Here is a 52,863-nt window from a genome sequence, read left to right as displayed (position 1 = left end):
CCTACAACCATCGAATTCCTCAACGCGCCCTCAACCACCAGACCCCCATCGAGGCCCTGAAAAAATGGCACGCCTCACACCCCAAGCTCTTCACAAAACGTGTGAATGATCTCCCGGGGCTTGACAACTACACACCTCTCTTGCATTGATTCGCCTGTCACACAGGGTCAAGATCCAATCATCCGGAGTTCGGACGAATTCTCTATAGATGGTCAAACCCCACCTTTGCCCGGCAATACTTACAGCAATGATTCCGCCGATTTTTCTGCATATGGCGGGGGACACATTCCGCCTCATATTTTGGAATTTATTATCAACTTGCTCCGAGGGCAAATATAAATAACTTGGCAGCTTAGGACGAGAACGCCTCCACAATTCGGGCAAAAAATTTACCGTTTCGATTTACTTACAAGGGGATGTTACATGGATGATTGCACCTCGCAAAATTTGATCGTAACCGGTGAATTACCCTCCTCGTGCAACGAACATCTGGAATTCATTGATAACGGGACAGTCTGTTTTGGTGGCGTTTGGATTCCACCATCAGTTTTGCAGTATTTCTTGGATCTGTTCCGTTCGGGAGTGGGTTCGAAGCAAGATATCTGCGCAACTGAAGATTGACTCCTTTCCAGAGATTGCAATGCACTTGAAAACATGCATGTGCGAATTGCGCTTATCTGAATCACTATGATTAGGTTCTACAAAGTTTTTCCTGGCTCACTTGATCCATTTAAGGCAAGCTCAAGCGCCATGGATAGCTTACCACTCACTGCCTTTAGATATTGCGAAGCAGTGCGAACGGCATCCAGCATCGGCTGGATAATTCATCCCCCAATCGATTTTGCTATCAAATTTAACGGCATTGACATTCTGATTTATCACAATCAAGACTGGGTGCCATTGAGCCAAGCATTTCTGCCGGGACTGACCGCCCTCTGGAATGAAAGGGCTCCACCTGAACTCAAGGGGCTTGCTCCGCCATACCTCACAAAGATTGCTTCTACACGCGGCGTATTACAGGTATGGTCTGGTTATCTTTATGAAACGGATCCCGGCTGGATTAGCCTCTCCAGAGGACTCGTGAATACCTTTCAATCCAATCAATACCGTGCATTTGAAGGTATTGTCGAGTCCGATGTGTTTCGGCCGTCACCCCTGTTCATCAACATTCAGTTGCTAGACACAGAGAACCCCATCTACTTCCGCTTCACGGAGCCTCTGTTCCAAGTTCAAGCGTTCAAGAGAGACTCTTTTTTGGGAGGCGGTCAGTCGAGGGTGATTAGCGCCTTTGGAAGTAGTGGGAACTCTTTGGAAGAAGGCGAACTGGACTGGGCAGCTTTCAGGAAAACCATTCGAGCCCTTACGCCGGATGAAACGCATCAGCTAGGCGACTACGCCCGCGAAGTTAGGAAAGGTCGTCGTACCGAATAGGCGTTGTGGCAAACGCCATCGACGCTCACTCCTACCTGTGCAGGTAGGTGTCATCACCCTCCTCTTTCTTGATGATCACTTCACCGCCAAGCACCGCGTTGGCGGCGGGTTTCTCAACAAGAGGGGTGATGTATGTTGATGCACATGGTGGAGCGCCGTCGCCAAAGCGACCGGCATTTGGATATCTTGGCAGGCGTCTTGGACGAGGTGGATTACGGCCTGATGTTGCTGAGCCCGCAGCTGGAGCTGCTGCACATGAACCATGCGGCCGAAACAGAGCTGGACGAGGACCACCCGCTGCTGATGCACCAACAGCACCTGTTTGCCCGCGACCCGCGCGACGCCACGCCGCTGCGCGAGGCTTTGCAAGACGCCGCCACCAAGGGCCTGCGGCGTATGGTGGTGGTGGGCGCGGCGCGCGGTGGGGTGCGCTTGTCGGTTGTGCCACTGCGTGCAGCTCACGGCCACACCGGGGCGGTGCTGGTGGTGATGGCGCGGCGGCAGATGGTCAGCGCGCTGGCGGCCCAGGCCTTTGCGCGGGCCTACCAGCTCTCGCGCTGTGAAGAGCAGGTCTTGCTGGCCTTGTGCCAAGGTCAGACGCCGCAGGAGATTGCCGAACACCATGGCGTGAAGATCGCCACGGTGCGCACCCAAGTGGCCAGCATTCGAGCCAAAACCGGGGTGGCAAGCATCCGCGACTTGGTGCAGCAAGTGGCCTGCCTGCCGCCGCTGGTGGGCACGCTGCGCCAGTGCGCCCCGCACCGTGAAGGCCCGCGTCTGGCGGCCTGAGGCCTGTTGATCGCCCAAGGGTATCCCCCTTGTCCGCAGGGGCTCAGCCACCCCCGCTTGCGCTCAGAATGTCTTGGATACCTGCACGATGGCAGGCAGGCCCACACACGAGGAGCACAACATGTGGACATGGATCAAGCGCATTGGCGGCCTTTTGGCGCTGGCCGTGGTGGTGGTCGTGGGCTTGGCCCTGACCAAGCCCGACACCTTTGCGGTCGAGCGGCGCATCACCATCAAGGCCGCACCCGATGCCATCTACCCGCTGCTGGCGGACTTTCAGCAATTCGGCAAATGGTCGCCCTGGGAGCACCTGGACCCGGCCATGACGCGCACGTTCTCTGGCCCGGCCAGCGGCGAGGGCTCGGTCTATGTCTGGAAGGGCAATAGCGAGGTGGGCGAGGGCCGCATGGAGATCAAGCGCGCTGAGCCGCCCACCAAGGTGTTGCTCAAGCTGGACTTCATCGAGCCCTTTGCCAGCCAGAACATGGCCGAGTACACCCTGAGCCCCAAGGGCGCCGAAACCGAAATGCTGTGGCGCATGACCGGCCCCATGCCTTTTGTCTCCAAGGTGATGAGCGTGTTTGTGAGCATGGACGCCATGATCGGCCCCGACTTTGAGCGCGGCCTGGCCAAGCTGAAAAAGGTGGTGGAAGGCGCGTGAAGGGCGCGGCGCCCTGCTGCCCTACTCGGCAAAGCGGGCCATGATGGCCAGCACGTCCACCACACCGTCTTGCAGGGCGCGCACGCAGTCGGCGTCCAGTTGGCCGCGTTGGGCCATGGCCTCTAGGGCGTCATAGGCGCGTTGCAGGGGCCAAGCGTCCTTGTAGGGGCGCTGGCTGGTCAGGGCGTCAAAGACATCGGCCACCGCCACGATGCGGGCCTCGATGGGTATGGCCTCACCGCGCAAGCCGCGGGGGTAGCCGCTGCCGTCCATCAGCTCGTGGTGGCTGGCCACCAAATTGCGCAAGACGCTGACACCCGACATGGCGTCCAGCCGGAAGCTGCGCAACAGCCGCGCCACCATCACGCTGCCTTTGTCCACGTGGGCCTGCATGGTGCGGCGCTCGTCGGGGCTCAAGGGGGCGGGCTTGAGCAGCACTTCGTCGGGCACGCCCACCTTGCCCAGGTCATGCAGGGGCGCGAACAAGAACAGCAGCTCGATGAACTCGTCGCTGAGCCGGTGCTGAACGGCCACACCTTGGGCGATCAGGCGCACGTAGTGGGCCATGCGGTCCAGGTGCACGCCGGTTTCGATATCGCGCAGGTGGGCAAACTCGCGCGCCAGTTTGACTGAGCCCACCAGGGCGCGGATGGACAGCAGCTCATGGCTGATCATCAAGGCCACCAGTTGGCCGTAGATGTCTAACTGGGCCGTGATGGCCGGGCTGAAGTAAGCTGGCTCGCGGGAATCAAAGAACACAAAGCCGTCAAACTCACCGTTGTGCTCCAGGGGCACGGTGTAGGAGCTTTGATAGCCTTGCTCGCGCAGCCAGCGGCTGTGCTCGGACTGGCCGGGTTGCATGGCGGGGATGTCGTCAATCACGCGGGTGCGGCGCTCGCGGGCCAAACTCAGCAGGCTAGGGCTTTGGGCCAGCGCAAACTGATAGCCCGTCAACGGCTTGCCCTCGCAGGTGCTGTGGGCCAGGGTTTTGAGCAGGCCGGAGTCGGGCTCATACAAGGCACAGGCCACGCGGGCCACGCCGGGTGCTGCCGCGCAAATGCGCTGGTGCAGCACGCGAATGCGTTCGTTCAAACCTTCAGGGGCCGAGGCCTGCGCCACAGGGTGCAGGGCGGCAAGGGGCGCCAAGGATGGAATGTCTTTGAGATCCATAACAGCGGATGACAGCCGCCCCAGGGTAACGGTGCGGGCCTCGCGATGCAACCCGTCAAAAGGGGGTAGAGCACATGAATAGGCTGGACCCCCGGCTGATAATGCGGCGCGCACCACTCTGGGCTTGCCCATGACTGCTGAAACCTCGCCCACCCGCCTTGCTCTCTACCTCAACCTGATCCGCTGGGACCGCCCAGCCGGTTGGCTCTTGCTGCTGTGGCCCACGCTGGCCGCACTGTGGATGGCGGCAGATGGCTTTCCGGGCTGGCACTTGGTGGCGGTGTTTACCGCAGGCACCGTGCTGATGCGCTCGGCGGGTTGCTGCATCAACGACGTGGCCGACCGCGACTTTGACAAGCATGTCAAACGCACCGCGCAGCGGCCCGTCACCAGCGGGCAAGTCTCTGTCAAAGAGGCGCTGCTCTTGGGCGCCGTTTTGGCGCTGCTGGCCTTTGGGTTGGTGCTCACCACCAATCCGCCCACCATCATGTTGTCGGTGCCGGCCTTGCTCATCGCCATCGCCTACCCTTGGGCCAAGCGCGTGCTGTCCATGCCCCAGGCCGTGCTGGGCGTGGCCTTCAGCTTTGGCATTCCCATGGCGTTTTCGGCCGTGCAAGGCGGGCAAGAGTGGAGCCTAGAAGCCGTGAACGCCGCCGTGCCGCCGCACGCTTGGTGGCTGCTACTGGGCAACCTGTTTTGGGTGCTGGCCTATGACACCGAGTACGCCATGGTCGACCGCGACGACGACCTGCGCGTGGGCATTCAAACCTCGGCCATCACCTTAGGCCGCTTTGATGTGCTGGGGGTGATGGCCTTCTACGTCATCTACCTGGGCAGTTGGGCCGTGCTGAGCCAGATGCTGGGCCTGGGCCATGTGGCCTTGCTGGGCACCGCGCTGGGCGCCGTGCAAGCACTGTGGCACTACACCCTGATCAAAGACCGCAGCCGCGACGGCTGCTTCAAAGCCTTCCGCCTCAACCACTGGGTGGGCTTGGCGGTGTTTGCGGGGATTGTGTTGGCCTTGATGCTGCGCTGAAAGGCTGCGCGCGCCGCACGGGCAATTGGCCCACCAAGCGGTGGGCCAGGGCGCTGTTGCGCCTAGAGGCACATTACTCCGACAGGATGAAGCCTTCGGTGCCGACCACCGGGGTCACCGACTCAGAGAGGATAAAGCCCTCTGAGAGGATGAAGCCGTCAACGGACTCTGCCGCGCCGCCCACCGCTTGGGTCAGCTCGGCCTGGCTCAGCTCGCGCAGTGCAAGGTGGTTTGCTGTTGTCATTCAATCTCCCATCTACAAAACGTGCGCAACATCGCGCACCCCTGCATTGCAGCAAGTCGTTGACTGATGCGGCACTGTCAGGGCTGACAGGATCAATCTTTGGGCGGGTTGAGGGGAATGGTCTTGAGCAGCACGTCCCCAACCCGCAAGGTCAACACCTTCGCCCCGGGGGGCAGCGCTGTCAGCGTGATGAGGAATCCGCAGTGCAAGCGCTCAGGGCCAAAGGCGTCGGCCACGTCTACCCGCTCCTCATCGGCCAGCGTTTTGATCCACAGGGCATCGTTCACCCAGACGCTGATCTCCACGGCTTGGGTGTGGCGCTCGTCATAGACCCAGCCCTGCAGGCGCCGGCCATCCCAGCGGTCCAAGTGGCTGCGCACGGTTTTGCGGGCCAGCCGCTGCTGCTTGCGATGGCTCTTCCAGACTTGGCGCAGGCGCTGCCACCAGCGCGCCCAACCACCGGCCCACAGGCTGCTTGAGGGGTGCTTGCTGGCCAGCAACTTCTGGCGGACGGCTGCACGGCTCTGGGTGGCTTCGGCCTCCAGGCCCTCCACGCCATTCAACACCGAGGCCATCAGGTAGTCCACAAACTGGGTGTCCACATGCCGAAAGTCATCCGCCCGCCAGACCAGCTCGGGGTGGCTCAGCGTGACAAACTCATAGCTCGGGAAGTAGCGCGCGTGGGGCCGCTGCTGCACAAAGCCATCCACACAGGCGCGCAACACAGCCTTGGAATAGGTATTGGCCACCAGCACATCTTGGTCGCGAAAGGTCGAGGCCAAGGGCACTGGCGAGACGGTGATGAGCAGCTTGAAATCGAGCTTGAGATGGGCCTGCAAAATGGCGTCGATCTCGTCGAGCATAGCGGCCGTGGCAGCGACATCCAGCACATGCAGCTCAAAGCGCCCTGGGTAGGCCGCCACCATATGCTCGGTGGGCGCGGCGTTCAGGTAAAGCTCGGTCTGACGGTCAAACCAGGCTTCGCTCAAACCCAGGGTGAGCACCACCACATCGGCCTGGGCAATGGTGGCGAAGAAGCGGTTGAACGCCTCCCGAAAGGCCACCGCAAAACCCCACTCTTCGGCATAGGCCTCGCCTTGGAGTTGCAAGTCTTGCACCAATTGGTTGTGAGGCGCGTTCAGCAAGACGTCTTCATGCCGGTAGCTGCCCGGGGCCTCCAGAGCCCAGCGAAGCTCATTGAGCACCGTGCCGACGTTGTACTTGTTGAACATATTGCGGTCCGGCAAACCGCGGTTCGGAGAGCGGGGAAAGTCCCGCCGCAGCGACAAAACCTCAAAGCCCCGGCGATCCAGGGTTTCTTCAATCTCGCGCGCAAAGCACGAGCCAATGCAGAAGACTTTTTCTCGGCCAGACAGCCCAAACAGCGGCCCCGTAGCGGGCTCTGCCAAGGGCGAGAGGCGGTCGGGCTTGTCTCGCGTGGGCCACTTGGCCCAGGGGTTCGTGCGATAGAACTGCCGGGCCTGCTCGCCGGGGATGACCTGGTGCGCCATGCTCAGGCCACCGCCCCAAACTCGTCACCCAGCTCTTGGGCGCGGCGGCCTGCCGCCCCCAGCGCGGCCACAACGCTGGCCTTGACCCCGGCCTCGTCCAAGGCGGTGATGGCGGCGTGCGTGGTGCCGCCCTTGGAGGTCACGCGCTGGCGCAGCACGGCGGCGGGCTCGCTGCTTTGCTGGGCCAGGGCGCCCGCGCCCACCACGGTTTGCTGGGCCAAGGCATAGGCCTGTTCGGGGCTCAGCCCCTGGGCCACGCCAGCCTCAGTCATGGCTTCAAGCAGATAGAACACATAGGCCGGGCCAGAGCCCGACACAGCGGTCACCGCATCCAGCAGCTCCTCGCGCTCGACCCACAGGGTCTTGCCGGTGGTGGCCAGCAGGGCTTGGGCGGCGTCACGCTCAGCCGCCGTGACGGCAGCGCTGGCGAACAGGCCCGTCATGCCTTGGCCGATCAGCGCCGGGGTGTTGGGCATGCAGCGCACCACGCGGGCGCTGCCGCTGGCGCGGGCAATGGCCTCGCTGCGCAAGCCGGCCATCACCGAGAGCTGCAAAGCACCGCTGATGTGCGCCTGGCAGGGTGCTGCGGCCTCTTGAAAAAGCTGCGGCTTGACAGCCCAGACGACGATCTGCGCCTCGGCCAAGGCGGCGCTGGCGGCCGCATGCACGCAGATGTTGAAGTCACGACGCAGCGCTTCGGCGGTGTCGGCAAAGGGCTCCACCACTTGCAGAGCCTCGGCTGGCCAGCCCGCTTGCAAGAGGCCGCCCAAAATGGCCCGCGCCATATTGCCGCCGCCAATGAACGCCACCCGCAAGGGGGCCACAGAAGGAGTATCAGAAGTGCTCATGACGGCAGTGTAATGAGCCCTGTCGCACGGCAAGGCGAAGGCACAACGCGAGGGGTGACTGAGCGCGGGAATCAGGGTCAACACTCATGCGGCATAAAAGCCCCCATCAGACTTTATGCATATCTTGCATGAGGGACGGTGACAAATTCGGTCGCAGGCCGAATAGAGTGCCCACCCATGCGTTAACGCTGACTCATGAGGCCAGCGGGCACGCCCTTCTACACCCAGGAGCACCCTCGTCATGATCAGCAATCTGTCCTTCGTCACCCCGACCCCCGACAGCCCTTGGGGCACCTACCTGATGCAGGTGGATCAAGTGACCCCGTACCTGGGCCACCTGGCCCGTTGGGTCGAGACGCTCAAGCGCCCCAAGCGTGCGCTGATCGTGGACATCCCCATCGAGTTGGACGACGGCACCGTGGCCCACTACGAGGGCTACCGCGTGCAGCACAACATGTCGCGCGGCCCCGGCAAGGGTGGCGTGCGCTACCACCCCGACGTGACGCTGGAAGAAGTGATGGCCCTGTCGGCCTGGATGAGCGTCAAGACCGCCGCCGTCAACCTGCCCTACGGCGGCGCCAAGGGCGGCGTGCGCGTCGACCCGAAAAAGCTCTCGCAAAAAGAACTTGAAAAGCTGACCCGCCGCTACACCAGCGAGATCGGCTTCATCATCGGCCCGCAGCAAGACATCCCGGCCCCGGACGTCAACACCAACGGCCAGATCATGGCCTGGATGATGGACACCTACTCCATGAACGTGGGCGCCACCGCCACCGGTGTGGTCACCGGCAAGCCCATCCACTTGGGCGGCTCGCTGGGCCGCGTCAAGGCCACCGGCCGTGGCGTGTTCGTCACCGGCCGTGAAGCGGCCCGCCGCATCAACCTTGAACTGCAAGGCGCCCGCGTCGCCGTGCAAGGCTTTGGCAATGTGGGCTCGGCCGCTGGTGAGCTGTTTGTGCAGGCTGGCGCCAAGATCGTCGCCATCCAAGACCACTCGGGCACCATCTTTAACGACAACGGTTTCGACTTGGCTGAACTGATGCCCCATGTGCGCGCCACCGGTGGCGTGGGCGGCTTCAAGGGCGGCGAGAAGATGAACGCCGAGGAGTTCTGGGACGTCAAGTGCGACATCCTGATCCCCGCCGCCCTGGAAGGCCAGATCACCGCCGAGCGCGCCCGCCGCATCAGCGCCAAGCTGGTGCTGGAAGGCGCCAACGGCCCGACCCTGGGCTCTGCAGACGACGTGTTGGCCGACCGCGGCATCTTGGTGGTGCCCGATGTGATCTGCAACGCCGGTGGCGTGACCGTCTCTTACTTCGAGTGGGTGCAGGACTTCTCCAGCTTCTTCTGGAGCGAAGACGAGATCAATGTGCGCCTGGACAAGATCATGGTCGACGCGCTCAAGCGCATCTGGACCGTGGCCGACGAGCACAAGATCACCTTGCGCACCGCCACCTTTGCCGTGGCCTGCGAGCGCATCCTCACGGCCCGCGAAGAGCGCGGCCTGTACCCCTGATCCGCAAGGTCATTCTTCTCAGTTGAGCAAGAGCGCGGTGCGAGGGCACCGTGTTGACAGCCGCCTCGGGCCCTAGGCCCGGGGCGGCTTTTCTGCGGGCTCTGCAAAAGCATGCGCCCAGCGTGCGCCATCCAGCGGGTCTTCACTACAATCCCGCCGCTATGCGTGTGTGCTTCGTCTTGTTTTGTGCTTTGTACTGGTGGCTCAGTGCGCCTGCTTTTGGCCAGTCGCCATGGCAGCACAGCCCCGCGAGCCATGCCGCCTTGACCAGCGGGCTCGCCGCAATAGCGCCCGCTGCTGAAGCCTCCACGCCCTGCGCGCTTACCGCAACGGCGCCCGTCCCCACCGCATTCGACGCCTTCAGCGAGGTGGCCGAGTGCATGCCCAGCCTCATCCCCACAGGAAACGCTCTCCGTGCGGCGGATAGGCCTTGCGAGCGGCCGTTAGCTGAACCAGCGCTTGTGCCACGGGGCCGCTTGTCACGGCCCCCTCAAGCCCGCCGCTGATTGAGCCTGCCCAGGCACGGCTGCGCGGCCACACCGCGTAAGGCCTCGCCTGCGCCTCCCACACCTGGCCCCCCAGGGTGCCCCCCGTCTTCACGCTGCCACACGGCCGGCCCTGCGCCAGCCTCGCACCCCAACATGACCACAAGATTGCTTTTGATCGGTGCGCTGATCCCGACCTTGCTCGCCTGCTCGGGCGGCTATTCCGAAGAAGAACAGAGCTTGAACCTGCACCTGCAGATGAGCCAAACCGAAGCGCTGGCCGCTTTGAACACCATTGGCGCCCGTCCGCACCTGGAGCCCCAGCGAGCGTACCGGCTGCACCAGGACTGCGAGTTGGAAGTGATCACCCGCGACTCGGTGCTGCGCCCCAGCAAGCAAGTGGCGCACCTGGCCCTGACCGATGCCTCCTTGATCAAAGAGGACGGCGGTGATGTGTTTTCTTTGCTGCTCAGGCCCAAGGACATCGAGACCCCCCCTTGACCCCCGTGCTGACCGAGGGCACCTGGCGCGACGCCTCTCAAGCCAAGTGGGTGTTGAACTACCTGCTGAAGTTCTGCTTGGCCCGGCCAGGCAGCAGCATTGCACCCACCCAGCCCTTGGCGGGTGGCGGATACTTCAAACTCCAACTCCCTCCTTGATTGACGAGGTTTCCATGCATCGCCGCCTGCTTCTTGGCACCGCCGTCTGCGCTGCCCTCAGCCCCTTGACCGCCACTGCGCAAGGCGTGGCCTGGCCCACCAAGGCCGTGCGCGTCGTTGTGCCAGCCCCGGCCGGCAGCTCGCTGGACATCATTGCCCGGCTCTTGGCCGACAAGCTCAAAGACCGCTGGGGCCAGCCGGTGGTGGTGGAAAACAAAGCCGGTGCGGGCGGCATGCTGGGCGTGGACGTGGCGGCCAAGGCCACCGACGGGCACACCCTGGCGGTGGGCTTCAATGGCCCGGTGGCTTATGCGCCGTTTCTGTACAAAAAGGTGCCTTACGACCCGGTGAAGGACTTGGTGCCGGTGGTGATGACCACCTCGCAGCCGAATGTGCTGGCGGTGAGCACCGACAAGGTGCCAGCCCAAGATGTCAAAGCCTTCATCGCTTGGGCCAAGGCGCAGCCCCAGGGCTGGAGCTATTCGTCGCTGGGCGTGGGCAGCTCGGCCCACTTGACCATGGAGCTGTTCTTGGCCGAGGCCGGGCTCACGGCCACGCACATCCCCTTCAATGGCTCGCCGCCGTCGGCCATGGCTGTGGCCCAAGGTGAGACTCAAGCCACTTTCATGGTCGCGCCCGCCATGTTGGCCCATGTGCGCAACGGCAAGGTGCGGCTCTTGGCCGTCAGCAGCAGCCAGCACCCAGAGAGCCTGCGCGAGCTGCCCACCATGGCGGCCATGGGCTATCCCAAGGTGGAATCGCTGGCCTGGAACGGCCTGCTGATGCCCGCCGGCACACCCGACGCGGTGGTGCAAAAGGTCAATGCCGATGTGAATGCCGCACTGCAAGACCCCGCCGTGCGCGCCACCATGAATGCCCAAGGCCTGAGCCCGGTGGGCGGCAGCCCCGCCGACTTCAAACGAGTGATCGAGGCCGAGCGGGAGCGCTGGGCACCGGTGATCAAACGCCTGGGTTTGGCGCTCGATTGACGCCAAGCTTGAGGCAGCGCAAGCCTAGGTCTCGCGCCTGAGGGCGGAAGCGCAGACACTGGGGGCACTCCTGCACTGACGGCCCCACACCATGCGCTTCGCCCCTTTGCCCTCTCGCTTTTTGGCCCTTGCCGCGCTCTGCGGCAGTGCGCTCTCAGCCCAGGCCGCCGTGGGCGTGCAGTGGGTGTCCTACCCAGGCTCGGTGGGGGTGGCCGCCACTGCGCAGGGCGAGGCCTATACCGCCACTTGGGACTACGCGCCGGCCGGTGACATCGTGGTGACCAAGCGCAGCGCCAGCGGCCAGGTGCTGTGGGAAGCGCGATACGACAACACCGACAACACCCGCCATGAAGTGGCCACCAGTGTGGCGGCCGATGCACAGGGCCAGGTGTGGGTCAGCGGCACCATCCGCTCGGGCTATTCCTCACCCGTCAACGCCGCCAGTGTGCTGATGAAGTTCAGCCCCGACGGTCAATTGCTGTGGCGCCATGTGTTTGACAACAGCTTTGATGGCTCTTCCACCCGCCGCGTGTTGGTGGACGCCGCCGGGCACAGCTATGTGCTGGGCCTGGGCATGGGGCCGCTGGGCTTGGTCAGCCGCGTCAAGGCTTTTGATGCCGACGGCCAAGTGCGCTGGGACTACTTCGACACCGCCGGCATTGGCGCACCGCTGAACATGAAGTGGGGCCAAGACGGCAGCCTGCTGGTCAGCGGCCGCGGCATCACCGCCAGCCGCAACGGCTACCTCAAGCTCAGCACGGCCGGGCAGCTTGCCTGGGCCAGCGCCGGGCATGTCAGCCTCACCGCGGGTGATGTGGCAGCCACCACCACCGGCCAGGCCTATCTCATCAATGGCCAGCCCAGTGGCAGCGCGGGCAGCCAAGTGCGCAAGCTGGACGCTGCAGGCGCCACGCTCTGGACGGCCAGCCACCCCATGGCGGCGTTCCGCGTTGAGGCCGACCGCGCGGGCCAAGCGGTGATCAGCGGCTTTCCCAACAGCGGCACGGCGGGTGCGGCATTTGCCAAGTTCAATGCCCAAGGCCAGATGCTGTGGCAAAACCTGGACGCCGACGGCCCCGGCAACGCGCTGCTGATGCATGCGCAGATGCTGCTGGACGCCGACGACAACGCCTATCTGGCCGCCAGCACCTTGTTCCAAATGGCGCTGACCCAAGTGCGCGCCGACGGCAGCACCGGCTGGACGGTGACCGCCCCCGGCAGCAACTCCGCAGGCATGGCCTTCACCCCGGATGGCGGCGTGCTCTTGGCCGGTGGCCAAACCGCCAAGATCGGCGACCCCAGCACCGCCAACGCCAGCGTGACCTTGACAGCCACGCCCGAGCCAGTGCGCGTGGGCCAAACCCTGACCTACACAGTGACCGTGGCCAACGCAGGCCAGGCCAGCGCCAACAAGCTCAAGCTGAAACTGGCTCTGCCCGCCAAAGGCAGCTTGCTCAGCGCCGTGCCCAGCCAAGGCCAGTGCACCGCCACCAAACCGCTGAGCTGCACCCTGGGCAACTTGGCCGCTGGCGCCAGCGCCAGCGTGCAAGTCCAGGTACAGCCCACGGCCAAGGGCAGGTTCAGCAGCACCGCCACACTCAGCAGCAGCACGCCGGACCCTATCGCGGCCAACAACACGGCGACGCACAGCACCAGCGTCAAGCCCTGAGGTATCGCGCCACGACACGCTAGGGGGCTCTGCACGCTTCTGCGCAGTTTGCCCACAGGCCGCCCTCACCGAGCAGTTAGCATCCTTTGAAGAAGCGCTGGCACCCCGAGTTGGCTCGGGTCCAGACCGGCGCGCGCCATGCCCTTTCAGAGGCTTGGCGACTTGGAGGATGGTTCGATGAAATGGTTAGCCGCCGTAGGCGGATTGATAGTGGGCGCTTTTATCTCGCCCGTGGCGGCCTTCATCATGGCCGTGGCAGGGTGGTTTGTGGGTGGGGCGATGTCCAAGAGCGCCGCCCCCGCCAAGGACGAAACCCCCACCGTCGACCCTGAAGATGTGGCCGCACTGCGCCGCCAAGTGCAGAAGCTGGGCCAGCGCGTGAGCGAGCTGGAAAGCCAAGTCGCGCAACTCGCCAGAGGCATGGTGCCTGGCGCACCGCCCGCATCCGCGGCTGCGGCGACGGCTGCAACACCCACAGCGACGGAGAAGCCCGCTGCGCCAGCCACCCCCGTTCGCCCTGAGCCTGCCGAAGAGTCGCGCTTGACGCTCCCCAGCGAAGGCAAGCCAGCAACCGCACCGCTGGTGATCACCCCCGCGCCAGTGGCGCGTGTGCCGGTGGCTCCCGCTGCGGTCAGCAGCGCTGCGCCCGCATCCACCGCGCAGCCCATCGAGGCGGCCTCACTCAGCCCGACGCCCACCGCAGCCTCCAGCGCGGCAAGCGCCGCACCGGGGCCCCGCCCAGCCTTTACCCCCGCGCCACCCGCCGCACCTGAACCCAGCCTGATCGAGCGCCTGCCCGCGCCGATGCGCGAGTTCCTCTTGGGCGGCAACACGCTGGTCAAGGTCGGCGTGGTCCTGCTGTTCTTGGGGCTGGCCTTCTTGCTGCGTTATGCGGCCGAGCGAACCACCGTGCCAATCCCCCTGCGCTATGCCGGTGTTGCAGGCCTCGGTGCAGCATTGCTGGCCGTAGGCTGGTGGCTGCGCGAGCGGCGCCAAGCCTATGCATTGATCTTGCAAGGCGCGGGCATCGGGGTGTTCTATCTGACCACCCTGGCGGCGATGAAGCTGCACCCGCTGATCGAGCCCAGCGTGGGCTTTGCCTTCCTGCTGGCCGTCACCGTGCTGAGCGGCGTGCTGGCGGTGCTGCAGAACGCCCAGGCCTTGGCGGTGGTGGCCGCGCTTGAAGGCTTTGCCGCGCCCGTGCTGGTCTCAACCGGCTCCACCAGCCCGGTGGGCCTGTTCACCTACCTCACGGTGTTGAACCTCGGTATTGCGGGCATGGCCTGGTTCAAGGCCTGGCGGCCGCTGCACCTGATTGCCCTGGTGGGTACCTTGACGCTCTCCGGCGCTTGGGCGCAAGCACGCTACACGCCCGATCACTATGCCGTTACACAGGCCTTCTTGCTGCTGTTTGGTGTGCTGTTCTCGGGCATCGGCCTGATGTTTGCGCGCCGCTCCTTGCTGGACGGCGGAGTGGATGCCACAGCCTCACTGGGCCAACGGGCGGGCCAAGCCTTGCTGCGGGTCGGTCGGGTTGATTCGGCCCTGGTGTTTGGCGCGCCCGTCTCGGCCTTTGCGCTGCAATACCTGCTGGTGCGTGAGATGCCCTTAGGCCCGGCCTTGGCGGCTGTCGGCTTTGGGCTGTTTCACTTGCTGCTGGCCCGCCTGGCCCTGGCCCAGCGCCAGCCTGGCCTGATGCTGTTGGCCGAGGCCTATGTGATCGTGGCCGTGTTGTTTGGCACCTTGGCCATTCCGCTGGGGCTGGAAGGCCGCTGGACGGGCGCGGCTTGGGCCGTGGAGGCGGCAGGCATGTTCTGGCTGGGCCTGCGCCAGCAGCGGCCCTATGCCCGCGTGTTTGCGCTGGCCGTGCTGGGCGGTGCCACCTGGAAGCTGCTGGGCGAGATGTCGCTGAGCCTGAACCCGAACGCGCCTTGGTTGCAGGGCTCCACCCTCGGCCCGGTGCTGCTGGCCGCCAGTTGCGCCATGGTGCTGTGGCTGGCCCACCAACAGGGCGAGGCAGACGTTGAACCTGAGGGCTCACCCGGCGAGCCCCTGGCCACCTTGCCCGTGCTGGAAGCCACCGGCTTGGCCGCCCTGCCGTGGCTGGCGGTGGGCGCGCTCAACCTGCTGCCCTGGATCTGGTTGACCCCGATCTGGGCGCCTGCAGGCACGGCGGCCTTAGGTCTGGCGCTGTATATCGCTGCCCAGCGCTGGGCCTACGAACCGCTGCGCCCAGTGGTGCTGGCCTTGCAAGGCCTAGCCGTGCTGGGCCTGCTGGCCGCCGTGCAACCCGCAGCCACCGAAAGTGGTGCGGTGTTGGCCGACGGCTGGCAGGCGCTGGCCAGCGCGGTGTTCATTGCGCTGAGCCTGATCACCACCGCCTGGCTGGCAGCACGCCCCACTTGGCTAGACGCCAAGGCGCGCGGCCTGCCGCCCGACTGGAGCTTCACCCAGCAAGCCAGCATGGTGACGGGCGCGGCGCTGCTGCACTTGGCCGTGCTGTTTGTGGCCCCCTGGCCCACCGTGGCCTGGGCCTGGCCGCTGATGGCGCTGCTGACGCTTTGGGCGGGTGCCCGTGGCGTGCTGACGCCGCTGGTGGCCCTGAGCGGCGGGGTGCAGGTGGCTGCCGCAGGGGTGGGTTTGGCCTTGAGCCTCAACAAGGTGTCGGGCTGGGAGGCCTGGTACAGCGGGGCCGCTTTCATGAGCGTGCAGTTCTTCGCCACCTTGCTGCAAGCCGTGGTGGCCTTGGCCAGCCTGAGCCTGCTGCACAGCGTGGCCCAACAGCGCCAGCGCGAGCAAGCCAACGGCAGCAGCCGCATGCTGCTGCCCCTGGCCTGGTGCGAGAGCGGCCTGATGCGTTGGGCGCCACTGGTGGCCGGCCTGGTGTGGTGGCTGTGGGCGTGGGCGCCCGAAATCAGCAACGCCCTGCAGCGGGCCGGACAAGAGCATCTGCTGCTGGGCAGCTTGATCGGCCTGCTGTTGTTGAGTGCGCTGCTGATGCGGGCCATTGCCCAACGCCGTCAATGGCCTGAGATGGGCGCAGCCACGCTGGCCGTGCTGCCCTTGTTGGCTTTGCTCGCGAGCGCGGACTGTGCCCTTCAAGCGTGGCGGCGTGAGCCTTGGTTGCCCTCCGAGCACCTGGGCTGGTTGGCTTGGCCCTTGGCCCTGGGCTGGCACCTTTTCAGCCTGAAGCGCTGGTCGGCTGAGTGGCCCGGCCAGCGCCTGGCTACCGCCTGGCACCCACTGGGCCTGTGGCTCTTCACCGCCTTGGCCGCGCAAGAGCTGAGCAGCCACCTCAGCCGCTGGGCAGCGCCCGGCTCGGCCTGGGCCATGCTGGGTGGTGTGGCCGTGGTGGCCGCCGTGCTGTGGGCCTTGAGCCACCCGGCACTGGCCCGCCGCTGGCCGCTGGCGGCCCACCCGCGCGCTTATCTGCAAGTGGGCGCCACGCCCCTGGCGCTGTGGAGCTTGGCGTGGTTGTGGGCCTCTAACGTATGGAGCGCGGGCGACGCCGCCCCCCTGCCCGTCATCCCGCTGCTCAACCCGCTGGAGATGGGCCATGCCCTGGTGCTGATGGCCTTGCTGCTGTGGCAGCGCGCGCTGCCCGAAGACAGCCCGTTGCGCCTAGAGGGCCGCGCACAAGTGGCCGTGTGGGGCAGCACCGGCCTGGCCCTGCTGACGGGCGCCGTGCTGCGCGCCTGCCACCACCTGGCAGGCATTCCCTGGGAGATGAGTGCGCTGATGGGCTCGACGCTGGCGCAAGCTGCGCTGTCCATCACCTGGGCGCTCACCGGCGTGGTGGTGATGGTGCTGGGCAACCGGCGTGGCTCACGCGGGGCCTGGGTCGCCGGAGCCGCGCTGCTGGCGGTCGTGGTGGTCAAGCTTTTCTTTGTCGAGCTGGCTGACAGCGGCGGCCTCTACCGCATCGTCTCCTTCATGGGCGTGGGCGCGCTGCTCTTGCTGGTGGGCTACTTTGCGCCCGTGCCCAGCACTCAAAAAGAAGAACCGGAGGCCACATGACCGTCTATCGCCCAACCCTGCTGCTGGCGCTCATCAGCCCGGCCGTGCTGGCCGCACCGGGCAGCGCCGCCCTGCAACTCAGTGGCCCGGGGCCCTATTACCGCGTGGCTTTGCCTGCGGCCCTCTACCCCTTGGCGCAAGACGCTGAGCTGTCAGACCTGCGCGTGCGCAACGCCCAGGGTGCGCCCCTGCCCTGGGCCTGGGCAGACGCCTCCAGCGAGGCACCTCCCGCCATTCGCCGCCACACCGTCCCGCTGTTCCCGCTGGCCACGGCGGCCCAGCCCAGCCCAGCGGTGGACGCGGCCCTGCTGCTGCAAGTGCGCCCCGACGGCACGCTGGCCTGGCGCCAGCCCCCGGCCGCCAAACCGCAGGCCAGCGACTGGGTCATCGACACCCATGCCGCCAGCGGCAACCTGCTGAGCCTGGCACTCACACTCGCGCCGCAGGCCCAAGGCCTGTTCAGCTTCAGCCTGGAGTACAGCGACGACCTGCGCCACTGGCAGATGGCCCTGCCCCAAGCCACCGTGGCCCAACTCAAGCACCAGGGCCAAGCGCTGCAACAAAACGAGGTGGACCTGGGCGGCCTGCGCGCCCGCTACCTGCGCTTAAGGGTGCTGGGTGACGGGCCCGCACCCGCGCTGCAAAGCGCCGAGGTGCAGGCCTATGAGCGGGTGCTGCCCAGCCCGCCGCCGCTGCAGTGGCAGACGGCCACCCCCGCTGGCTGCGAGTCCAGTGCTTGCACCTGGCGTCTGCCCGCCCACTTGCCGCTGGACGCCGTGCGCTTGGGGCTGGCCCAGCCCAACACCGTCGCCACCGTGACCCTAATGGGCGAGACCGACGTCACCCTGACTCCCAGCCCCCAGCCGCGACGCCACCGCCTCTTCACCCGCCACCGCGACAGCGCACAGATTGCCCTGCCACTGGGCGGTGGCGTGCAGCGCCACGCCCTGCTCAGCACCACCGTCTATCGCCTCAGCCTACCCGGCCAGCCCGAGCGCAGCAGCCCCGACCTGCACCTGGACGGCAACCCCTACACCCGCCTGCGCTTGGAGGCCCGCCACAGCACCCAAGAGTGGGGCGCGACACCACCTCAACTCAGCATCGGCACCCGCAGCCGCGAGATCATCCTGCTGGCCCGCGACGCGAATAACGCCAATTTGAGTTGGGGCGACCCCAAGGCTACCGGCATCCCCATGCCGCTGGCCCAACTCATGCCGCTGGGCGCCGACCAAGCCGTGGGCAGTGGCAGCGTGAACATGCCCGCAGCGGCCCAAAGCCCAGGCCCAGCGCCAAAGCCTCAGCCAGTCGGGCAGAGCGAGACCGCTGCCAAAGTAGCCCCTGCAAGCCAGCACACGCCCTGGCTCTGGGCCGCGCTGGTGGGCGGCTTGCTGCTGTTGGCGGGAATGGCGTACAGCTTGCTGAAGGGGATGAAGGCAAGCCGTGATCTCTAGGGTCTGTTGACACATAAATCCGACCGGCGTGAGCCCTACAGGGCAGGGCGTCCAAGGGCGCTGGTGGGCGTGATATCGGTCGTAAATGTCCTAGCAACTGCCTGGCCTGAGGCGGCTTTGTCTTGTGGCCAACCCTAGGGCGAGCGAGGTCGTAAGGCTTGTAGGCGCTGCGCCAATGCGGCCGGCCCCATCGGCCCGATTTGGCGGTGGGTCAGCTCACCTTGTGCGTTGTAGAACAAGGTGGTGGGCAGGCCCCGAGAACCCACAGCGGGGCCGGTGCGGCTGGTGGCATCTAGCCAGACACCGCGTAGTGCAAGCTGCTGTTGGACGAGGTACCGGCGGGCTTGCGCCGGTGTTTCGCCTTGGTTGATGAACAAGAACTGCACATCCGCTTGGCGCTGCTGTGCTGCGGCCAAGTAAGGCATTTGCCGGTGGCAAACCCCGCACCAGCTTGCCCACAGGACGATCACGGTAGGTTGCCCCTGGGCCAACTGAGCCAAGGTGGCATGGCGCGGCGCTGCATCCTCAAGAGTCGGCAAGCTTTGCAATGGCACATCGGGCACATCGACTTGCCGATGCAGCCCCAAGCCCAGGCTGCCCGCCGCCCACACCATGGCGGCGACCAGAGCACCCACACCCAGGGCTTGGCGCTGCGCGGGGGCACGCACTGCACGCCATGCAAGAAACAGCGCTGCCGCCAGCACACCGGGCAGCATCAGCCAGCCACCATCGCGGATGTCCAAGACCCGCCAAGGCTCGCCGCTGTAGCTGGCGCCAGACTGCAGCACAAAAGCCAGGCGCGCGACCAGCAAGCCGATCAGGCTGGCATGAAAGAGGTGGTCCTTGACGGTGCGCGCCATGACGGCATCTGCACGCACCAGCCTGGCAGCGCACTGCAGGCCCAGCCAGACACTCAAGAGCAGCAACAGGGGCGCCGTGGGCATGGCCAAGGGGCCAAGGTTGAGTGTGAGCATGGGCTGAGGTTAGCAGGCTGGGGCTGGCGCAGCGCCCATCGAACCAAGAAGTGGGGTGACAGGAACGGTGGTGGGCTCATCAAGCTTCAGGATGCGCCAACCGAAGCCACACCCAACTCTGACTGGGCGCCATTCGGCCTCATTCGGCACAGCAGCCATCAAGCATCCGGAGCCCCTCTTGTGCATGGCTTGCTGGGCTCTCGACCCCTGGAGTTGACCATGCCCCATTCCCTACACCCCCTGAAGACCACCGCACTGTGGCTCAGCCCGGCCCTGCTGTTGGCCCTGACCGCTTGCGGTGGCGGCTCTGATGCGCCAGCGACACCCACACCGCCCGTTAGCGTGGACAAGCTGCGCCTGAGCGGCACTGTGGCACGCGCTGAGCCTTTGAACGATGCCGACGTACAGGCCCGCTGTGCGGTGGGCCAAGGCAGCGCGCGCTCGGTCGGCTCGGGCAATTATGAAATCGTGATTGAGTCGGGCCGTCTGCCCTGCGTCATCAGGGCTGCGCAAGCGGGCTCAGCGCCGGTGACGCTGCACTCCGTCGCAGCCGACACCGGCAACATGACGGCCGCTGTCGCCAATGTCAGCACGGTCAGCGAGCTCATCGTTGCCAGCCTGACGGCGGCCGAGCCTGCAGCTCTGTTCACCCAAGCGAGTGCCACGCCAGCCAGCCTGGGCACGGCGGTGACGACCGACAAGCTCAGCACCGCCACCGATGCGGTGACCACCACGCTCAAAGACGGCGGCGTGGACTTGAGCCAAGCCGGCAACCCCCTGACGGCGTCTTTGGTGGCCGGTGCCAGCGGCAACGACTTGGGCAAGGGCCTGGTGAGTTTGGACAAAGCCCTGAGCACCAGCGGCACCAGCCTGACCAGCATGTCCAACACCGTGGCCGCCAACTCCACCACCGCCACCCCAACCAGCACCGTGGTGGCCGCCAGCTCCACGCTGCCTGCGGCAGCGCAACTGCAGGCGCATGCCGCAAACTGCAAGGCTTTGCGCAGCGGCAACTTCCGCTTGGTGGGCCAGCCCGGCGAGCCCAATGGGGTACGCGTGCGCATTGACGCCAGCACCTTGGTGGGCACTGATTTGAGCGACAACAGCGAGTTGGTGAAGCTGGTGGCGGACGGCCCTTGCAAGTACACGCAGGCGGATGGCACACAGACTGTCTTCACCACCTCCGGCGTGGGCGTGCTGCGCTTGGGTGGCGGCACTGAGCCTTATGTGATGGCCTTGCTCTTGCCCGAGCAGGCTCTGGCCCTGAGCGACTTTGCAGGCTCCTGGAAGGGCCTGGGCTTTGAAACCGAGGAAGGCGCCTTCGTCACCGCCATGCTGCGCTACGAGTTCAACGCGGCCGGCCAAGCGGTGGAGATCATGTATGCCACTCGTCCTGACCTCACAGCGTTCTTGAGCGGGAAGTTGGGGGACGCCGGGTTCCCCCCCATCAACCTGAGCCCTCAGGCGGAAGGCGGCTTCTTGCTGAGCAATAGCCGAGACAACTGGACACAGCGCATCTTCGCCTATCGCAATGGCAGGGGGCAGTTGATGTGGACCACCCTCAACTACGACCACACGCTGGGGATGGTGTTCGGGCAGAACGCGACCGTCATTCAACCAAGCGTGAACTCGACCAGCAACGCTTGGAACCTGACCATGAACCTGCAACGTCTGGCCCCCGGTGCGATCAGTGAATCCAGCAACACCGTGCTGTCGGTTGATGGCATCGTCTCTTACCTGCGGCGCGCCATCATCAACCTCACCACTGGCGTGACACGGGAAGAGACCATTCGCATCAACGCCCCCCAGACAGACTTCACGGAACGCGTGGCACAGACCAGCACCGACAGCGCGGGCAACCCCACCACCACCTCCCGTTGGGTCGGTTCGGCGGTGTTGGGTCATGGCTTCTCGTCGGTGGTCTTCCCAGAAAACAGCCGCCTGCTCTCGGTGGGCAAGCAGACCGAGTAAGCGCCTTCGCCACTCAGCCGCCCGCCCGCGCGGGTGGCCGCACTACCCCGGCCGCAAGCCAGCGTCCGGGGTTTTTTCTTGGGTGCGGCCGCTCAGGCAAAGCGCAGGCCTTTACGCTGCCAAGCGCACGGGCTCCTTGGCGGGCAGGCCGATGACGGCGTCACTCAGGTGCCAGTGCCGCTGGGCGGCCTCCAACACCAGGGTTTCACCCTCTGCTAAATGCTGGTCAGCGCGGGCAGCTGCCATGGCCAGTGCCAGCACTTTGGCTTGCAGCGTGGGGTCTTGCACTTCGGCCATGATGGCGGCCAAGGCCGCGCCATCGACCTGCGCAATGAGCGAGCGATCGCTGTGCGCGCCCATCAGCAGGTCTTCGCACAAGGTCTGTACAGCCTGCGGCAAGCCCCCCGATGGCAGGCCCAGCTCGCGAGCCGTGTCAAGTTGATTCAAGGCCTCAAATTCCGAGCGGCAGACATGGCCGTCGGCAATCAGAACAAGGGCCACGATGCGAGCGGCGGCTTCGGGGCTGTTGCGAGGGTAGGTGCGCATGGCGGTCGTCTTTCTGTGAGGAGAGCTGTTCGGAGTAGATGGCGTTCGCACTCAAGGGCTGCGGCGCGGCGCATGCCGCTGGGTCATTCGCGGGTCAACGTTGATGCGGACAGGGATGGGGGTCTCCGTACCATGCCTTGGTTGCAACCCCATGCGCAGGTTCTGAACCAACGCCCTCACGGCCAGGCGCAGACGCTGCCATTGGCGCATAAGCCATGGGCTGTTGGGTCGGTCGCTGGGTCTCAAGATCACTTTCATCGGGAGGGCCTCCTTGGCTTGATGAGAGTCCTCAGTGTGGGGGTATAAAGCATCATTAAAAATCAGAATAAAAATGATCATTAGATCGGTTTTTACGAATTGAAATAGCACCCCTTCCTCCTCATCTGGACACCCGTGGCATGCCTCCGATGTCGAGGCATTTCACTGAACTCAAGCTTTAGATCTTGAGCTTTCTAATGGTCGTCCGGATGGAGGCGTGACATGGACATGATGGGCGTCGTTTGGTTGGGTATGCCAGTCTGGATCTGGCTGGCCTTCTTGCTTGCGGTGCTGGCGATCCTCGCGTTTGACCTGGGTGTCATGCATCGTGACGCCCATGAGATCGGCGTCGCAGAGAGCCTGAAGATGTCCGCGCTCTACATCGGCCTGGGGCTGGCCTGGGCCGCCGTGGTCTATGGCATCTACGGCCACTATCCAAACGCGGGCGCCATGGACCCGAAGATGGCAGCAGCCGCCACCTCGGACGAGCGGGCCTGGACAGCCGTAACGCTCTATATGACGGGCTATCTCGTGGAGAAGACGCTGGCCATGGACAACGTCTTCATCATCTCCTTAATCTTCAGCTACTTTGCGGTGCCCCGCGAGTATCAGCATCGGGTCTTGTTCTGGGGCATCCTGGGCGTGATCGTCTTGCGCGCCATCATGATCGGCTTGGGCGCCGCACTGGTGATGGAGTTCGTTTGGATCATGTATGTCTTCGGTGTGATCCTGCTGCTCACCGGCGTGAAGATGCTCTTGATGGTGGACCACAAGCCAGACATCGGCAACAACCCGGTGTTGCGTCTGATGCGCAAGCACTTGCGCGTGACAGACGACTTGCACGGGCAAGCGTTCACGGTGCGCTTGGCCCACCCTCAAACCGGCAAGATGGAGTTGTATGCCACGCCCTTGCTGCTGTGCCTGATCTTGGTGGAGATCGCCGACCTGGTGTTTGCGATCGACTCCGTACCCGCGATCTTTGCGATCACGCCTGACCCGTTCATCGTCTACACCAGCAACATCTTCGCGATCTTGGGCTTGCGTGCGCTGTACTTTGCGCTGGCCGCGGTGGTGCACCGCTTCCACTACCTGAAGTACGCGCTGGCCATGGTCTTGATCTTCATCGGCGCCAAAATCTTCTTGGGGGATTGGCTGTTCGATGGCAAGGTGCCGGCCTCGATCAGCCTGGGCGTGACCGGCGGCTTGCTGGCTGGGGGCGTGCTGTTCTCGCTATGGAAGACGCGCCGGGCCACGGGCGCATGATCAGGGCATGATGGGGTCTGCGCGTTCTATGCTTCTCTCTGGGGCTCGGTCTCATCGTGAGGCCCGAGCCCCGGGCTTGTCTTGAAATCCGTCATGTCAGATCTCCATCGCAGCCTCTCTCTTGAACAGGTGTTCAATGCCATCCCCGGTCAGTGGGAGAAGGTGATCGTCAGCCTGCTGCTGGTCTGCTTGGCCTTGTTGGCCTCGCACCTCTGGGCGCGCTATTTGGCGCGGGGTGAGATGTCGCCCCAGAAGCGCCGTCTGCACTTGGTGTGGGCCCGCAACATCATCTGGTTTGCCGTCTTGCTGGTGATTGCGGCGGTATGGGCGTCCACCATTGCTGGCTTTGCGCTGTCACTGGCCGCCGTGGCCGGCGCCTTGCTGATCGTCAGCAAAGAGTTGGTGATGTGCGTGCACGGCTATCTTTATGCCACGGTGGTGAGCCCCTACAAAGTGGGCGACGCGATTGAGTTTGGCGAGCTGCGGGGGCGGGTGATCGACATCGACATGTTCGCCACCTCCTTGGCCGAGTTGGACGAGTCGGGCCAGCAAACCGGCAAGGTGGCCGAGTTCCCCAACGGCCTCTTGCTCACCACCCCGGTGAAGAACGTGACGCCCAACGGGGCCTTTGCGCTGCACCACATTCGCATCCCAGTCCCCGAGGCACGGGTGGGCCACTTGGATCTGATCGAAGCCGCCGCGCTGCAGGCCGCCGAACGCAGCACCGCCGCTTGGCGCGATGAAGCGATGGCGCACTTTCGCAAAGTGTCGGAGGAGAGCTTCATCGCCCTGCCCTCGGGCAGAACCAAGGTGGCCTGGGACTTTTCAGAGCCCGGGCATTTGGTGCTGGTGGTTCGGGTCGCTTGCCCCAGCTTAGAGCGACATGCGGTGGAGCAAGCCGTGTTCAAGGACACTTGGCGGGCCTTGGTCGATCAGGCGCCGCTGGTCGGTCATGCCGATGTGGCGGGGCCGAGTGGTCGCCCCTCCAGCGCTTGAACCCTGCGCGGGGCCTTGCGGCGGCGCGCGTCAACTGCGCCGCAACAGGTCACCAAACACGGTGTACTCGCCGTCCTTGCGGTCGGCTCCTGGCGCGTCGTAGAGCACCAGCCAACTGGGCTGGCCGCCCGCCAGCGCGGCGGGCAGCTCGCACATGGCCTCAGCACGGTTGCAGCCCCGGCCGTGCGGCAGGGTCACGGCCTCGGTCAAGGCGGCCTCAAAGCGCACGGGCTCGCCATTGGCGGCCAACAGGGGCTTGGCGCCCGGCCATTTGAAGAGGCGGATTTCGCCGTTCAAGACCATGGTGGGGCCGGCCAGGATGTAGAGGTCGTCGCCCGAGAAGTGCAGGTCTCGCACACCCAGCCCATCGAGCTGCAAGAAGTGCTTGCGGATGAGTGTGCCGTTGTCGTCCAACGGTTTGAGCCGGAGTTGGTCGCCCCGGGCTTCAATGGCAATCTCTAGCAGCGCGGACCAACCGCGCAGCACCGGGCCACGCAGGCCCAGCAGCAGGCGCTCGCCATTCACGGCCAAGCCCTCGATGTCAAAGCCGTTGTCCTTGCCGGGAATGGCCATGTAGGGGCCGAAGTGGGGGTCATCGGCCAGTGCGCGGGTCAGCTGGTTGGCGTTGGCATCGCCCTTGAGGCGCTGGGCACGGCGGCCGTCTTGCGCTTGCTTCACTAAGCAGGGGGCACCGCTGGCGTCCAGCTCAATAGGCAAGCGAGCCAACAGGCGGCGGTTGCCATCCAAAGACAGCTTGGCCAAGCGCTTGGCGTTGTCGGCGTTGGGCCGGTCGGGCTTGGCGTTCTTGCGCTTCAAGCCATGCGAGCCCACCACCCACAGGTAGCCCTCGGCCAAGGCCATGCCTTCGAGGTCAGCCTCTTCGTCGGGCTCGCCCGGCAGATCCAGCAAATCAGCCAAGGGAAAGTCGTGCACTTCGCCAAAACGCAGGGTTTCGCTCCCCACAGGCTCCAGGCGACGCAGGCGATCTAGGCCGCAGGCTTCGTCACCGGCCACCCACAGCCACTCACCACTGAAGGCAGCACCCGACAAATTGGCATGCACCAAAGCGCCGGGGGCGAACTCTAGCCTCACGGCGTTGGGATTTCGGGTCTTGGGCATGGGGGGTTCTCCTCGGGCAGGGGTATTGAAAGTATGAGCAGGGCGCTCGACGCTAAGCCCTGGCGAAGCGCAAGAGTGTGAGGCCTTGAGGTCAGCTTGTGTTCAGTTTTTTACGATGTTTAGATCATCGAATATCTGCTTTAAATGGAGCTATTGGAAACCGACATTGCATCTGTCATGCAACCGCTGGAGATCTGTGATGCAAGTGCTGTTCAAGCCCCGCCATCCGCACGCGATTGAGCTGCGCGATCTGACCGAACATCGCGTTCGCTTTGCGTTGCGGCGCGTTCGCTGGCGAGTACCTCGTGCGGAGGTACAGATGTCGGACGTGAATGGGCCACGCGGCGGCGTTGACAAGCGCTGCCTGGTCGAACTGAGAACAGACGGCTCAGGCACCGTGGTGGTGACTGCCGTGGCGCGAGATTGGCGCACCGCTCTGGACAACGCGCTCGCACGCGCCACACGGTTCTTGATGCGGCTTTGGCAGCGTGAGGGAGACAGCCGCAGGCTACAGCAGCGTCTGGTCGGCCATGAGGACTCACCGGCCTCCCGCAACTCGACCTCAACAAGCTCCATCGTTTGAACGGAATACACCATGAAATGTCCTCACTGTCCCGATGCTACGTTGGTGATGAGCGACCGCCAAGGCGTCGAGATTGACTACTGCCCCCAGTGCCGAGGCGTGTGGCTCGATCGAGGTGAGCTCGACAAACTCATAGAGCGCTCCTCCACGATGCCACCGCCACAAGCCAGCCCAGCACCTGGCCGCTCGCAAGCTCAGTTTGTCGACTCTGATTACGACCACGCCCGAGGCCACCATGGCAAGCACAAGAAGTCTTGGCTGAGCAATATCTTTGATTAGGGTGCGTCCTACGGGTCACTCCACAAGGGTGGCAGCTTTTCACGCCATGTAGCGCATCAGGTTCACCCGGGCCTGAGCCTCTAGGCGTGCGCGCACGACAGCCGTCTGGTAGAGCGGCATACGCTGGGCAAAGCCGCGCATCACCTCGCGCCGTTTGCGGCGATACAGAAAGCCAGGCACCCAGGCGTACTCGTCGCGCACCTGCTGTTCGTACTCGGCAAAGCGGGCGGCGTCTGCGCCGAGGATAGCGAGGTCGATGTCCACCAACAGCGCCTGGTCCGCCGTAGCGGTGGGCGCTGCATGGCAGGTGGCCATCACCAAGGCGTGCACGCGCTGGGCCACGGCGGCCTCTGCGCCCGCCGCCAGCAAGGCTTGGCGCGCCCAGTCGGCGCTGCGGGCTTCGTTGTCGCTGGCTTTGACCTCATACACCGCATCATGGAACCACAGTGCCAGGCCGACTTCACCGGGGTGCTGTGCATGGGGCCGCAAGGCCTCCCACAAAGCCAAGCATTCACTGAGATGCTGCTGCGTGTGATAGCGGCGCTGCGGCTGGGCATAGGCGTCCCAAAGGGTGTCGCGCAGCTCATGCCCTTGGCCGGGCAGACCCACATCGGCCCAGGCGAGCGCCCAGTGCTGAGCGGCGACAGGAGCTTGGGACTCAGCCATCGGTCAGTCGGCCTTGCGCGCGTGCAGCACGGCTTGCGCCACCACGCCCACCACCACACCCCAGAAGGCCGAGCCCACGCCCGCTACGGTGATGCCGGAGAGGGTGACGAGAAAAGCCAGCAGCGCGGCGTCGCGGTGGCTGTCGTCCTTCATGGCCGAGGCCAAGCCGGCCGCGATGGTGCCTAGCAACGCGAGGCCTGCCACGGCCAGCACCAAGGCTTTGGGGAAGGCGGCCAAGAGGCTGACGATGGTGCCACCGGCCAGGCCGAGGACGATGTAGAGCACGCCTGCGGCTGCCGCGGCGGTGTAGCGGCGATCAGGGTCCGGATGGGCCTCTCGGCCCATGCAGATGGCCGCGGTGATGGCGGCCAGGTTGAGCGCATAGCCGCCAAAGGGCGCCAGCAGCAAGCTGGCCAGGCCCGTGGTGCCGACCACAGGTGACACGGGTGTGCTGTAGCCCGAGGCGCGCTGGGCCGCGACACCGGGCAGGTTCTGCGAGGCCATGGTCACCACGAACAAGGGCAAGGCCACGCTGACCATGGCGCCCAGGCTCCATTGCGGGTTGACCCACACTGGCGTGGCCCAGACCCAGCTCACGCTGCCCAGGTGGAGTTGCCCCAGTGCTGCGGCCACCGCCATGCCCACGGCCAACACGCCGGGCACGGCCCAGCGTGGCCACAGGCGCCGCCCCAGCAAAAAAGCGGCCGTCATGCTGAGCACCAGCACCGGCGCGGTGCTGACGGCCCCCACCGCATCCAGCGCAAAGCGAGCCAGCACCCCCGCCAACAAGGCGTTGGCCAGGGCGACCGGAATGCGCGACATCAGCCGCTCAAAAACACCGCTATAGCCCACCACCATGATGAGCAGCGCACAGACGATGAAGGCGCCGGTGGCCTCAGGCAGGGTGACGCCTTGGCTCACGGCCAGCACGGCTGCCCCCGGCGTGGACCAGGCCGTGAGCACGGGCTGGCGGTACCAGAGGCTCAGCCCCAAGCTGGTGAAGCCCATGCCCAGGCCCAAGGCCCACATCCAAGACGCTGTTTGCGCCGCGTTGGCCCCCAGCGCCTGAGCGGCTGCAAAGACGATAGCGGCTGAACTGGTGAAGCCCACCAGCACCGCCACAAAGCCGGCCACAGCGGCCGAGACGGACACGTCACGCCACAGACGCCCCATGGGCCATCCTCATCGTTGCGCCCACATCCCCACCTGCTCTGTGCCTCTGTGTCTCTGTGGCGGTATTCAGGTCCGGCTCAAATCTCAACCTTGGCCCCCAACTCCACGATGCGGTTGGAGGGCAAGTTCAAGAAGTCAGCCATGTCTGCAGCATTGCGGTGCATGCTGGCAAAGAGCTTTTCGCGCCACAGTGGCATGCCTTCGCCAAAGGTGGGGATCACGGTGTCTCGGCTGAGGAAGTAGCTGGTGTCCATGTCGTCCAGCGGCACACCGCGGCCCTTGAGCAACTGCAAGGCTTCGGGCACATCGGGGTCGTTCTTGAAGCCGAAGTTCAACGTGACCTGCCAGCAATCGTGGCCCAAAGAAGCGAGGCTGACACGCTCATCAAAGCCAATCCACGGCACTTCGTGGTGCTTGACGGTGACAAACAGGTTGTACTCGTGCAGCACCTTGTTGTGCTTGAGGTTGTGCATCAAAGCGTTGGGGGTCAGGCCTTCTTCGGCAACCAAAAAGACAGCCGTACCCGACACCCGCACCGGCGGGCTGATGAAGATGGCTTCGAGAAAGCCTTTGAGCTCAATGGCCTCGTCGCGCACGCGGTCGCGCATCAAGCGGCGGCCTTGCTTCCAGGTCAGCATCAGCAGGAACATGCCAATGCCCAGCACCAGCGGGAACCAGCCGCCCTTGAACAGCTTGAGCATGTTCGAGAGGAAGAAGGTGACATCAATGATCAAGAAAAATCCGGTGACGGCCAAGCACAGCCCCAAGGGATAGCGCCAGCCGTAGCGGATGACGAAGAAGGTCATCACGGTGGTGATGGTCATGTCCAGCGTCACGGCAATGCCGTAGGCCGAAGCCAGGTTGGAGGAGCTTTTGAACAGCGCCACGGCCAGCACAATGAAGACATACAGGCCCCAGTTGACGAAGGGCACATAGATCTGGCCGGTGTCTTTGACCGAGGTGTGGCGCACCGTCATGCGCGGCAAGATGCCCAACTGAATGGCCTGTTTGGTGACGGAGAAGGCGGCTGAGATCAGCGCCTGAGAGGCAATCACCGTGGCCGCCGTGGCCAAGAACACCAAGGGCAGTTGGGACCAGTCGGGGGCCATCAAGAAGAAGGGGTTTGCAACCGCCTCGGGATGCTTGAGCAGCATCGCGCCCTGGCCAAAATAGTTGATCACCAAGGCCGGCATGACCAGGCCGTACCAAGCGATGCGGATGGGCCGCTTGCCAAAGTGGCCCATGTCGGCATAAAGCGCCTCGCCCCCGGTGACACACAAGACCACTGCGCCCAGCGCGATGAAGGCCACCAAGGGTTGCTGCGCAAAAAAGCCTGCGGCATACGCCGGGTTGAGCGCCACCAGCACGGCCGGGTTGGCCAACACATGCGGAATGCCCAGGGCGATCAGCACAATGAACCACACCAGGGTGATGGGGCCGAAGAATTTGCCAATGCCGCCCGTGCCAAAGCGCTGCACGGCAAACAAGCCCGTCAGCACCAGCAAAGTGATGGGCAGCACAAAGGCATGCAGGGCGGGCTCGGCCACTTCTAAGCCCTCGACCGCTGAGAGGACGGAGATGGCCGGGGTGATGACGCCGTCGCCATAGAAGATGGCGGTGCCAAACAGGCCCACCACCATCAGCGTGCGGCGCAGTTGCGGCCGCTCTTTGACGGCCGTGGTGGCCAGGGCCAGCATGGCGATCAGGCCGCCTTCGCCGTTGTTGTCGGCCCGCAAAATGAGCAGCACGTACTTCAAGGAGACGATGATGGTCATCGTCCAGAAGATCAGGCTGAGCACCCCCAACACATTGTCGGCCGTGGCCGGCACATGGCCTGCATGGAAGACCTCCTTGAGGGCATACAGGGGGCTGGTACCGATGTCGCCATAGACGACACCCAGGGCAGCCAAGGTCAGGGTGGCCAACGCGCCCCCGGTGGGTGCGGCTTTTTCGGAAGGTTTCAAGGGACTGCTTCGACAATGCGAAGCCGGTATTGTGCGCCGCATCAAAATCTTGTCCACCCCCAGGGACTGCGCTTATGGCTGAGAATCGGGCTCTTTCCTGAGCACTGTGAACCCGAATGCCGGACAACGTTGCGCCATTGCCACCCTCCCCGCCCACCCAACCGCCGCTGGCTGCTCAGATGGCTTTGGAGCGCATTCAAGGCGTCACCTTGATAGGCTGGGCCTATGACCCTCAGGAACCCGGAAGGGAACGCCTAGAGGTGCGATGCGGTGCCACCGTCTTGGTGGCGAGAGTCCGGCGGACTTCGCGCATGGATGTCCGTGATGCCTTGGGCATTGCCACAGAGCACACGGGCTTTGAAGTGGACTTGCCCGTTGAGGTTTGGCCAGCCTTGGCCACAGGTCGCCGACTCCAAGTGCTGGTGAACAAGGCGGCGCTGCCGCATTCAACCTTGTATCCGACGGCCGCGGGCGTGCGGACATGGCTGAGCAGTTTGGAGGAGCAGCCAGGCTCCATTCGCGTCACCAATCAAATAGCGCTCGCACGCGCGCATCTGGCTGCGATCAGAGTTCATGAGGACAATCTGGCCTCGGTAGAGCAGGCCCGCAAGAACTTAGAGCAACAGGCTGAAAGAACCACTGTTCCGGCCTATGTGGAACGCTGGCAAGGCCTGTGCTTGATCGGTTGGGTGTCTGACAAACAAGGACAGCGTTGCACGCTACGCTTGCGCATCGGCGATCATGCCATCGCCCCTCCTGTGAAGCGCCACTCGCGACTCGATGTCGCTCAGGCGCTTGGGAGCGAAGAGGAGATGTTGGGTTTTGAGATTGAGGTTCCGGGCACCATTTGGACGGACCATCCGCTCAAGGAGCGACTCGACATTGAGGTCTTGGCTGACGATGTGGTTTGTGGCCCATCGCTAGCCCTGGAGCGTAGCCAGCTTGCCAGTAAGCTGGCTGAAGCTTTAGCGCTTCAGGAAGCCGCTCCCCGCGACTACCAAACGCTGTTGGCCATGGAGCATTTGGTGCGCGCCGACGCCATCGACACGCTCGACGACGGCCAACGTGAAGCCCTTCAAGCGGCCGCTGAGGCCGCAGGCTTCGCCCTGTGGCTTCGCCAGCGTGGCGTCATGGCGACCGTGCAGGCCAGTTCAGAGCGACAACCCGTCAGCATGGGCCCCCGAGGGCGCCTGGGGAAATGGTTGAGCCGCCCCGAACGCGCGGAGCGCTTGCTGAATTTCTTGCTCACCCTCAAGGGCAAACCTGGCTTGAACCGCGCGGCCGAGAACTTAGAGGTCAAGTTGACTCAAGCCTTGGGTCTGTTTGATCGCGCACTCTATGACGAGCAAATGCCGCCTCAGAACCGCCTGGGTACCAGCGCGCTTCGCCATTACGTTCGCCATGGGGATGGGCTGTCTCTTTCGCCCAATGCCCTGTTTGACGCGCGCTACTACACCGGCCAGTTGCCAGGCCGGCTTCACCCGGGCGTGAATCGCTTGTTGCATTACGGCCTTGTCGGCCGATTTCGGGGCTTGAACCCCTGCGCGTGGTTCCAGCCTCACCACTACATGTTGCGGAATCCAGATGTGGCAGAAACCCATCTCGAGCCTTGGGTTCACTACATGAATTGGGGTTGGCGCGAGGGACGCACACCGCACCCGGAAGTTTCAGGGGGCTTTGTCGCCTGCCCCCCTTTGCTGCAACGTTTGAGCCAGGCTCAGCAGGCTCGGCACCCCGACCCGCGGGTAGACGACCTGCTGCGCCGCCTGCCCGCCTCCGCCGGCGTCGAGGGCTTGCGTCTGCCCTGGATGCCCGTGCTCACCTTGGGTGGGCGCAACTACCTGGATGTGGAGCCGTGGCGCACGCTGAAGCCCCCCGTCTCGGGCCGGGGCGCCGTGAATGTCATCGTGCCGGTTTATGCCGGCGTGCAAGAAACACTGCGCTGCTTGTGGAGCGTGCTGGCCTCGCCGGTGGACACGCCGTTTGAGCTGCTCGTCATTGACGATTGCAGCCCTGACCCTGCGCTCAGCGCCATGCTGCGCGAACTGGCGGCGCTGAAGCTGATCCGCCTGGTGCGCAACCCAAGGAACCAAGGCTTTGTGGCCACGGTCAACCTGGGCATGTCGCTGCAGTGGGAATCCGACGTGGTGCTGCTGAACGCCGACACCCAGGTCTTCCCTGGCTGGCTGGACCGGCTGGTGGCCCATGCAGCAGCCCACCCTGAAGCGGCGTCCATCACGCCGCTGTCGAACAACGCCACCATTTGCAGCTACCCGCGCATGCCCCAGGGCCAAGAGGCCCCTTCGGACGCCGCCGACCTGGACCGCCTGGCTGCCCTGTCCAACCGCGGCCAAGCGGTGACTGCACCCACGGGTGTGGGCTTTTGCATGTGGATGCGCCGCAGCTGCATGGACGCCATCGGCCTGTTCGACACCGGTCGCTTTGGCCGTGGCTATGGCGAAGAGAACGACTGGTGCCAGCGCGCCCAAGCGGCAGGCTGGACACACCTGATCGCCACCGATGTCTATGTGGTGCACCAAGGGGCCGTGTCGTTCTCATCTGAGACGGCAGTGCGGGTGCGTGCCGCCATGGCCGTGCTGGCGGAGCGTTACCCCGACTATGGCCGCCAAGTCGACGACTGGATCGCCAGCGACCCATTGCGTGAAGGCCGCGCCCGCCTGGATGTGGCACGCCTGCGCGAGGTGGTGGGCCACAAAGTCGTGCTGATGATCAGCCACGGCCGCGGCGGCGGCACCGCACGGCACGAGCGCGAAGAGGCGCAGCGCCTGCGCATCCGCCACGGCTTGGGCACGCTGTGGCTGCGCCCGTCTCGCCGCCCGGGCCGCCTGGCCCTGACGCTGCCCGGCCAGAGCCCACTGCCCAACCTGGAGGCCCTCTCACCCGAACTGGACGGCGAGTTGGAGCGCTTGCTGGCCGCGTTTGAGCTGGCCGAGGTGCAACTGCATCATCTGGTGGACCTGCCCACCACGCTGCGCGACAGCTTGGGCGCGTGGTGCCAGAAGCTCAAGGTGCCGCTCGTGATGATGGTGCACGACTACCACCTCATTTGCCCGCGCATCACCTTGAGCGAGGCCACCGGCCTCTATTGCGGGGAGCCCGACGCCACGGGCTGTGCACGCTGCCTGCACCGCGACGGCTTGGACAAAACCGTGGGCGCCATTGGCGACTGGCGCGCGGCCAGCCTAGCCCTGATGCAGCAAGCCAAGCAGGTACGCGTGCCCGACATCGACGTGGCCCAGCGCTTGGCCCGGCATTACCCCACGCTGAAGATGATGCTCAAGCCGCACGAGACGCCACCGGCCGCACCGGCCGATACGTCCAACCCACCTGCGGTGCAGCACGTGTTGGTGATTGGCGGCCTGAACGAAGCCAAGGGCTTTGAAGTGCTGCGCCAAGCCGCCGCCAGCCCCGAGGCCCGCGCAGCGGGCCTGCGCTTCACGCTGCTGGGGCACTCCATGGACGACGCCTCACTGCGCCAAGCCGGTGTCACGGTATTGGGCCGCTATGAAGAAGCCACCCTGAACCAACGCATTGAAGACCAAAACCCCGACCTGATCTGGCTGCCCTCCATCTGGCCCGAGACCTACAGCTATGTGCTGACGGCAGCCATAGAGTCCGGCCGCCGCGTGGCCGCCTTCAAGATCGGCGCCCCCGCCCGCCGCCTGCGCGAATGGGACCCCAGCGGCCGCTGGTTCACCCTGCTGCCGCTGGAGCTGGCCCGCAACCCAGCGGGCGTAGTGAAGGGGTTGCAGGCGGTGCCGCCGCCGGTAGTGGCGGCTGCGGCTGCGGGGCCTTCGGCGGGTGGTGCGGCGGGATAGCGCTGTTGAGGCGGGTTCGGTCGGCCTGCTTTTGGTGGGGTGACTTTGCAGTGCTTGTGCGTGCGGTTTTGGGTGCGGTTGTGCGTTTGGCTTTGCGTGCTTAGGCCTGGTGCGTGCGCTGCCACAGGCCGCGGCCCGGGGCTCATGCATCGGCGGTCGGCTAAAGCCGACTTCCTGCGGTGCTCGGTCAAGGACGTGCGCCGTCAAACTCCCGCCGCTCCCGGGTTTTGCCCGGTCGCTGTGGTCAAACAGTGACGGCGAGTATGTTCTTGAAGCGCGTGAGTACACGCGCCACGCCCTTGCCCTGCGCGCCTTGGCGCCTCAGAAATCGCCCCGGGCCACGGCCTGCGTCAGCGCAGGTCCATCGCCATTGGCCTGCGGTGGGAGGCGCTGTTGGGGCTGCTGTCTCGGCTGCCAAAGAGACCGCGCTTGGTGAGGTTCAGTCGTACAAACGAGGCTTGCTTGCGGCCGAAGCTCGCAGACAAAATGCCCTCAAGGTAGAGTGCCGCCTTTGACGGCCGAATACGCTGAATGAAATTGCAGCAGACAGGGCGCAAGTTGTCGCCACGGCATGTCTTTTCAAACGCCAGCCTCTTGGCGTTGCAGAGACAGGTATTGTTGTTACGCAGCAGGTCTGTCGCCCCAGATCAAGGTTAGCCAACATGCAGGTCTCAAAGAAGGGGGAAGATGAGGTACGTGACATTTCCACCAAAGGAAAGGTCGTACTCGGCGCCGCTATTTGTGTCCTTGCAGTTGCCTATGCGGTTTTCGGTACCTTTGGCAGGTTTGAAGAATCTGACGTTACCTATGCCAAGGGGACGGTTGAACGGATTGAGAACGTCAAAGGTTGCGTTTGCTTCAAACTCCGAGAACACAATCTCATGTTTGGGTTCCGGACTGTGGGTGGGCGTGGAACCGATGTTCATGGCGCGTTGACGAATGCAGGTGCCGCCGAAGTCAACGTTGGATTCCGTAAAAGTAGTCCATTCACCGTTTTTGCTTTGCCGACTGAGAATCATCTGATCGTTGAGTTGGAGGTCGGCGGCAGTCAGGTGGTTGATCGAGATCGCGTGCGGAGTATCGACCGGTGGGAGCGTGGGGGTCTAGCAATGGGTGGGCTAGTCGCTTTGCTTTTTGCCGGGATGAATGCTTCAAGGCGTAGCAAGGTGGAGAGAGTTGGCTAAGCTGTCGTTCGAGCCGCCGTCCGCCGTCAAGCCTCTGTCCACTGCTTAACTCCACGGTCGGGCCACATGAAACGTCACTGCCATCCACCATTGCCGTGGAAGTTTCATTCAGGTGGTGGCAAATCACCTGAACAACTTGTCCAAGTGCATCTGCGTGGCCTTTCCCGAGAGCAACTTTCCGCCTACCTCAAGAGGCTCCTCACGCGAGAGAATCAGTGCCGACCTCGAAAGGGGAGAAAGGCCATAACTCCGCCTTGGCACGAGCACTTGCATCCACGCCTACGGCGAAAGCGCTTGGTGGTGGCAAATGCGCTGCATCGTCTTGGCCATCCCGTGAGCGCTAGGCTGCTGCGGTGGGCATTGCCAGACTGGCGCCACTGGCCTGGCACGCTTTACCTTGTCGGGTCATATGTGGATGAGGACCTGCGGAGTAAGCAGCATGATGCCCACCCAATCACTGGCGCTGACCTGCTTCAGCAGGCCGCCGCTCACGGCTCAAATTCAACATGACTCCAGAGGTGTGGATGGCCAATCCGCGAATCCATCATGGGGAGAAAGCAGATATGAAATCCTATGCAAGCATCGCGAGCCGAGTTGTACGCATCCTCAATCATCCCAACAGCGGCTGGTCACCGGCGGACCTCGACGATGACAACGCACTTGAGATTGAGTTTCGCTTTGAGATCACCGACGACGGCAGCAAAGGCTTCTTGCTGGTTCAGCAGTCTTCAGACGGGCGTTACGCCACAGACTCGTGGCACGAAGCGCTGGAAGGGGCACTGGCCTGCGCAGAAGACAGTTACGGCATCACCCCAGCGGAATGGGTGATGCCAAGCTCCAACTCCTAGCCCTATTCATGGGAGGCGCCTGAAAAGGCGTATGTGCGGCCACATCGAATGAATGTGTCTCCCACCGTCACAGAACACGCCGTGCCACCCCACCGACCGCCCTGGCGCAGGGTGGGGTGGGCCAGTACAGCATTCGCATCAACGACCAGTTCCGCCTCTGCTTCGTCTGGACTGCTGCAGGGCCTGAAGAAGTTGAGATTGTTGACTATCACTGAGAGAGGTCACATGGGGCAGGTTCTGAACAATATGCGCCCGGTTCATCCGGGTGAGGTCTTGCGTGAAGACTATCTTGCGCCGCTGGGCATGAGTGTGAATGCCTTGGCCATGGCGCTGGGTGTCCCCGCCACGCGCATACATGAAATCGTCAAGGAGCGACGGGCCGTCACCGCTGATACCGCCGCAAGGCTTGCGCGCTTCTTCGGTGGCGATGCCGCGTCCTGGCTGGTCCTGCAGGCGAACTACGACCTCAAGACGCTGCCCACGCTCAAGGACATTGAGCGCAAGGTGCAGGCTCGGGAAAGCCAAGCGGCATAGCGTCGCCGCAGCCCCAGGGCACCATGACCGCGTTGGCTCGAGCATGGCGAACACACCCATCTGCGGTAGTGTGGTCCGAATCTGTGCGCGGTTTTGATTGCTTTGGTTGATGCGGGGGCGCGCATTTTGGCGGGCGGGACGTGCACCGCCACAGGCCGTTGCCCAGGGCTCATACATCGGCGGTTGGCAAAGCCAACTGCCGTCGGTGCTCGGTCAGGCGCGTGCGCCGTCAAACTCCCTCTGCTCGCCTGCGGCTGGCTATGGTCAAACAGTGACGGTAAGGAAAGCACGCGTGCTTGCTGGTGTACGGTTCGCGCAAGCAAGGCTTGCAGTCGGGCCGAACTCGTCGTCAAAATGCACTTAAAGGACGATGCCGCTTTTGACGGCGAGATACACCGCATGAAGATACAGAAGACAGATCGCAAGTCATTGCCACCGAAAGTTTTTCCGATCACCAGACCCTTGGCATTGCGCGGACAGGCATTGTTGTTACGCAGCAGCTCTGTCGCCTCAGATCACGGTTTGTCCTATTTCGCACTCCGACGATGAAGTCCGATCACACAAATGAACCGCGCATTCCAGAGCGCAAGCGCAGCGCCCTTCGACTGATCTCCAATTTGGCTTGGCTTCTCGGAGTAGGTTCTATATTGGCTCCAAGCCTGCTTGACCTCTCTGCCTCAGGTAGGGATACCGCAAACGTCCTTTTCGGGATTGCCTTCTTCGTCTTCTTTCTCTGCGTGATAGCCGGATTCGTTCGCGCGGCCGAACATTACCGTAGTCGTGGGAAGGCCGATTTGTCCGCACAGCAGAAGCAACCGGACGAAGGCGCATGAAGATTGTGCAACCCACGCAGGGGATTAACCTTTCATTGCAACCGACCCTCGCCAGCTACGCTGGCCCGTCGGCTGAACTCCAACGTTTGGCCTCGTATTCATGACCAGCAAGACACCTAAGCGAAAAGCCCGCCCGGGCGTTGATGGCTACGGAAGATCTCCGCTTCATTACGCCGCGGCCGATGGCGAGCTCAAGAAATGCAAGGAGCTATTGACGGCAGGCGCTGATCCGAACACTCAAGACGACAACGGCAGGACGCCGTTGCATTTCGCCGCTCAGGCGAATGCTGCGGAGGTGGCTGCAGCTCTTATCGAAGCAGGAGCCGTATTGGATTCCACAGATGCCTATGGCAACACGCCGCTATCAACCGCAGTGTTTAACTCTCTCGGCAAAGGCGATCTCATTGCGGCGCTAAGAATGGCTGGCGCCGATCCACATGCCAAGAATAATCATGGGGTTTCGCCGCTCAGCCTAGCGCGCACGATCACCAACTTCGATGTCGCTCAACATTTCGATGATCTGCCCTAGAGCGCCGAGGCCCCTCAAAGTGTTCCACGCGAAGTCCTCGCTTCGCGAGGCCTCGCCTGAACGCCAGCGCTAAAACACATGCCCGAGACTTTCATCGCCGATATTCATCTTCTGCCTGTGGAGCGTGGCGGACGCGTCGGACCTTTGATATCAGGCGAATGGCGAACCGTCCTCAGTATCAACAATGAGCATTGGTCTGCTCGATTGCTGTTTGATGCAGTCCCTGCGCCGGGTGATTCCTTTCAAGCGACAGTCCAGTTGCTGGTTCCAGAAGCTAGGCAACACTTTCCCGTCGGCGCCGAATTCACGGTATGGGAGGGCGGCACAAAGGGAGTGGGTCATGTTTTGCGTTTTGCGCTTTAACTTTTTGGTTAAGCATACTTGCAGGCGCTGCGCTGGATGAATTGATGAAATCAAGGTTGAGTTGCCCGTGAGACTTCCTGCTACACCGCCGCCATGGTCGGGTGCTTGCCTTTGTGGGCAGGTGCAGTTTGAACTTACGGCGCTGCCCATCACGTTCTATGCGTGTCACTGCACTGATTGCCAACGTCGAACAGGGGGCGCAATGCGCCTCGTGATGTGGGTCGAGCTTTCGGCACTCCGACTGACACGGGGTCACGCAAAGCTCATCACATTTCAAATTTCGGAGCACAAACAGAGGCGTGCCATGGCTTGTGCCGAGTGCGACACAAGGCTCTGGGCCTTACCGACCGATAGGCCAAGCATGGCTGGCCTGTTCCCTGGCACATTGCACAAGGCGCGAGAGTTCGAACCCGTCGCGCACCTATGGACAAGGAGTGCCCCTTCATGGGTTCAGATTCCTCCTGGCGCCACCATCTACGAGACTCAACCAAGTCAGCTGGGTGAATTGGCTAGGCTCTGGCAAGAAGCCATTCAAGATCATGCGTTCGACATTGAAGCAGACCCGTCCGCCTAACCGGTCAACTGCGGCAATTCACCATCATCCACTCACCTCTAGCGTTGTGAGTCATTGAATGTCGCAGGTCATTGCCCTACTGGCTGACCAGGACGCTGACCGGGCGAGCCCCACCGTCACAGGACACGCCGTGCCACCCCACCAACCGCCCTGGCGCGGGGTGGGCCCCAGGGCGATTTGAGAGGCGCTGAGGCGCGCAGGGCGAGGGCGTGGCGCGCGTACTCGCGCGCTTCAAGAACATACTCGCCGTCATTGTTTGACCATAGCGAGCCGCAGGCGAGCGGAGGGAGTTTGACGGCGCACGCGCTTGCCCGAGCACCGAAGGGAGTCGGCTTTAGCCGACCGCCTCTCGCATGAGCCCTGGGGCCTACCCCGCGCCAGGGCTAGGTAGTCCTCCACCGGTCAGTCCACAAACCGTCAAGCCAGCATCAGAGCCGGCCAAGCAACTCACCGAAGAACCAGCATCGCTCAAGCGCAAAGCGCTCAGCAACCTCCTCAATGCCCCCCCGCCAACAGCGTGGCATTCCCCCCCGCTGCCGCCGTGTTGATGGTGACGGTTTGCTCGGCGCAGAAGCGATAGAGGTAGTGCGGGCCGCCGGCCTTGGGGCCGGTGCCGGAGAGGCCTTCGCCGCCGAAGGGTTGGACGCCGACGACGGCGCCGATCATGTTGCGGTTGACATAGACGTTACCGATGCGGGCCTGATGGGCCAGGCGGGCGGCGCGGCTGTCGATGCGGGTTTGGATGCCGAAGGTCAGGCCGTAGCCCAGGGCGTTGATCTCGCGCACCACGGCGTCCACATCGCCGCTCCAGCGCACCACGTGCAGCACCGGGCCAAAAATCTCTTGGCGCAGGTCGCTGATGCGGGGCAGCTCAAAGGCGATGGGGGCGACCAAGCGCGGCACGGCAGCCGCAGAGGCCGCAGGCACCACCGTTTCGCCCAGCAGCTTGGCCTCGCGGCGCAGGCGCTCGACGTGGCGGCTGATGCCGGTGAAGGCTTCGTCGTCGATGACCGGGCCGACATCGGTGGCCAAGAGGGCGGGGTCGCCCACGCTCAGCTCGGCCATGGCGCCCTTGATCATCTCGATCACGCCGTCTGCAATGCCCTCGTGCACGCACAACAAACGCAGCGCAGAGCAGCGCTGGCCGGCCGAGCGGAAGGCGCTTTGCACCACGGCGTCGACCACTTGCTCGGGCAGGGCTGTGCTGTCCACCAGCATGGCGTTCAAGCCGCCGGTTTCGGCAATCAGCGGCACGATGGGGCCATCTTTTTGGGCCAGGGCACGGTTGATCAAACGGGCCACTTGGGTGGAGCCGGTGAAGCACACGCCGGCGGTGCGGGCGTCGGCGACCAGGCCTGCGCCCACGGTTTCACCGGGGCCGTGCAGCAAGATCAAAGCGTCGTCAGGCACACCGGCCTCGCGCAGCAACTCGACCATGCGCTGGGCCACGGCCGGGGTTTGCTCGGCGGGCTTGGCGGCCACGGTGTTGCCCGTCACCAAAGCAGCCACCACCTGGCCCGCAAAAATGGCCAGCGGGAAGTTCCAGGGGCTGATGCACACAAACACGCCGCGGCCATGCAGGCGCAGGGTGTTGCTCTCGCCGGTGGGGCCGGGCAAAGTTTGCTCGGCCAGGCGTTGCTCGGCTTGATCGGCGTAGTAGCGGCAGAAGTCCACCGCCTCGCGCACCTCGGCCACGCAGTCGCCCAAGGTTTTGTGGGCCTCTTTGACCAGCAGGCCGCAGAACTCGGCCAGGCGGGCGTCCAGCAAGTCACCGGCTTTGCGGATGATCGCGGCGCGCTCGGCCAAGGGGCGGGTGCTCCAGGTGTCAAAGCCGCTTTGCAGCGTGGCCATGGCCAGCTCAATTTGGGCGGTACTGGCCTCGGGCACAGGCGGTATGCGGGTGTTGGCAATGGCTTCGTCCAAGGGGCGGCGCTGTACCAAGCAGGTCAAATCAGCCCCCGTGGAATTGCGGCGGCCCGCGCCATAGAGCGCATGCGGCAGCGGGAAGGCCTCGATGTGCTCGCCCGTGGCGCAGGCCTCCAGCGGTGAGCCCAGCAGGGCTTCGGTGGGCACTTGCTCGTCGGCCAGTTGGTGCACAAACGAGGAGTTCGCGCCGTTTTCCAGGAGGCGGCGCACCAAGTAGGCCAGCAGGTCGCGGTGCTCACCCACCGGGGCGTAGACACGGCAGGCCATCTGGCCGTCGGCCAGCACTTCGCGGTAGATGCCGTCGCCCATGCCGTGCAGGCGCTGCATTTCGTAGTCTTGGTCGGGCTCGGCCCCGGCCTGGGCCGCCATGCGGGTCAGCGCCGAGATGGTGCCGGCGTTGTGCGTCGCAAACTGCGGGTAGATGACCTTGCGGTGGCCCAGCAGCGCCTGGGCGCAAGCCAAGTAAGACACATCGGTGTGCGGCTTGTGGGTGTAGACGGGGTAACCGGCCAGGCCCTGCTCTTGGGCACGCTTGATCTCGCCGTCCCAGTAAGCGCCCTTGACCAGGCGCACCATGAAGCGCAGGCCGTGGTCACGGGCGATGCGAGCCACTTCGTCCACCACGGCAAGAGCGCGGGTCTGGTAGGCCTGCACCGCCAAGCCAAAGCCGCGCCAGTGCGGGTAAGTGCGGCTGATGCGGGCGGCCAGGGCTTCAAACACCTCCAGAGACAGCTCCAGGCGGTCGACTTCTTCGGCGTCGATGGTGAGGTTGAGGTTGGCGGTGGCGGCTTGCTCGATCAGGCTCCACACGCGGGGCAGCAGCTCGGCAAACACGCGCTCGCGCTGGGCGTCTTCATAGCGCGAGAACAAGGCCGAGAGCTTGATGGAGATGCCGTCGGCGCTCTCTGGGCCTCGGGTTTGGGTGCCTTGGGCCACCGCAATCGTCTTGATGGCATTGGCATAAGAGGCCAGGTAGCGGCGGGCGTCGTCTTCGGTGCGGGCACCTTCGCCCAGCATGTCATAGGAGAAACGCAGATTGGCGAGGGCTTTGCGCTGGCTGGCGGCCTCACTCATGGCCTCGCCAATGGTGCGGCCCAGCACAAACTGGCGGCCCAGCAATTGAATGGCTCTCACTGTGGCGGCCACCACGGTGCGGGCGCCCAGGCGCTTGAGCAAGCCCGCTTCTTCTTCGGCACCGGGCAGGAATTTCTTGGACATGGCAATGGCGCTGGCCGACAGGCCGGCCCAGACCCCACCGTCGGTCTGGTCAAAGTCGGCACGGCCGAGTTGGTCGGCGGTCAGGGCCACGGCGGTTTCCACGTCAGGCACGCGCAGCAGGGCCTCGGCCAAACGCATCAGGGCCAAGCCCTCGGCGCTGGAGATGGGGTACTCCTTGAGCAAGGACTCCATGGCCCAAAAGGGCGCCGGCTTCTCGCGCACGGCACGGATCCAGGGGCGGGCGTGCTCGATCACCGCCGCCCATTCCGTCACCGCGCCGAGCCGGGCTCGCGCAGCGGCCAGGGCCTGGGCCTCGGGCAGGTAAGCGAAGGGCAAGCGCTGGTGCGCCGCAGGCACGGGGAAAGAGGCTGGAACGGTCTGAGTGGGGGTGTTCATGGCAGTAGAAAACCTGACTGGTGGGAATTGCAGCTTAAAGCCACAATTACTGAAAAAGATTCGGAGTTTTATGGCCTTGACGGAGTTTTCCCCGGTATGAAAGTGCCTTTAGACCTTTCAGATGCAGAACGCGGGCTCGACAAAATCGACTTGCGCATCCTGCGCGTCCTGCAAAAGGATGGCCGCATCAGCAACCTGAAGCTGGCGGAGGAGGTGCATCTCTCACCCACAGCCGTGCTGGAGCGTGTCAAGCGCCTGACCCGGGAGAATTACATCCTGGGCTATGAGGCCAAGCTCAACCCCAATAAATTGGGTGCGGGGCTGATGGTGTTCGTGGAAGTGTTGCTCGACCGCACGGTGCACGATGTGATGGACAGCTTTCGCGCGGCGGTGCAGGTGCGCCCCGAGATCTTGGAATGCCACTTGGTGGCCGGGGGTTTTGATTACCTGCTCAAAACCCGCGTCTCCGACATGGGTGCCTATCGCTCTTTTGTGGGGGATGTGATCTGGTCGCTGCCCGGCGTGCGAGAGACCCGCACCTATGCGGTGATGGAAGAGGTGAAGAACACCACCGCCCTGAGTCTGGGGGCCTGAGCCCCCCCAAACGGATGAGGTAGTTTCCCGCTCCCCCGCCCGACCCCCTCTGGGGTGATGGGCGCCACGCCCGCAGCTCGCGATGATTCGGTCAGGCCCTCAATGAAGCAGTAGAGCGCCAAACCCTTAGACCGAGGAGACCGCTGTGCTGCACCCCACCCCCTTGTCCTCCGCCCCCGCCCTGCCGCCTGCACTGCAAGCCGCCTTCTTGGCTGGTGAGTTGGATGACAAAGACTTCATGCCCGTGGCCTGGCCTCAGCTGTTGCAGGGCATGGCCTGGCTGACTGAGCCGACGCTGGAATTCATGCAAGGGGTGTTTGTGTCGGAAATGGCGTCGGAGCCTACACCGGTTTGAGCGGGCGGCTGCCAAAGATGGCGGTGCCCACCCGCACCAGGGTGGCGCCTTCCAGCACCGCCGCTTCGAGGTCATGGCTCATGCCCATAGACAGCGTGTCCAGCACCAAACCAGTCGCCCGCAGCTGGGCGAACAGCGCAGCCAAGGCCCGGTGCGGCTCGCGCTGGGCGGCCAGGCCTTCGGCCGGTGCAGGAACCGCCATCAGGCCGCGCAGTTGCAGCCGGGGCAAGGCCGCCACGGCCTGCGCTACAGCCGGCACTTCAGCGGCAGTCAGCCCACTTTTGCTCAACTCACCACTGATATTGACCTGCAAGCAAACTTGCAAGGGCGGCAGGTGGGCGGGCCGCTGCTCGCTCAAGCGCTGCGCGATCTTGAGCCTGTCGACCGAGTGAACCCAGTCAAACTGCTCGGCCACCACCCGCGTCTTGTTGGATTGCAGCGGGCCGATCAAATGCCAACTCAAGTGCGGCCGTAAGTCGGCCAGCGCCGCCATCTTGTCCACCGCCTCTTGTACATAGTTTTCACCGAAAGCCCGCTGGCCCGCGGCATAGGCTTGGCGCACCGCTTCAGGCGGGCAGGTCTTGCTCACGGCCAACACAGTGACATCCTTGGCAGCTCGTTGCGCTTGCTCACAGGCACGCTGCAATCGAAGGCTCAAGTCTTGGAGGTTCTCGGCGATACTGAACATGATGGTGGGAGGATAAACCAGGGGCTGACTTGGCTCTCGGTCTTCCGTGCAGCCATTTTCTTGAGCCACTTTTTTGCGGGCATTCGCATCCATGGATATCACCCAACTGCTGGCCTTTTCTGTCAAGAACAAGGCGTCTGACCTTCACCTGTCTGCCGGTTTGCCACCCATGATCCGAGTGCACGGCGATGTGCGCCGCATCAATGTCGACCCGCTGTCGCACAAAGAAGTGCACGCGATGGTCTACGACATCATGAACGACAGCCAGCGCAAGCACTATGAAGACACGCTGGAGTGCGACTTCAGCTTTGAGGTGCAAGGGCTGGCGCGCTTCCGGGTGAATGCGTATCACCAGAACCGTGGTGCGGGTGCCGTTTTCCGGACCATTCCGTCCAAGATTCAAAGCCTGACCCAACTGAACTGCCCACCGGTGTTTGCGGACCTGTCCCTCAAGCCGCGCGGTTTGGTGCTGGTCACGGGGCCCACCGGTTCGGGCAAGTCGACCACGCTGGCCGCCATGGTGGACCACCTCAATGAGAGCCACTACGGCCACATCTTGACGCTGGAAGACCCGATTGAATTCGTGCACGAGTCCAAAAAATGCCTGGTCAACCAGCGCGAAGTGGGCCCGCACACCCTGAGCTTCTCCAACGCCCTGCGCGCTGCCCTGCGTGAAGACCCAGACGCCATTCTTGTGGGTGAGTTGCGCGACCTAGAGACCATCCGCCTGGCCCTGACCGCCGCAGAAACCGGCCACTTGGTGTTTGGCACGCTGCACACCTCGTCCGCCGCCAAAACCATTGACCGTATCGTCGACGTGTTCCCGGCCGCTGAAAAAGACATGGTGCGCGCCATGTTGTCGGAATCTCTGGTGGCCGTGATCTCGCAGTCGCTGTGCAAGACCAAGGACGGCAACGGCCGTGTGGCAGCCCATGAAATCATGTTGGGCACGCCCGCCATTCGCAATCTGATCCGTGAAAACAAGGTGGCGCAGATGTACTCCGCCATCCAAACTGGCCAGAGCATGGGCATGCAAACCCTGGATCAGGCCTTGGCCGATCTGGTGCGCCGCAATATCATCGCCGCCGCCGAGGCTCGCACGCGGGCCAAGTCGCCGGAAATGTTCCCCGGCTAAATCTTCCCTCAGCATGTGGCAATTCATTTCCCGCCTGTGGAGCAGCAAGCCCGCAAAGCCCGTGTTCCAGCTCAGTACCTCTGCGGACTCGGGCTATTACGCCACCCAGTTCGTCGACCACCAAGCCACTGACACCCGGCTGTTTGTGCGCTGGAGCCACCGTGCGCCAGACCTGCAAGCCTCGCCGGTGGCGCAAGCCACGGGCACGCAGTTGATGGTGCGCCTGCTGGTGCAAGACCCGGCCATGCTCAGTCTGGGCGTGGAATGGCTGCATGCAGTGGGCAATTACTTTGATTACGCCCGCGTCGACGCTGGCAAGCGCTTGTTCGCCCAAGACGAGCAAGGCGATTTCATCTTGCTGGTGCTCGAAGGCAGCGTGGCCGAAGACCGGCTGCAACCCTCGGGCCAAAAGGTACGCCTGGGCGAGATGCGTGCCGGCGATGTGCTGGGCGAGTTCTCCATGTTGGACGGCGGCACGCGCCTGGGCACTTGTGTGGCCCTGACGCCGGTGACGGTGGGCGTGCTGTCCAGCCACAGCCTGAGCCGCTTATTGGCCGAAGAGCCTCGTCTAGGTGCCGAGTTAGCGCTCTGGCTGGGCAAACGCTTGTCGCTGCGCCTGCGGCAAATCAGCGCCCGCTTGTCGGTGCAATTGGTTCGTGCAGACACGCACTGAGCCCTGAAGGGAATTTTCATGGAACGCGATCAGGCCTCAAAATTTGTCAGCGACCTGCTGCGCCTGCTGGTCACCCGCAACGGCTCAGACTTGTTTTTGACAGCGGACTTCCCGCCCGCCATCAAGGTGGACGGCAAGGTCACCAAGGTGTCGCCGCAGCCGCTTTCCGGCGCCCACACCGTGGCCCTGGCTCGCGCCCTGATGAACGACCGCCAGGCGGCCGACTTTGAGCGCACCAAGGAATGCAACTTCGCCATCTCGCCCCAAGGCATTGGCCGCTTCCGCGTCAGTGCCTTCATGCAGCAAGGCCATGTGGGCTTGGTGCTGCGGACCATTCCCTCGCAACTGCCCACCATTGATGACCTGGGCCTACCCAAGATCCTGAAGGATGTGGCCATGACCAAGCGTGGTTTGGTCATCATCGTGGGGGCGACGGGTTCGGGCAAAAGCACCTCGCTGGCTGCCATGGTGGACTGGCGCAACGAGAACGCCTTTGACCACATCATCACCGTCGAAGACCCGGTGGAGTTTGTGCACCCGCACAAAAACTGCGTGGTGACGCAACGAGAAATCGGTGTGGATACGGACGACTGGCAGATCGCCCTGAAGAACTCGCTGCGCCAAGCGCCGGATGTGATCTTGATGGGCGAAATCCGGGATCGCGAGACCATGGAGTTGGCCATCAACTTCGCCGAGACCGGCCACCTGTGCATGGCCACCTTGCACGCCAACAGCGCCAACCAGGCGCTGGACCGCATCATCAACTTCTTCCCCGATGACCGCCGCGCGCAGATGTTGATGGACTTGTCCCTCAACCTCAAGGGCATGATCTCGCAGCGCCTGCTGCCACGCCAAGAGGGCAAGGGCCGGATCGCGGCGGTAGAGATCATGCTCAACACGCCTTTGATGTCTGACCTGGTCTTCAAGGGCGAAGTCTCTGAGATCAAAGACCTGATGAAGCGCTCCCGCGAGCAGGGCATGCAGACTTTTGACCAGTCGCTGTTCGACCTCTACGAAGCCCATGCCGTGGCTTACGAAGACGTGCTGCGCAATGCCGACTCCGTCAACGACTTGCGGCTGAACATCAAGCTCAACAGCAAGCGCGCCCGCGTGACCGACTTGGCCGCAGGCACCGAACACCTCACCATCGTTTGAGTCCTCCTCATGTCTGAAGCTGTTGTCGCCCCCCAGGCCTTGGCGTTTTTAGGTCTGGGCGTGATGGGTGGCCCCATGGCCGGCCATTTGCGCAAAGCCGGCCATGCCGTCACCGTCTACAACCGCACCGCCGCCAAAGCCCAGGCCTGGGTGGCCGAGCATGGCGGCCGGGCAGCGGCCACCCCGCGTGAAGCCGCCCAAGGCGCGGCCATGGTGTTTGCCTGCGTGGGCAATGACGACGACCTGCGCTCGGTGGTCTTGGGAGATGACGGCGCCTTTGCCGGCATGGCGCCCGGCAGCGTGTTCGTCGACCACACCACAGCGTCCGCCGAAGTGGCGCGCGAGCTGGCCCAGGCCGCCCGCGCGCGCGGCCTGTGGTTTGTGGATGCGCCCGTCTCAGGCGGCCAGGCCGGTGCCGTCAACGGCGTGCTGACCGTGATGTGCGGCGGCGAGGCCAGTGCCTTTGAAGCCATGCGCCCGGTGGCCATGGCCTACTCACGCGCTGTCACGCTCTTGGGCCCTTCAGGCGCAGGCCAGTTGGCCAAGATGGTGAATCAGATCTGCATTGCCTCGCTGGTGCAAGGCTTGGCCGAAGGCATTGCCTTTGGGCAAAAGGCCGGCCTGGACATGAAGGCCGTGCTGGACGTGATCGGCAAGGGTGCCGCGCAAAGCTGGCAGTTGGAGAACCGTGGCAAGACCATGGTGGACGACCAGTTTGAGTTTGGCTTTGCGGTGGACTGGATGCGCAAAGACTTAGGGCTGGTGCTGGAAGAGGCACGCCGCAATGGCGCCACCTTGCCAGCCACCGCCATGGTGGACCAGTTCTATGCCGACGTACAGGCCATGGGCGGCCGACGCTGGGACACCTCCAGCCTGATCAAGCGCTTGCGCTAAGCTTTACGCTGGCCCGGCGCCTTGCGCGGGCTCAGCGCAGGTTGCTTACTGGGCGGGCTGTACGGGCTTGGCCTTGGGCTCGGGTTGCATGGCCTTGAGCTCAGCCTCGCTGAGGATCTCAAACACCCGCACCACTTTTTGAACCCCTGAGACCCCGCGCGCCACTTCGGCAGCACGGGCGGCTTCGCGTTCAGTGACACGGCCCATCAGGTAGATGATGCCGCGCTCGCCCACCACCTTGATGCTATTGGCTTGCAGGTCTTTGGCGTCCACAAAGCTGGCTTTGACTTTGCTGGCGATGATGGTGTCGTTGGTGCGCGAAGTCAGCGAGCTGAGTCCCGCCACGGCGGCCTCATTGACCACGGTCTTGACGTTTTCAACGGCCTGAATGGTGCTTTCAGCGAGTTGCCTGTCGGTCTCATTGGCCACTTCTCCCGTGATCAGTGCGATACGGTTATAGCTGGTGACGTTGAGGTGAGCGCGGTCTCCCAAGGCTGCCCTCAAGCGACTTTCGCCCTTGAGTTCAATGGCTTGGTCTTCGACTTGGGCGCCTGAGGTACGACGATCCGTGACCATCAAGGCACCACTGACGGCAGCACCGCCCAGCAGCAAAGGCGCACAAGCGCTCAAGAGAGCCGCGCTGGCCAGAGCAGCGCAAATCAGGGTGGGGCGAAACAGCATGGAAAATCCTTATTCTGTGAATGACTCAAGCGCCTTCGTTGGCGCCCAGCAGTTGAATGTCAATGGCGTCGCACAAGGCATGCAGCGCCAGCAGATGCAGCTCTTGAACCCGTGCGCGGCGCTCGTGCGGCACGGCGATCCAGACATCGGTGTCGCGCAGCAGCGAGGGCCAATGCCCCCCCATGCCGCCACTGAGCATGACCACGCCCATGTCTTTGGCATGGGCCTGCGCCATCAGCTCGGCGGTCAGTGGGTCTTCATCTTGCGGGCACAGGGCCACCAGCAAATCGCCCGGGTGACCCAGGGCTGCCAGTTGCGCCAAGGCCTCGGTGTTGAGGGTTGCCAGCGGCACGGCGGCCAGGGCAGGCCGGTCGCGCTCAAAGCCTTGCAGCAAGCGGGCGCTGAAGGCCTGCGCCAACTCCGGGCCGCCGTGAGCATGGACGAGCAGCTTGCCGCCGCTGGTCAGGCAGGTGGTGATGATCTGCGCGGCTTCAGCGATGGGCCGCGAGAGGTGTTCGGCGACCTGATACATCAGGTCAGCCGATTCGAAGAAGTGTTGTTGGATTCGCTGTTCAAGCATGTTCATGATCATAAGTGGCGCAGCCGCCCGGAAAAGTTCCTGCGCGCCTCGATTCAAGCCCGTCAAGCGGCATCAAAGGCGGCTTTGAGCCAGTGAACCTGCTCGCCCTCCACGGCCACCACGTCAAAGCGACAAGGCGGCAGTTGAGGCAGACGGCTGAGGTAGCACTGCGCGGCAAAAATGAGTTTGGCCTGCTTGCTGTGCGTGACGCTGGCGGCCGCGCCACCATGGCTGGCACTGCGCCGTGCGCGTACCTCGACAAACACCAAGGTGCCGTCGCGATCGCGCATGATGAGGTCGATTTCACCCGCTCTGCGCGAGGGCCCCCGGGCCACCCGATAATTGCGCTCGATCAGCGTCAGCCCGTGGCGGCGCAAGACCTCCAGCGCTCGGGCCTCGGCTTGGGCCCCTGTTTCGCCCCTCACTCCGACATTCGGCGCAGGCTGTTGCGCTGGTTTTTGTCCGCTTGCTGTGACCATCACGTCCTCCTCGTCTTCGTCCTCGTCGCTTGTGTCTGTGGCTGCCAGTGTGGCGGGCGGGCAGCAACACCCGCCCAGCACGCTCTATATGGTGGCCACGCCCATCGGCAATTTGGCGGACTTCAGCCTGCGTGCCATTCATGTGCTGGCGCTGTGCGATGCCGTGGCTTGCGAGGATACGCGTGTCAGCGCGGGCCTGCTGCGACATTTGGGGCTGCACAAACCGCTGATCGCCCTGCACGACCACAACGAGCATGAGGCCTCGGCCAAGGTACTGGCGCGCTTGCAGGCCGGAGAGCGTGTGGCGTATGTCAGTGATGCGGGGACGCCCGGTGTGTCGGACCCGGGCGCCATCTTGGTGTCCCAAGTGCGCGCCGCTGGGCTGCGCGTCATACCGCTGCCCGGGGCCAGCAGCGTGGTCACCGCCTTGAGCGTGGCCGGCGATGCCGGCGCGCCCTTGGGCCATGTGTTTGCAGGCTTTTTGCCACCCAAGGGCCAAGAGCGAGCCAGTGCCCTGGCTGCTGCGGCCGCCGAGACGCGCAGCACTGTGCTGTTTGAAGCGCCGCACCGCATTGAGGCCTTGTTCAGCGGCTTGGCCAGCACCTGCCCCAAGCGCCTTGTCACCGTCTGCCGGGAACTGACCAAGCAGTTCGAGCAGATCTGCACCCTGCCGGCCGCCGAACTGCCAAGCTGGCTGGCCGCCGATACCCAACGTGGCCGTGGTGAGTTTGCATTGGTGCTACATGCGCAGATGGAGGCGGCCGACGATGAAGGCAGCATCCCTGAAGCGGCGGAGCGTGCTCTGCAGACTCTGGTGCCCTTGCTGCCACTGAAGCAGGCGGTTAGTTTGGTCGCCGATTTGTGCGGCGCGCCGCGCAATGCGCTCTATGCCCGCGCGCTGGCCCTGCGACAAGCGGCGGACGATGAAGACGCGGCGGACGAGTGATCTGACCTGATCCGGCTTCAATGGCAGGAGTTCAAGCCTTATTGCTTGGGCACGCCGCCATCCACCGGGGGCTTGGCCTTTTGCTCGTCATGACGCTGGCGATGAATGTCTTTGCTGGCCTTGTCCTGCATGCGGTCGATGCGAGCACGTTCTTTGTCCGTCACTTGGCCATCCGCCTCGGCGCGCTTCTGGGCACGGTCGATGGCGCGTTGCTCCTTCTTCAATCGCTTAGCTTCATGTTGGCTGATTTCACCGCTCGCGACGCCTTTGTCAATGCGCTTGTCTTGGTACTTTTCGCGGGCGTCCATGTTCGGGGCTTTGGAGGCGGCGCCGGCGACAGGCGGCACCACCGGTGCTGTCGTGCCTTGGGCAAAGGTGCTGGCAGCGGCCAAGGCCAAACTGAGAGCGGTCAAAGTGGTGCGAATGTTCATGTCAACTCCTGAGGTGGGTTTAGATGTGTTCGCGGCCCTGTTAACCGCGACGCCTTGATTCAACGACAGCAGCGACGCCTTTGACGACTTCCTCTCTGCAAAGACACGTAAATCCCTGCTCCCCAAGAGGATGAGTGGCCTCCTACAATCAGCCGATGATCTCTCGCGACCCCACCCTTGAGCGCTTGGCCCAGGCCCAGCAATTGTTGCTTGACCCTTACGGTCTGAACGAGGCCAGCCTAGCGCGGGCTTTAGCCACCATTGGCGAGCACAAGGTCGATGACGCCGACCTTTACTTTCAGTACACCCGCCACGAAGGCTGGAGCCTGGAAGAAGGCATCGTCAAGAGCGGTAGCTTCTCCATCGACCAAGGCGTGGGTGTGCGGGCTGTGGCCGGTGAGAAGACCGCCTTTGCCTACTCCGACGATTTGTCTGACGCCGCGCTGCTGGACGCCGCCCGCACGGTGCGCAGCATTGCGGCCGCGGGCCAAAGCCGACGCGTCAAGGTCGGCACGCCCACCAAGCTGGCGCGCAGCCGCACGCTGTATGCGCCCATGGACCCGATTGCCTCGCTGGACAGCACCCAAAAAGTGGCCCTGCTGGAGAAGATCGAACAAATGGCCCGCGCCCGCGATCCGCGCATCGTGCAGGTCATGGCCGGTGTAGCCGCCGAGTACGACGTAGTGCTGGTGGCGCATGCCGACGGCACCCGCGCCGCTGATGTGCGCCCGCTGGTGCGCCTGTCGCTGACGGTGATTGCCGAGCAGAACGGCCGCCGCGAGGTGGGCTCCGGCGGCGGTGGTGGCCGCTTTGGCCTGGGTTACTTCCAGCAAGCGCAACTCGAACAGTACGTGGACCAAGCCGTCAACGCAGCCCTGACCAACCTGGAAAGCCGCCCCGTGCCCGCTGGTGAAATGACGGTGGTGTTAGGACCGGGCTGGCCCGGTGTGATGCTGCACGAGGCCGTGGGCCACGGCCTGGAAGGCGACTTCAACCGCAAGGGCTCGTCCACCTTCGCCGGCCGCATTGGCCAGCGCGTGGCCGCCAAGGGCGTGACGGTGCTAGACGACGGCACCATGGCCGACCGCCGTGGCTCATTGAATGTGGACGACGAAGGCAACCCGACCCAGCGCAATGTGCTGATCGAAGACGGCATCTTGCGCGGCTATATGCAAGACAGCATGAACGCCCGCCTGATGGGCGTAAAGCCCACCGGCAACGGCCGCCGCGAAAGCTATGCCCATGTGCCCATGCCTCGCATGACCAACACCTATATGCTGCCTGGCGACAAGAGCCCTGAGGAGATCGTCGCCAGCATCAAGCGCGGCCTCTATGCCACCAATTTCGGGGGCGGGCAGGTCGACATCACCAGCGGCAAGTTTGTGTTCTCGGCCTCGGAAGCCTTCTGGGTCGAGAACGGCAAGATCCTCTATCCCGTCAAGGGTGCCACCTTGATCGGCAACGGCCCCGAAGCCATGGGCCGCGTCAGCATGATCGGCAACGACCTGCAACTCGACAGCGGTGTGGGCACCTGCGGCAAAGACGGCCAAAGCGTGCCGGTTGGCGTGGGCCAGCCGACGCTGCGCATTGAGAGGTTGACGGTGGGGGGGACGGCTTAGCAGGCTGCTGAAAAACCGCCTTGATCATGCAGCTTTGGCGCCCGACTTAAAGTCTGAGTTGAGTGCGTTTCGTGATGCGGGAAATCGAGCCCGAATTTCATCGATTTAGTGCGGTTTTCAT

49 protein-coding genes are annotated in these 52,863 nt (G+C 63.9%); 32 read left to right on the top strand and 17 right to left on the bottom strand.

All coding sequences use genetic code 11. The features are described 5' to 3' along the window. Positions 1-687 precede the first annotated feature (687 nt). From ACIQ3Q_RS13745 to ACIQ3Q_RS13735, 3 genes are all read left to right on the top strand, one after another. On the top strand, positions 688-1,431 hold the full coding sequence (locus ACIQ3Q_RS13745; protein WP_396269678.1) for a DUF6065 family protein: 744 nt from the start codon (positions 688-690) through the stop codon (positions 1,429-1,431). 132 nt (positions 1,432-1,563) lie between these two features. After that, complete coding sequence (locus ACIQ3Q_RS13740; RefSeq protein ID WP_396269677.1) at positions 1,564-2,220, top strand: helix-turn-helix transcriptional regulator; 657 nt, start codon at positions 1,564-1,566, stop codon at positions 2,218-2,220. 121 nt (positions 2,221-2,341) lie between these two features. Then, positions 2,342-2,881, top strand: coding sequence for an SRPBCC family protein (locus tag ACIQ3Q_RS13735; protein ID WP_396269676.1), 540 nt, complete (start codon positions 2,342-2,344; stop codon positions 2,879-2,881). 21 nt (positions 2,882-2,902) lie between these two features. Here the strand turns inward: ACIQ3Q_RS13735 and ACIQ3Q_RS13730 are convergent, their stop codons facing one another. Beyond that, entirely contained in the window at positions 2,903-4,027 is a 1,125-nt protein-coding gene (locus tag ACIQ3Q_RS13730; protein WP_396269675.1) for an HD-GYP domain-containing protein, read from the bottom strand. Between the two features lie 154 nt (positions 4,028-4,181). Here ACIQ3Q_RS13730 and ubiA point away from each other — a divergent pair, with 154 nt between their 5' ends. Next, a complete protein-coding gene (ubiA, locus tag ACIQ3Q_RS13725; RefSeq protein ID WP_396269674.1) occupies positions 4,182-5,087 on the top strand; it encodes a 4-hydroxybenzoate octaprenyltransferase in 906 nt (301 codons plus the stop codon). Positions 5,088-5,160: 73 nt separating this feature from the next. Here the strand turns inward: ubiA and ACIQ3Q_RS13720 are convergent, their stop codons facing one another. The 3 genes from ACIQ3Q_RS13720 to proC all read right to left on the bottom strand — a co-directional run bounded on the left by ACIQ3Q_RS13720 (position 5,161) and on the right by proC (position 7,690). Further along, positions 5,161-5,331: a hypothetical protein gene (locus ACIQ3Q_RS13720; RefSeq protein ID WP_396269673.1), complete on the bottom strand. Its 171-nt coding sequence runs from the start codon at positions 5,329-5,331 to the stop codon at positions 5,161-5,163. A 92-nt stretch (positions 5,332-5,423) separates the two neighbouring features. Beyond that, on the bottom strand, positions 5,424-6,842 hold the full coding sequence (locus ACIQ3Q_RS13715) for a GSCFA domain-containing protein (RefSeq protein ID WP_396269672.1): 1,419 nt from the start codon (positions 6,840-6,842) through the stop codon (positions 5,424-5,426). 2 nt (positions 6,843-6,844) lie between these two features. Continuing rightward, positions 6,845-7,690: a pyrroline-5-carboxylate reductase gene (proC, locus tag ACIQ3Q_RS13710; RefSeq protein WP_396269671.1), complete on the bottom strand. Its 846-nt coding sequence runs from the start codon at positions 7,688-7,690 to the stop codon at positions 6,845-6,847. 241 nt (positions 7,691-7,931) lie between these two features. On the opposite strand from proC, the gene ACIQ3Q_RS13705 reads away from it, so the two are divergent. Further along, on the top strand, positions 7,932-9,206 hold the full coding sequence (locus ACIQ3Q_RS13705; protein ID WP_396269670.1) for a Glu/Leu/Phe/Val dehydrogenase: 1,275 nt from the start codon (positions 7,932-7,934) through the stop codon (positions 9,204-9,206). 145 nt (positions 9,207-9,351) lie between these two features. Here the strand turns inward: ACIQ3Q_RS13705 and ACIQ3Q_RS13700 are convergent, their stop codons facing one another. Then, positions 9,352-9,588, bottom strand: a complete 237-nt coding sequence (locus ACIQ3Q_RS13700) for a hypothetical protein (protein ID WP_396269669.1) — start codon at positions 9,586-9,588, stop codon at positions 9,352-9,354. A gap of 259 nt (positions 9,589-9,847) precedes the next feature. Here ACIQ3Q_RS13700 and ACIQ3Q_RS13695 point away from each other — a divergent pair, with 259 nt between their 5' ends. From ACIQ3Q_RS13695 to ACIQ3Q_RS13670, 6 genes are all read left to right on the top strand, one after another. Further along, on the top strand, positions 9,848-10,192 hold the full coding sequence (locus tag ACIQ3Q_RS13695) for a hypothetical protein (RefSeq protein ID WP_396269668.1): 345 nt from the start codon (positions 9,848-9,850) through the stop codon (positions 10,190-10,192). Next, the gene (locus ACIQ3Q_RS13690; RefSeq protein ID WP_396269667.1) at positions 10,189-10,350 is read left to right on the top strand and encodes a hypothetical protein; all 162 of its coding nucleotides are present in this window, start codon (positions 10,189-10,191) and stop codon (positions 10,348-10,350) included. Before ACIQ3Q_RS13695 ends, ACIQ3Q_RS13690 begins: the two co-directional genes overlap by 4 nt. A gap of 14 nt (positions 10,351-10,364) precedes the next feature. Then, on the top strand, positions 10,365-11,339 hold the full coding sequence (locus tag ACIQ3Q_RS13685) for a Bug family tripartite tricarboxylate transporter substrate binding protein (RefSeq protein WP_396269666.1): 975 nt from the start codon (positions 10,365-10,367) through the stop codon (positions 11,337-11,339). Between the two features lie 91 nt (positions 11,340-11,430). After that, positions 11,431-13,008, top strand: a complete 1,578-nt coding sequence (locus ACIQ3Q_RS13680; protein WP_396269665.1) for a DUF11 domain-containing protein — start codon at positions 11,431-11,433, stop codon at positions 13,006-13,008. 177 nt (positions 13,009-13,185) lie between these two features. Beyond that, positions 13,186-17,025 (top strand): DUF2339 domain-containing protein, encoded by a 3,840-nt coding sequence (locus tag ACIQ3Q_RS13675; RefSeq protein WP_396269664.1) that lies wholly within the window; start codon positions 13,186-13,188, stop codon positions 17,023-17,025. Next, positions 17,022-18,476 carry a DUF3999 family protein gene (locus ACIQ3Q_RS13670; RefSeq protein WP_396269663.1) on the top strand — a complete coding sequence of 485 codons (1,455 nt, stop codon included), beginning with the start codon at positions 17,022-17,024 and terminating at the stop codon, positions 18,474-18,476. The genes ACIQ3Q_RS13675 and ACIQ3Q_RS13670 overlap by 4 nt, the downstream gene beginning before the upstream one ends. A gap of 134 nt (positions 18,477-18,610) precedes the next feature. On the opposite strand, the gene ACIQ3Q_RS13665 is transcribed toward ACIQ3Q_RS13670, so the two are convergent. Next, positions 18,611-19,450 carry a prolipoprotein diacylglyceryl transferase family protein gene (locus ACIQ3Q_RS13665; protein ID WP_396269662.1) on the bottom strand — a complete coding sequence of 280 codons (840 nt, stop codon included), beginning with the start codon at positions 19,448-19,450 and terminating at the stop codon, positions 18,611-18,613. A gap of 219 nt (positions 19,451-19,669) precedes the next feature. Here ACIQ3Q_RS13665 and ACIQ3Q_RS13660 point away from each other — a divergent pair, with 219 nt between their 5' ends. Then, on the top strand, positions 19,670-21,421 hold the full coding sequence (locus ACIQ3Q_RS13660; protein ID WP_396269661.1) for a hypothetical protein: 1,752 nt from the start codon (positions 19,670-19,672) through the stop codon (positions 21,419-21,421). A 111-nt stretch (positions 21,422-21,532) separates the two neighbouring features. On the opposite strand, the gene ACIQ3Q_RS13655 is transcribed toward ACIQ3Q_RS13660, so the two are convergent. Then, positions 21,533-21,967 (bottom strand): TerB family tellurite resistance protein, encoded by a 435-nt coding sequence (locus ACIQ3Q_RS13655; protein ID WP_396269660.1) that lies wholly within the window; start codon positions 21,965-21,967, stop codon positions 21,533-21,535. Positions 21,968-22,447: 480 nt separating this feature from the next. Here ACIQ3Q_RS13655 and ACIQ3Q_RS13650 point away from each other — a divergent pair, with 480 nt between their 5' ends. Together ACIQ3Q_RS13650 and ACIQ3Q_RS13645 are read left to right on the top strand one after the other, a co-directional pair. Continuing rightward, positions 22,448-23,488, top strand: a complete 1,041-nt coding sequence (locus ACIQ3Q_RS13650) for a TerC family protein (protein WP_396269659.1) — start codon at positions 22,448-22,450, stop codon at positions 23,486-23,488. A 93-nt stretch (positions 23,489-23,581) separates the two neighbouring features. Next, the gene (locus ACIQ3Q_RS13645; protein WP_396269657.1) at positions 23,582-24,484 is read left to right on the top strand and encodes a mechanosensitive ion channel family protein; all 903 of its coding nucleotides are present in this window, start codon (positions 23,582-23,584) and stop codon (positions 24,482-24,484) included. A 30-nt stretch (positions 24,485-24,514) separates the two neighbouring features. On the opposite strand, the gene ACIQ3Q_RS13640 is transcribed toward ACIQ3Q_RS13645, so the two are convergent. After that, entirely contained in the window at positions 24,515-25,603 is a 1,089-nt protein-coding gene (locus tag ACIQ3Q_RS13640; RefSeq protein WP_396269656.1) for a DUF3616 domain-containing protein, read from the bottom strand. Between the two features lie 199 nt (positions 25,604-25,802). On the opposite strand from ACIQ3Q_RS13640, the gene ACIQ3Q_RS13635 reads away from it, so the two are divergent. Together ACIQ3Q_RS13635 and ACIQ3Q_RS13630 are read left to right on the top strand one after the other, a co-directional pair. Continuing rightward, complete coding sequence (locus ACIQ3Q_RS13635) at positions 25,803-26,186, top strand: HPF/RaiA family ribosome-associated protein (protein WP_396269655.1); 384 nt, start codon at positions 25,803-25,805, stop codon at positions 26,184-26,186. Positions 26,187-26,198: 12 nt separating this feature from the next. Next, positions 26,199-26,465 carry a zf-TFIIB domain-containing protein gene (locus tag ACIQ3Q_RS13630; RefSeq protein ID WP_396269654.1) on the top strand — a complete coding sequence of 89 codons (267 nt, stop codon included), beginning with the start codon at positions 26,199-26,201 and terminating at the stop codon, positions 26,463-26,465. Positions 26,466-26,504: 39 nt separating this feature from the next. Here the strand turns inward: ACIQ3Q_RS13630 and ACIQ3Q_RS13625 are convergent, their stop codons facing one another. The 3 genes from ACIQ3Q_RS13625 to ACIQ3Q_RS13615 all read right to left on the bottom strand — a co-directional run bounded on the left by ACIQ3Q_RS13625 (position 26,505) and on the right by ACIQ3Q_RS13615 (position 30,310). Then, positions 26,505-27,131, bottom strand: a complete 627-nt coding sequence (locus ACIQ3Q_RS13625) for an N-methyl-D-aspartate receptor NMDAR2C subunit (protein ID WP_396269653.1) — start codon at positions 27,129-27,131, stop codon at positions 26,505-26,507. Positions 27,132-27,134: 3 nt separating this feature from the next. Beyond that, positions 27,135-28,304, bottom strand: a complete 1,170-nt coding sequence (locus ACIQ3Q_RS13620) for a benzoate/H(+) symporter BenE family transporter (protein ID WP_396269652.1) — start codon at positions 28,302-28,304, stop codon at positions 27,135-27,137. A gap of 77 nt (positions 28,305-28,381) precedes the next feature. Beyond that, positions 28,382-30,310 (bottom strand): potassium transporter Kup, encoded by a 1,929-nt coding sequence (locus ACIQ3Q_RS13615; RefSeq protein WP_396269679.1) that lies wholly within the window; start codon positions 30,308-30,310, stop codon positions 28,382-28,384. A gap of 269 nt (positions 30,311-30,579) precedes the next feature. On the opposite strand from ACIQ3Q_RS13615, the gene ACIQ3Q_RS13610 reads away from it, so the two are divergent. The 8 genes from ACIQ3Q_RS13610 to ACIQ3Q_RS13575 all read left to right on the top strand — a co-directional run bounded on the left by ACIQ3Q_RS13610 (position 30,580) and on the right by ACIQ3Q_RS13575 (position 38,972). Further along, positions 30,580-34,107: a glycosyltransferase gene (locus tag ACIQ3Q_RS13610; protein WP_396269651.1), complete on the top strand. Its 3,528-nt coding sequence runs from the start codon at positions 30,580-30,582 to the stop codon at positions 34,105-34,107. Positions 34,108-34,769: 662 nt separating this feature from the next. Beyond that, complete coding sequence (locus ACIQ3Q_RS13605) at positions 34,770-35,291, top strand: hypothetical protein (protein ID WP_396269650.1); 522 nt, start codon at positions 34,770-34,772, stop codon at positions 35,289-35,291. A gap of 563 nt (positions 35,292-35,854) precedes the next feature. Next, complete coding sequence (locus tag ACIQ3Q_RS13600) at positions 35,855-36,139, top strand: hypothetical protein (RefSeq protein ID WP_396269649.1); 285 nt, start codon at positions 35,855-35,857, stop codon at positions 36,137-36,139. Between the two features lie 225 nt (positions 36,140-36,364). Then, entirely contained in the window at positions 36,365-36,673 is a 309-nt protein-coding gene (locus ACIQ3Q_RS13595; protein WP_396269648.1) for a HigA family addiction module antitoxin, read from the top strand. A 545-nt stretch (positions 36,674-37,218) separates the two neighbouring features. Continuing rightward, positions 37,219-37,506 (top strand): hypothetical protein, encoded by a 288-nt coding sequence (locus ACIQ3Q_RS13590; RefSeq protein ID WP_396269646.1) that lies wholly within the window; start codon positions 37,219-37,221, stop codon positions 37,504-37,506. A 100-nt stretch (positions 37,507-37,606) separates the two neighbouring features. Continuing rightward, positions 37,607-38,035, top strand: coding sequence for an ankyrin repeat domain-containing protein (locus tag ACIQ3Q_RS13585; protein ID WP_396269645.1), 429 nt, complete (start codon positions 37,607-37,609; stop codon positions 38,033-38,035). 78 nt (positions 38,036-38,113) lie between these two features. Beyond that, a complete protein-coding gene (locus tag ACIQ3Q_RS13580; protein ID WP_396269644.1) occupies positions 38,114-38,398 on the top strand; it encodes a hypothetical protein in 285 nt (94 codons plus the stop codon). Between the two features lie 67 nt (positions 38,399-38,465). Continuing rightward, positions 38,466-38,972 carry a GFA family protein gene (locus tag ACIQ3Q_RS13575; RefSeq protein ID WP_396269643.1) on the top strand — a complete coding sequence of 169 codons (507 nt, stop codon included), beginning with the start codon at positions 38,466-38,468 and terminating at the stop codon, positions 38,970-38,972. Positions 38,973-39,467: 495 nt separating this feature from the next. Here ACIQ3Q_RS13575 and ACIQ3Q_RS13570 read toward each other — a convergent pair whose 3' ends face one another. Next, positions 39,468-42,512: an L-glutamate gamma-semialdehyde dehydrogenase gene (locus ACIQ3Q_RS13570; RefSeq protein WP_396269642.1), complete on the bottom strand. Its 3,045-nt coding sequence runs from the start codon at positions 42,510-42,512 to the stop codon at positions 39,468-39,470. A gap of 96 nt (positions 42,513-42,608) precedes the next feature. Here ACIQ3Q_RS13570 and ACIQ3Q_RS13565 point away from each other — a divergent pair, with 96 nt between their 5' ends. Both ACIQ3Q_RS13565 and ACIQ3Q_RS13560 read left to right on the top strand, forming a co-directional pair. Further along, a complete protein-coding gene (locus ACIQ3Q_RS13565; RefSeq protein ID WP_396269641.1) occupies positions 42,609-43,106 on the top strand; it encodes an Lrp/AsnC ligand binding domain-containing protein in 498 nt (165 codons plus the stop codon). A gap of 145 nt (positions 43,107-43,251) precedes the next feature. Then, a complete protein-coding gene (locus ACIQ3Q_RS13560; protein WP_396269640.1) occupies positions 43,252-43,461 on the top strand; it encodes a hypothetical protein in 210 nt (69 codons plus the stop codon). Here the strand turns inward: ACIQ3Q_RS13560 and ACIQ3Q_RS13555 are convergent. After that, entirely contained in the window at positions 43,448-44,149 is a 702-nt protein-coding gene (locus ACIQ3Q_RS13555) for a YggS family pyridoxal phosphate-dependent enzyme (protein WP_396269639.1), read from the bottom strand. The genes ACIQ3Q_RS13560 and ACIQ3Q_RS13555 overlap by 14 nt on opposite strands. A gap of 91 nt (positions 44,150-44,240) precedes the next feature. Here ACIQ3Q_RS13555 and ACIQ3Q_RS13550 point away from each other — a divergent pair, with 91 nt between their 5' ends. The 4 genes from ACIQ3Q_RS13550 to ACIQ3Q_RS13535 are packed head-to-tail and all read left to right on the top strand — an operon-like array spanning position 44,241 to position 48,006. Then, on the top strand, positions 44,241-45,284 hold the full coding sequence (locus ACIQ3Q_RS13550) for a type IV pilus twitching motility protein PilT (protein WP_396269638.1): 1,044 nt from the start codon (positions 44,241-44,243) through the stop codon (positions 45,282-45,284). Between the two features lie 13 nt (positions 45,285-45,297). After that, positions 45,298-45,957: a cyclic nucleotide-binding domain-containing protein gene (locus tag ACIQ3Q_RS13545; RefSeq protein ID WP_396269637.1), complete on the top strand. Its 660-nt coding sequence runs from the start codon at positions 45,298-45,300 to the stop codon at positions 45,955-45,957. Positions 45,958-45,975: 18 nt separating this feature from the next. Then, positions 45,976-47,112: a PilT/PilU family type 4a pilus ATPase gene (locus tag ACIQ3Q_RS13540; protein WP_396269636.1), complete on the top strand. Its 1,137-nt coding sequence runs from the start codon at positions 45,976-45,978 to the stop codon at positions 47,110-47,112. A gap of 9 nt (positions 47,113-47,121) precedes the next feature. After that, positions 47,122-48,006, top strand: coding sequence for an NAD(P)-dependent oxidoreductase (locus ACIQ3Q_RS13535; RefSeq protein WP_396269635.1), 885 nt, complete (start codon positions 47,122-47,124; stop codon positions 48,004-48,006). Between the two features lie 45 nt (positions 48,007-48,051). On the opposite strand, the gene ACIQ3Q_RS13530 is transcribed toward ACIQ3Q_RS13535, so the two are convergent. The 3 genes from ACIQ3Q_RS13530 to ACIQ3Q_RS13520 form a co-directional block, all read right to left on the bottom strand. Continuing rightward, a complete protein-coding gene (locus tag ACIQ3Q_RS13530) occupies positions 48,052-48,687 on the bottom strand; it encodes a BON domain-containing protein (RefSeq protein WP_396269634.1) in 636 nt (211 codons plus the stop codon). A 25-nt stretch (positions 48,688-48,712) separates the two neighbouring features. Then, entirely contained in the window at positions 48,713-49,267 is a 555-nt protein-coding gene (locus ACIQ3Q_RS13525) for an SIS domain-containing protein (RefSeq protein WP_396269633.1), read from the bottom strand. A gap of 62 nt (positions 49,268-49,329) precedes the next feature. Beyond that, positions 49,330-49,746: a YraN family protein gene (locus ACIQ3Q_RS13520; RefSeq protein ID WP_396269632.1), complete on the bottom strand. Its 417-nt coding sequence runs from the start codon at positions 49,744-49,746 to the stop codon at positions 49,330-49,332. A 31-nt stretch (positions 49,747-49,777) separates the two neighbouring features. Here ACIQ3Q_RS13520 and rsmI point away from each other — a divergent pair, with 31 nt between their 5' ends. Next, a complete protein-coding gene (rsmI, locus tag ACIQ3Q_RS13515) occupies positions 49,778-50,692 on the top strand; it encodes a 16S rRNA (cytidine(1402)-2'-O)-methyltransferase (RefSeq protein ID WP_396269631.1) in 915 nt (304 codons plus the stop codon). A 38-nt stretch (positions 50,693-50,730) separates the two neighbouring features. On the opposite strand, the gene ACIQ3Q_RS13510 is transcribed toward rsmI, so the two are convergent. Further along, a complete protein-coding gene (locus ACIQ3Q_RS13510; RefSeq protein ID WP_396269630.1) occupies positions 50,731-51,123 on the bottom strand; it encodes a hypothetical protein in 393 nt (130 codons plus the stop codon). Positions 51,124-51,278: 155 nt separating this feature from the next. Here ACIQ3Q_RS13510 and tldD point away from each other — a divergent pair, with 155 nt between their 5' ends. Beyond that, positions 51,279-52,742 (top strand): metalloprotease TldD, encoded by a 1,464-nt coding sequence (gene tldD / locus ACIQ3Q_RS13505; protein ID WP_396269628.1) that lies wholly within the window; start codon positions 51,279-51,281, stop codon positions 52,740-52,742. Positions 52,743-52,863 lie beyond the last annotated feature (121 nt).

The organism is Ideonella sp. (genome assembly GCF_044358605.1).
Taxonomy (GTDB): domain Bacteria; phylum Pseudomonadota; class Gammaproteobacteria; order Burkholderiales; family Burkholderiaceae_C; genus Ideonella.
This window is presented reverse-complemented; position numbering and strand designations above follow the sequence as displayed.

Coding starts and splice junctions, on each gene's coding strand:
- ACIQ3Q_RS13745 (WP_396269678.1), top strand. CDS start 688: ATGATTAGGTTCTACAAAGTTTTTCCTGGCTCACTTGATCCATTTAAG.
- ACIQ3Q_RS13740 (WP_396269677.1), top strand. CDS start 1,564: ATGTTGATGCACATGGTGGAGCGCCGTCGCCAAAGCGACCGGCATTTG.
- ACIQ3Q_RS13735 (WP_396269676.1), top strand. CDS start 2,342: ATGTGGACATGGATCAAGCGCATTGGCGGCCTTTTGGCGCTGGCCGTG.
- ubiA (WP_396269674.1), top strand. CDS start 4,182: ATGACTGCTGAAACCTCGCCCACCCGCCTTGCTCTCTACCTCAACCTG.
- ACIQ3Q_RS13720 (WP_396269673.1), bottom strand. CDS start 5,331: ATGACAACAGCAAACCACCTTGCACTGCGCGAGCTGAGCCAGGCCGAG.
- ACIQ3Q_RS13715 (WP_396269672.1), bottom strand. CDS start 6,842: ATGGCGCACCAGGTCATCCCCGGCGAGCAGGCCCGGCAGTTCTATCGC.
- proC (WP_396269671.1), bottom strand. CDS start 7,690: ATGAGCACTTCTGATACTCCTTCTGTGGCCCCCTTGCGGGTGGCGTTC.
- ACIQ3Q_RS13705 (WP_396269670.1), top strand. CDS start 7,932: ATGATCAGCAATCTGTCCTTCGTCACCCCGACCCCCGACAGCCCTTGG.
- ACIQ3Q_RS13700 (WP_396269669.1), bottom strand. CDS start 9,588: ATGCACTCGGCCACCTCGCTGAAGGCGTCGAATGCGGTGGGGACGGGC.
- ACIQ3Q_RS13695 (WP_396269668.1), top strand. CDS start 9,848: ATGACCACAAGATTGCTTTTGATCGGTGCGCTGATCCCGACCTTGCTC.
- ACIQ3Q_RS13685 (WP_396269666.1), top strand. CDS start 10,365: ATGCATCGCCGCCTGCTTCTTGGCACCGCCGTCTGCGCTGCCCTCAGC.
- ACIQ3Q_RS13680 (WP_396269665.1), top strand. CDS start 11,431: ATGCGCTTCGCCCCTTTGCCCTCTCGCTTTTTGGCCCTTGCCGCGCTC.
- ACIQ3Q_RS13675 (WP_396269664.1), top strand. CDS start 13,186: ATGAAATGGTTAGCCGCCGTAGGCGGATTGATAGTGGGCGCTTTTATC.
- ACIQ3Q_RS13670 (WP_396269663.1), top strand. CDS start 17,022: ATGACCGTCTATCGCCCAACCCTGCTGCTGGCGCTCATCAGCCCGGCC.
- ACIQ3Q_RS13665 (WP_396269662.1), bottom strand. CDS start 19,450: ATGCTCACACTCAACCTTGGCCCCTTGGCCATGCCCACGGCGCCCCTG.
- ACIQ3Q_RS13660 (WP_396269661.1), top strand. CDS start 19,670: ATGCCCCATTCCCTACACCCCCTGAAGACCACCGCACTGTGGCTCAGC.
- ACIQ3Q_RS13655 (WP_396269660.1), bottom strand. CDS start 21,967: ATGCGCACCTACCCTCGCAACAGCCCCGAAGCCGCCGCTCGCATCGTG.
- ACIQ3Q_RS13650 (WP_396269659.1), top strand. CDS start 22,448: ATGGACATGATGGGCGTCGTTTGGTTGGGTATGCCAGTCTGGATCTGG.
- ACIQ3Q_RS13645 (WP_396269657.1), top strand. CDS start 23,582: ATGTCAGATCTCCATCGCAGCCTCTCTCTTGAACAGGTGTTCAATGCC.
- ACIQ3Q_RS13640 (WP_396269656.1), bottom strand. CDS start 25,603: ATGCCCAAGACCCGAAATCCCAACGCCGTGAGGCTAGAGTTCGCCCCC.
- ACIQ3Q_RS13635 (WP_396269655.1), top strand. CDS start 25,803: ATGCAAGTGCTGTTCAAGCCCCGCCATCCGCACGCGATTGAGCTGCGC.
- ACIQ3Q_RS13630 (WP_396269654.1), top strand. CDS start 26,199: ATGAAATGTCCTCACTGTCCCGATGCTACGTTGGTGATGAGCGACCGC.
- ACIQ3Q_RS13625 (WP_396269653.1), bottom strand. CDS start 27,131: ATGGCTGAGTCCCAAGCTCCTGTCGCCGCTCAGCACTGGGCGCTCGCC.
- ACIQ3Q_RS13620 (WP_396269652.1), bottom strand. CDS start 28,304: ATGGGGCGTCTGTGGCGTGACGTGTCCGTCTCGGCCGCTGTGGCCGGC.
- ACIQ3Q_RS13615 (WP_396269679.1), bottom strand. CDS start 30,310: ATGCGGCGCACAATACCGGCTTCGCATTGTCGAAGCAGTCCCTTGAAA.
- ACIQ3Q_RS13610 (WP_396269651.1), top strand. CDS start 30,580: ATGGATGTCCGTGATGCCTTGGGCATTGCCACAGAGCACACGGGCTTT.
- ACIQ3Q_RS13605 (WP_396269650.1), top strand. CDS start 34,770: ATGCAGGTCTCAAAGAAGGGGGAAGATGAGGTACGTGACATTTCCACC.
- ACIQ3Q_RS13600 (WP_396269649.1), top strand. CDS start 35,855: ATGAAATCCTATGCAAGCATCGCGAGCCGAGTTGTACGCATCCTCAAT.
- ACIQ3Q_RS13595 (WP_396269648.1), top strand. CDS start 36,365: ATGGGGCAGGTTCTGAACAATATGCGCCCGGTTCATCCGGGTGAGGTC.
- ACIQ3Q_RS13590 (WP_396269646.1), top strand. CDS start 37,219: ATGAAGTCCGATCACACAAATGAACCGCGCATTCCAGAGCGCAAGCGC.
- ACIQ3Q_RS13585 (WP_396269645.1), top strand. CDS start 37,607: ATGACCAGCAAGACACCTAAGCGAAAAGCCCGCCCGGGCGTTGATGGC.
- ACIQ3Q_RS13580 (WP_396269644.1), top strand. CDS start 38,114: ATGCCCGAGACTTTCATCGCCGATATTCATCTTCTGCCTGTGGAGCGT.
- ACIQ3Q_RS13570 (WP_396269642.1), bottom strand. CDS start 42,512: ATGAACACCCCCACTCAGACCGTTCCAGCCTCTTTCCCCGTGCCTGCG.
- ACIQ3Q_RS13565 (WP_396269641.1), top strand. CDS start 42,609: ATGAAAGTGCCTTTAGACCTTTCAGATGCAGAACGCGGGCTCGACAAA.
- ACIQ3Q_RS13555 (WP_396269639.1), bottom strand. CDS start 44,149: ATGTTCAGTATCGCCGAGAACCTCCAAGACTTGAGCCTTCGATTGCAG.
- ACIQ3Q_RS13550 (WP_396269638.1), top strand. CDS start 44,241: ATGGATATCACCCAACTGCTGGCCTTTTCTGTCAAGAACAAGGCGTCT.
- ACIQ3Q_RS13545 (WP_396269637.1), top strand. CDS start 45,298: ATGTGGCAATTCATTTCCCGCCTGTGGAGCAGCAAGCCCGCAAAGCCC.
- ACIQ3Q_RS13540 (WP_396269636.1), top strand. CDS start 45,976: ATGGAACGCGATCAGGCCTCAAAATTTGTCAGCGACCTGCTGCGCCTG.
- ACIQ3Q_RS13535 (WP_396269635.1), top strand. CDS start 47,122: ATGTCTGAAGCTGTTGTCGCCCCCCAGGCCTTGGCGTTTTTAGGTCTG.
- ACIQ3Q_RS13530 (WP_396269634.1), bottom strand. CDS start 48,687: ATGCTGTTTCGCCCCACCCTGATTTGCGCTGCTCTGGCCAGCGCGGCT.
- ACIQ3Q_RS13525 (WP_396269633.1), bottom strand. CDS start 49,267: ATGCTTGAACAGCGAATCCAACAACACTTCTTCGAATCGGCTGACCTG.
- ACIQ3Q_RS13520 (WP_396269632.1), bottom strand. CDS start 49,746: ATGGTCACAGCAAGCGGACAAAAACCAGCGCAACAGCCTGCGCCGAAT.
- ACIQ3Q_RS13510 (WP_396269630.1), bottom strand. CDS start 51,123: ATGAACATTCGCACCACTTTGACCGCTCTCAGTTTGGCCTTGGCCGCT.
- tldD (WP_396269628.1), top strand. CDS start 51,279: ATGATCTCTCGCGACCCCACCCTTGAGCGCTTGGCCCAGGCCCAGCAA.